This is a genomic window from Bradyrhizobium sp. 63_E2_N1_3 (genome assembly GCF_052076005.1).
Lineage (GTDB): Bacteria > Pseudomonadota > Alphaproteobacteria > Rhizobiales > Xanthobacteraceae > Bradyrhizobium > Bradyrhizobium barranii.
The window spans coordinates 4,871,332-4,927,254 of record NZ_CP197235.1 but is presented as its reverse complement, the minus strand read 5'-3'; the positions used below and the strand labels follow the sequence as shown (position 1 = coordinate 4,927,254).

Sequence of the window (55,923 nt, the reverse complement as noted above, 5' to 3'; positions counted from 1 at the left end):
CGATCGGCGAGCTGGTGCGCGTGACGTCGGGGCCGTTTGCATATTTCTGCGGCCGCGTCGAAAGATTTGACTCAGCGGGCCGACTCAGTGTCGGGTTGGACATATTCGGGCGCCTCACTCCGATCTCGATCGAGGAGAGTGATCTCGAGCTAGAGCAGCGGCCAAGGTCGCTGCATAGGTCGAGCGATAGCAGACGAAGCTCTCGGCGCTTCCCCTCTCGGTGACGGACCGAGTCAAGGGGGCGCGCGAAGCGCAAGCACAAAGCCAGGCCTCGAGCCTGGCTTTCGCGTTTCTGGTTGCGAGAGGCTTTCACAACGGAGCGCTGATCATGTGATCTCACACTAGGTTGTGCGGTAGCGCGCTCCTGTGCTGCCGCTGCCCTCCTTGGGCGTTTCCTCCCTTGACTAGGCCGGCCAGCGGTGACGCTGCGCCGGCCTTCCTTTTGTGAGATGGCAGCGCCAGTCAAGCAGCAACGCGCCGAGCCGCCCTGGCGCCAGTGGTACAAGCTGGCGCGCTGGCGCAGGCTTAAGGACCAGGTGCATCTGCGCGACGCTTTCGTGTGCCAGCGAACAGGCGTGCTCTGTGACGGCGTCTACCCTGCCGACAACAGCCCGGTCGCCGACCATATCGAGGCGCATCGCGGCGATCCTGTTCGCTTCTGGGATCCCGACAACATCCACACGGTATCGAAGGCGTACCACGACGCCGAGAAACAGAAGCTCGAGCAGGCCTCGCTGCATCAGCGCGGCGTTTGGGATTGAGGGGATCGATCATGCTGACCGATGACGAGATCAAATCAAAGCTGCGCGTCGTCTTCAATGAGGCGAGCTCCGATCATGCGCGCAGCGAAGCGGCTGCCGGCCTGCTCGGTCATGCATTGACCGCGCTCGGCCGCATCGCTGATGCGATGCAAGTTCCTGATCTCGATCAACCCAAGGGGTAGGGTGGGTAAAAAGTCGCCAGGCCTTTTCGTCTGAGACCGGCCCCTCTCTCATTCGCAGGTTTTTTTTCGTTATGGCTGAAGTTTTCGACCTGTTCGGTGATCCTGTGCCGGCCAATTGGGGCGAGCGCGGTCGGCCGCAACATGTGCCGACGCAGCAAAACCGGAATCGCGTCAGCCTCTTAGTCGCGCTCGGCTGGTCGCCGCCTCGGATCGCCGCGGCGCTTTTCGTCACGCCGCCGACGTTGCGGAAGCATTATTTTTCCGAGCTCAAGTTTGCGCAGGTCGCGCGCGATCGCCTGGTCGCGCAGCTCGGGATCAAGCTGCTCGAGGGCGTCAACGCCGGCAACGTCTCGGCGATCCGCGAATTCCAGAAGTTCCTCGAGCGGAATGACCTGATGCTCTACGGGCAGACGCAGCAGCCGCAGAAGGCGGCGCCGGCGGATAAGCCGGTCAAGGCGCCAAAGGTCGGCAAGAAAGAGCAGGCCGAGCTCGACGCGCGCACGCCTGATGCCGGCTCGACGCTGGGCGAGCTGATGGCGCGCCGGCAGCAGGGTCTCAATTCGTGATCCCCTGGGACACCTCATGTCCGGATTGGGAAACCCGCATCCGCGAGGGTAAGTCGCTGATGCCGGATCTGCCGCTGTTCGCAGGTGAGGCCGACATGGGCCTCGCGTTGTTCGACGAGATCCGGCTGCCGGACGTGCCAGGAACGCCGCGCCTGGGCGATGCGTCCGGTCAATGGTTTCGCGACCTGGTGCGCGCGGTGTTCGGCAGCTGGAATCCGGTCGACCGCGTCCGGATGATCCGCGATTTCTTCGCGCTGGTGCCGAAGGGATCGTCAAAGACGACTTACTCGGCCGCGCTGATGCTGGTCGCGATGCTGATGAATTACCGGCCGCGCGCGACCGCGATGTTTATCGGCGAGACGCAGGCCGTCGCCGATCGCGCCTATGAGCAGGCGGTCGGCATGATCGAGGAGTCGCCGGATCTGCGCCGGCGCTTCAAGCCGCGCGACTATGACAAGACGATCGAGGATCTCGTCACGAAGTCCGAGATCATGATCGCGAGTTTCGATCTCAAGATCCTGACTGGCGCGATGGCGCTGATCTTTGTGCTGCTCGACGAGCTGCATTTGCTCGGCAAGCGCGCGCAGACATCGCGCGTGCTGCGCCAGATCCGCGGCGGCCTCGACAAGACCGAGGAGGGCGTTCTCGTCATCACCACGACGCAGAGCGACGAGGCGCCGGCCGGCGCGTTCAAAAGCGAGCTAAAATTCGCGCGCAACGTGCGCGACGGCCTGTACCGCGGCAAGATCATTCGCCCGACCTTGCCGCTGCTGTATGAGCTGCCGCGCGACATCGCCACGCTGACGCGCGAGGAGCGTCGCGCGAATGTCGAGCCGCGCTGGATGAATCCGGAATACTGGCCGATGGTGATGCCGAACATCAACCGGCCGATCACGGTCGCCTCGATGATCGCGGAATTCGCCAGCGAGCGCGAAAAGAGCGCCGAGGCCGTCAGCGTCTGGGCGTCGCAGCACCTCAACGTCGAGATCGGCACGGGCACAAGAGACGACGGATGGAGCGGCGCGGATCTCTGGGATCAGCAAGCCGAAAAAACGCTCGAGCTCGAGGAGCTGCTCGAGCGCTGCGAAGTCGCCACGATGGGCGCGGATGGCGGCGGTCGCGACGATTTGCTCGGCTTTTCCGTGGTCGGCCGCGAAAAGGAAACGCGCCATTGGCTGTCGTGGTCCTACGGCTGGGCCGATCCGATCGTGCTGCAGCGCCGGCAGGACATTGCCGGCCAGCTCGAGGGATTCGTCGAGGATGGATCGTTTAAGATCCTCGAGATCGGCGCGGCTCATGCGGATCTCGGAAAGTATGCCAAGCAGGTTGTCGACAGCGGCCTTTTGCCCGACGAGAACGCGGTCGGCATCGATCCGAATAGGGCGGCGGCGCTATTTGAATCCCTGTTCGCCGCCGGCGTGACGGACGAGCAGATCCGGCGCCTGCTGCAGGGGCCTGCGCTGGCGCCAGCGGTCTACGGAATCGACATCAAGCTCGCCGATGGCACGTTCTGGCACGCCGACCAGGCGCTCATGAGCTGGTGCGTGGGCAATGCCAGGGTCGAGCAGCGCGGCAATGCCGACATGATCACGAAGCAGGTCGCCGGCCGCGCCAAAATCGACCCGCTGGTCGCGTTGCTGCAGGCCGCGATCCTGATGAGCTGGAATCCGGAATCGAGCCGGCAAAACCTCGACGATTTCCTCGCAAACCCCGTCATGGTGGTCTGATCAATGGGCATTGTTTCCTGGACCGCTGCCAAGGCCGCGGCGAGCGCTTATCGCGTCTATGCGTCGGTCAGCGACGAGATCGCGAAAGAGCGCCGGTTGCGGCTCGAGGATGGTGGCGCCTGGTCGCGCGTGTTCGGCAACCGCGGCGCGGCGGGAAAAACCGTCACAGTCGATTCCGCGATGTCGCTCGCGGCGTTTTGGGCGTGCGTGCGCGTCACGGCGCAAGCGGTCTCGACGCTGCCGCTCGCGTTCTTTGAAAAACAGCCTGACGGCAGTCCGATCGCCGTCGATCATCCGCTCGCCGAGGTGCTTGCCGGTTCTCCGAATCTCGACCAGACGTCGCTGGAATATTGGGAGGCGGTCGTCGCCTGGCTGCTTGTCAATGGCGATGCCTGCTCGGAAATTTCGTCGATCGGCCGGCGCGTTTCGGCCGTCAACGTGCTGCCGAACGCCTATCCGTATCGCGACTCGGACGGCGTGCTGTCTTACAAATATTCCGATCGCGGCAAGAGCTACACGCTGCCGCGCGACAAGGTGTTTCACGTCAAGGGGTTCGGCTTTGGCGGTGACTGCGGCCTGTCGGCAATCCGCTACGGCGTGCAGACGTTCTCCACGGCGCTCGCCGCATTCGAGACGTCCGGCAAGCTGTTTTCCAACGGGATGCATTCTGCCGGTCTGCTGACGTCCGAGCAGGTGCTCAAGAAAGATCAGCGCGGGCAGCTCGAAACCATCATGCAAACTTACGCCGGCTCGGAGCGCGCCGGCAAATTGATGATCCTCGAGGGCGGCCTCAAGTTTGAAAAGCTGCAGCTTAACCCGGTCGACGCGCAGCTGCTGCAACAGCAGCGGTTTTCGATCGAGGAGGTCTGTCGCTGGACCGGGACGCCGCCGATCATCATCGGGCATGCGCCGGAAGGTCAGACCATGTTCGGATCCGGCGTCGAGCAGACGTTCCTCGCCTGGCTCGCGCTCGGCATCAATCCGATCTGCGAGCGGATCGAGCGGCGCATCACAAAGCAGCTGATCGCGCCAGGCGAGCAAAAGCGGATCTATGCGGAATTCAATCGCGAGGCGTTCCTGCAGATGGATGCGGCCGCGAAAGCGTCGTTCCTGTCGCAGATGACGCAGAATGGCCTGATGGATCGCAACGAAGGCCGGCGCAAACTCAACCTGCCGGCGCGCGCCGGCGGCGGCGAGCTGACGGCGCAGTCAAACCTGGTGCCGCTCGACCAGCTCGGCGAGACGGCCGGCGGCGCCAGCCAGGCGCGGGCCGCGATGCTGTCATGGCTCGGAATCAACAGCGAGGCGAAGCAATGAGCAACCGCGACCTGCCGAAAGCATCCTTCAACGTCCGCGGCGATCTGCGTTCGGTGATCACGCCGAAGGCGCTCGAGCGCTGGCGGCCGGAAGTGCAGGCCAAGGACGGCGCCGGCGAGGATACCGCGTCGATCTCGATCCTCGACGTCATCGGCCAGGATTGGTCGGGCAACGGCGTGACCGCGTCGCGGATCTCGGCGGCGCTGCGCAACATCGGCAAGCGCGACGTCGTCGTTAACATCAACTCGCCAGGCGGCGACTATTTCGAGGGCCTCGCGATTTACAACACGCTGCGCGATCATCCCGCCAAGGTCAGCGTCAAGATCCTCGGCGTCGCGGCCTCGGCGGCCTCGGTCATTGCGATGGCTGGCGACGAGGTGCAGATCGCGCGCGCCGGCTTCCTGATGATCCATAACACTTGGATCGTCGCGATGGGCGATCGCAACGCACTGCGCGAGGCGGCCGACTGGCTCGAGCCGTTCGACCAGGTCGCGGTCGACATCTATGCGGCGCGCACGGGGATCGAGCCGAAGGCGATCGCAAAGATGCTCGATCGCGAGACCTGGATCGGCGGCGCCGATGCGGTCGCGAAACACTTCGCTGATGATTTTCTGCCGGCCGACGCCGTGACCGACGACGCCAAGCAGGCGGCCGCCGGCCAGGCGCTCAAGGCCGAATTCCGAATTGACGAGATCCTCGCCAGGGCAGGGGTGCCGCGTTCCGAGCGGCGCAACCTTGTCCAGGCGATGAAAGGCGGCACGCGCGACGCTGCTGCAACCGACACGCCAAGCGCTGTCGACGTGCTCGACCAGGTCAATGACCTGCTCGCGCGCATGAAGGCCATCTGAGTTTCGCGTTTCACCTTTCAATCCATCCAGGAGAAATAAAAATGTCCAAGCGACATCAGGTTTTCAAGTCTGCGGTTCTTTCGTCCGCGGCGCTGTCGACGCTGCTCGCGTCGCCGAAGCCGGCGGCTGTGCTCGGCTCGGTGCGCAACGAAGCGCCGAATCCGGCCGAGGTCGAGAAGCTGCTCAACCAGGTCAAGGCCGAGCTGACGCGCATTTCCGATGACGTCAAGCGGACCGCCGAGGACGCGCTCAAGCAGAGCAAAGACAGCGGCGCACTGTCGGCCGAGGTCAAGCAGTCCGCCGACAAGCTGATCACCACGGTCGGCCAGCTCGGCGACGCGCAGACCAAGCTGACGCAGAAGATGGAGGAGCTCGAGACGCGCAATCGCGATATCGAGCAGAAGATCGCCGACACGCTGCGCCAGGGCCAGCGCGAGCAGGGCAAGTCGGCCGGCGAGGTCATCGCGCTGCATGATGATCTCAAGCAGTATGTTACGCGCGGTGCCAAGGGCAGTGTTGTGATTGGCGTCAACCAGGCAATCACGTCGCTGTCAACGTCGGCAGGCGGTCTGATCACGGTTGATCGTCAAACGGAGATCGTCGCGCTCGCGCGCCGTCGTATGACTGTGCGTGCGTTGCTGTCGCCTGGTCGCACCAGCAGCAATATGGTCGAATACGCCAAGCAGGCCGCGCGCACCAACAATGCCGCGGTTGTGACCGAGGGCGGCACCAAGCCGCAATCCGACTATACCTGGACGAAAGCCGACGTTGCGGTGCGCACCATCGCGCACTGGATCAACGTCTCGCGCCAGGCACTCGAGGACGCGCAGCAGCTGCAGACCGAGATCGACAGCGAGTTGCGCTATGGTCTCGACCTGGCCGAGGAAGCCGAGCTCCTGTCCGGTTCTGGTGCCGGCGAGCACTTGTCGGGCCTGATCACCAACTCGACCGCCTATAACGCACCGTTTGTCCTGACCGGCGCGACCATGATCGACCAGCTGCGCCTCGCGATGCTGCAGGCCTCGCTGGCCGAGTTTCCGGCCGATGGCATGATCCTGCATCCGTCCGATTGGGCTCGCATCGAGCTCACGAAGGACGGCGAGGATCGCTATCTCTGGTCGAATCCGCGCTCGCTCGCGGGGCCGAGCCTTTGGGGTCTGCCGGTCGTCGACACGCAGGCGATGACGGTCGACAAGTTCCTGGTCGGCGCGTTCAAGATGGCCGCAACCATCTATGACCGGATGGATGCCGAGGTCGCGATTTCCTCGGAGAACCAGGACAACTTTATCAAGAATATGTACACGGTCCGCGCCGAAAAGCGGCTCGCGCTCGCGGTCAAGCGTCCGCTGGCGCTGACCTACGGCGATTTCGGCAACGTCTGATCTTGGTGACGACAGCGCGGGCGGCATACGTGCCGCTCGCGACATTCTGCCGGGCATTATCCGGGATGGGACAATGACCACGGTTTACGGCGTCGGGCTGCAGCTCGCAGTCACGGGCACTGGCTGGGGCGAGGGGCCTGCAGCGATCGAGCGGGTGCTCAACGCAATTCCTGTAATCGCGGGAGTGCTCCTGTTCCTTGGCGCGATCTGGATCGTCTCATGCTTGTCAAAGTAAACCGCGAATTTCTCGACGACATGGGCAAGGTCCGCGCCGGCCAGGTGCTCGATCTGACTGACTGGCACGCGCGGCAATTGATCCAGCGCGGCCTGGTCAGCGAAGTGCAAGGGGACGCGGCCGCGCACGGTGCGCGCCACCCTATTTCATCGCCGACCAGCTGCCGGACTGGCGCGGCGAGTGTGCAATCATCATCGGATCCGGACCAAGCGCCGCCGGCGCCGATCGCGAGCTCGCCGGCCGAGGCCGCGGCGTCCGCGTCGTCGCCGTCAACGACAGCTGGCGACTCTGCGCCGGCGCCGATATCGCCTATGCCTGCGACGGCGCCTGGTGGAAAGCCCGGCAAGGCCTCGCGGCGGAATTCGCAGGGTTAAGGCTGACGCATGACGCTGCGGCCTGCGCGATGTTTCCAGGCTTGCGCCAGGTCGGCATCGCGCGCGGCCGCGACGAGATCCTGATCGACGAGCCGGGCGTGCTCGGTGACGGCGGCAATTCGGGTTTTCAGGCGATCAACCTCGCCGCGCAGTGTGGCGCAGCAAAATTGATCCTGGTCGGTTTCGATATGCGGCTCGATCTCGGCGTGCACTGGCACGGCAAGCACGGCCGCGGCCTCAACAACCCGACCGAGCGCAACCTGGCGAAGTGGCGCGGCATCATCGATGGATCCGCGCAGCGCCTCGCCCAGCTCGGCGTCGCCGTCATCAATGCCAGCGCGGTTTCCGCGCTCGAAGCCTTTCCGAAAATGTCGCTGACCGAGGCGCTGCAATGCTGAAATTGATTGACGTCATCGCGGAATCCGACGAGCGCCCGGTGACGCTCGCCGAGCTCAAGAAGCACGTTCATGCTGCCGATTTTGCCGACGATGACGAGCAACTCGAGATCTTCCTCGACGCCGCGATCGACTTTGTCGCCGACCGCACGTCGCTGACGCTGCGGCGCTCGAGCTGGCGCGTCGATCGTTGCGACTGGTGGTCGGGGTGCCTGCAGATCCTGCTGACGCCGGTCCGCGACGTCACGGTCAAGTATATCGACGCCGCGGGCGCCGAGCAGACCGTCGCCGCGGATCTGTATCGCTGGGAGCGGACCGCGCTCGGCAATGCCGAGATCCGGTTTCTCGACGCCTTCGCCTCGCCGGCGGTCAAGGCCGACACATTCAACGCCGTGCAGATCGAGCTCGAGGCCGGGTTCGACCAGGATCCGAACATGACCGGCGCCGGCGATGATCCGGAGCTCGAGTTTCCTCCGCGCGCGCGCCAGGCGGTGCTGATGCTCGCCGCGAGCTGGTATCGCAATCGCGAGGCGGTTGCGGAGACCGATCTCAAGGTCGTGCCGCTCGCCGCCGAGGCGCTTATGGGACAGTTGAGGGTCTATCGCTAATGAGCGGCCGGCGCGTCGAGGCGCGGACGGATGGTCGCGGCGCGCGCTGGCCGAGCAAGGATCCGGCCGAGCGGCTCGACTTCGTGATCGACTGGACGGCGCACCTCGAGGGCGATGCGATCGCCGCGTCGACGTTCGCGGTGCCGGCGGGGCTCGCCGGCGATGCGTCGTCGCGTAGCGCGACCATGACGACCGTCTGGCTGTCGTCGGGGGCGGATCGCCGCTCTTACCTGGTCGTCAACAGCATCACCACGGCTGCCGGTCGCGTCATGCGCCAGGCGGTCAGGATCAAGGTCAAGGCGAAATCGCGGGCCTGAAATGGATCGCCTCGAGGCACTGGTCGCGATCGCGCACCTGCGCCTGCGCCTGGTGATGATCGAGCGCAGGCCGCAGCTATTGGAGGGTGTCGACATGCAGATCAAACGACCGATCGAGCTCGCCGGGTTGAAAGGCCGCCTTGTGCGCGCCAGGCAGACCGAGGCGGCGATCGCCGTGACCGGCGAGCGCTACGACGCGGCGCTCGACGCGATCGACGAGGCGCATGGGGCGGCCAAGGCGCATGTCGGCGAGCTCGAGCACTACGGCGCCGAGCTGCGCAAGACGGTCGAGAGCATGACCGGGGGCACGAATGGCGGCCCAAACGATGGCGCGAGCTCCTCGATCGCGTCCGGCGATGGCGGGCAGGTGATCACCTCCGAGCCTGAGACCGGCGCGTGAAGCCGTCTCTGCTGATCCGCGGTCAGTGGGGCCTCGGCGATAATATTTTTGCGCGGCCGATCATCCGCGCCTGTGTCGCGAAATACGACGTCTGGCTCGAGACGCCTTGGCCGGAGCTGTTCGAGGATCTGCCGATCAGGTTTGTTGCCGCGATGCGGGATCTCCGCACGCAAATGCGCAATGTGGCGCGGCAGTCGCCGGCGCGCTGGTCGACGCCGCCGAACGGGATCCGCGAGATCCGGCTCGGTTACGGTCATGCCGAGCTGGCGCGCGGGTCGATCGTCGCGGCGCTCGAGCGCCAGGTCGCCGCGATCGGCGTGCCGCTGTCGGCGCCGTCCTGGGATCTGCCGGACATGGGAGCGCCGCTGGTCCTGGCCGATCGTCCGATCGCGCTGGTGCGGCCTGTGACGGTCCGCAGCGAATGGCGCAACGAAGCGCGCAACCCGAGGCCGGAATATGTGGCGGCGATCGCGCGCGAATTGACCGCGACGCATCACGTCGTCGTCGTCGCGGATCTGCAGGACGGTCGCGAATGGCTCGAGGGCGTTCTGCCGCCGCATCATCAGGCCTTTCTCAGGGGCGAGCTCGCGGTGCGCGAGCTGCTTGCCCTGGTTGGCGCGGCCGATGTCGTCGTCGGCGGCGTCGGCTGGATCGTTCCGGCCGCGATCGCGCTCGGCCGCCGCGCCTTTGTCATCCAGGGCGGCCACGGCGGCCACAACGCGCGCCAGATCATTACGGATCCGCGGATGAACCTGTCGCGGATCGGCTTCGCAACCCCTCGGGAGCTCTGCAAATGCACGGACAAGCTGCATCAATGCGACAAATCGATTCCGGATCTGGCCGCGCAATGGACGGCGTTTTGCAGCCAGGTCGGCCTCAATTCTTTGACGCCTGCGCCGAGCGCCGCCTAACCTGGTGGCCTGAGCTCGGCGTCGGCTTCTATCCGGTCGAGACCGGCGTCGAGCCGTATGACGCCGACTATTTCGAGCGCTACCAGCGCCAAGCCGACACAGCGATCGGCCGCGCGCTGATGCAGGCGCGGGTCGATTTCGTTAACCGGCATTTCGCCGGCGCGGTCCTCGACGTCGGCATCGGCTCGGGCGCTTTCATCGATCGGCGCAATGCCGCGAGCGGCGACCGGCGGACGACTTTCGGATTCGACGTCAATCCGATCGCCGCGGCCTGGCTCAAGTCGCGGGCGCTGTGGCTCGATCCCTATCAAGGCCAGGTGCCGGCCGTGACGCTGTGGGACGTGCTCGAGCACATTCCCGATTTCGGCGCGCTGCTCGATCGGGTCAGCGCCTGGGCGTTTGTGTCGATCCCGATTTTTACCAGCGCGCAGCACGTGCTGCGTTCCAAGCATTTCCGCCGGGATGAGCACGTCTGGTATTTCACCAGCGAGGGATTGATCCGCACGTTTGACGGCTGCGGTTTCGACCTGGCGGCGATGAATACGATCGAGACCGATCTCGGGCGCGAAGACATCGGCTCATTCGTCTTTAGGCGCCGCGCATGACCAGCGCGGGAGATCTGCGGCATCGCGTCGGGTTTTTCCAGCGCGCGGTGGTCAGCGACGGCAACGGCAACAATGAGGCCGGCTTTCCGGCGGATCCGGTCTTTGAATGCGCGGCCGATGTTGCCGTCAAGTTTGGCGGCGAGGCCGTGCTCGCCGATCGCCTGCGCGGCACCAAGACCGCGACGATCACGGTCCGTCGTTCGGCTGCAACGCTCGCGGTGACCGAGGCCTGGCGGGTCCAGGACATGCGCGACGGCACGGTTTGGAATATCCGCTCGGGGCCGGTCGATCCGGATGACGGCCGCGCCTGTCTCGAGTTTCTCTGTCAGGCCGGCAGCGGGGTCGGGTCTTGAAAACCATGCTGATGCTGCGGGCGTTTTCCTATCATCCGTTCCGCAATGTCACGATCCAATACCAGGCCGGAAAGATCTACGGCCGCGTGCCGGAAGCGGCGGTGCGGGAGATCCTTAAGGCAAGCGCGGGGCGGATTATCGATGGCGAGACGACCAAATCAGAGTCTCGAGCGGTTCAAGCGGTTGACCGAGCAACTTCGCAAGGAAGTGCACGACGAAGCGGTCGCCGAGCTCAACGCGCAGGGGGATGATCTGGTGCGCCTGATGATCCTGGCGGCGCCGCACGATGAGGGCAACCTCGAGCATTCCGTGCGCAAGATCCCCGGCAAAAATGACACGCAGATCCGCATCGTCGCCGGAGGGAGCCTGACGATCCGCAAATCGGTCTCGAGCAAGCCGTTTGACTATGCGCGCGCCGACGAATTCGGGACGGTCAACATGCAGGCGCGGCCGTTCTTCTTTCCGACCTATCGGCTGCGCCGCAAGAAAATGCGCGCCGCGATGAAGCGAAAACTTACAGCCTCGATCAAGAAGCGGTCCGCAGAATGAGTGATCCCTCGGAAAAGCTGCAGGCGGCAATCGTCGCGAGGCTCAAGGCCGATGCGGCGCTGATCACCTCGATCGACAAGCGTGTTTATGACGAGGTGCCGACGTCATCTCGATTTCCGTATCTGTCCACCAGTGGCGGCCAGGTGCTCGGCGATGACGATGATTGCATCGATGCGTCCGAGGTGACCTATCAGGTGCACGTCTGGACGCAGCCGCCGTTCGCCGGCGTCACCATGAAGCGCATTGCCGGCCAGGTGCGCGCGGCGATGCGCGCACCGCTGGCGCTCGCCGGCTTTGATGTGCTGGTGCAAGAATTCGTCCAATCGCAATGGTTGGACGATCCCGACGGCCAGACGCGGCATGCGGTGGTCGAGTTTCGTTTCGTCATCGTTCACACCAGCTAGGAGGGCCGGCCAATGGCGGCAATTCAGAAGATCCGCGGCACGCAATTGTTTATCAAGGTCGGCGATGGTGCCTCGCCGGAAGTGTTCGCGCATCCGTGCCTGATCAATACCAAACGCGGGATCCAGTTTCAGTCGTCGACCAATAAGATCATCACGCCGGACTGCGATAATCCGGATGATCCGGCCTGGACCGAGGCGATCAAGGATTCGCTGGGCGCGACGATCAACGGCGCCGGTACGCTCGACGTTGCCTCGGTCTCGTCCTATGACGCCTGGTTTCGCAGTCCCGACTCCAAGAGTGTGCAGGTGTGGCTCGCCGCGCTCGGTCATTGGGGCGGCTTCTATCACCTGACCAATTTTGAGATCACGGGCGATCGCGGCGCGCTCGCCGAGGCGTCGATCACGCTCGAATCCGACGGCATCATTCCGGCGTTTATTCCTGCGCCATGAGTCGCGATGGTCTGACCGAGCTGACCTGGGCCGGCGATGAGCGCCGGTTTAGGCTCGGCATCGATGAGCTGCTGGCGCTGCAGGACAAGCTCGACGCAGGCCCGGCGGAAATCGCCGGACGGCTGCGCGCCGGCACCTGGCGCGTGCAGGATCTGCAAGAGACGTTCCGGATCAGCCTGATCGGCGGCGGCCTTGAGCCGAAGAAAGCAAAGGCGCTGGTCGACACGCATATCGTGCCGGGCAAGCTCGCATCGCATGTGCTGATGGCGTGGGCGATCGTCGCGAACGCGATCCACGGCGACGAGGATGATCCGGTGGGAAAACCGGAGGCGGGGACCGAGGCAGCGCCGATCGGATCTCCGCCGCAGGCATCTACGGAAGCGCCGTAGTGATGGGGTTCACGCCGCAGCAGGTCGGCGCAATGTCGCTCTATCAATGGGCGGCGTGCGTCGACGGCTGGAATAGGGCGCAAAATCCCGAAGGCGCAATAACTGCGCCGTCGGCGCAGGAATTCGAGGCCGTCAAGCGGCTGCATGGTGACGGGTAGGTCATGGCAAAAGACGATACTGCGGCGCTTGTGGTTGCGCTCTCGGCGCAGGTTTCGCAATTTGAACGCGACATGAAGCGCGCCAACGATATCGCCGACCGGACGGTCGGCCAGATCGAGGGGCGATTTTCCAATCTTCTCGGCGCCTCGACGCTCGGCAATCTGTTCGGCAACATCGCGACCAAGGGACTCGAGAAGGCGGTTTCTGTGCTCGATGATCTGCTCGATCGTTTCGTCAAGCTGACGCAGATCGCCCACCTGGTGCAGGTGCCGATTCAGGATGTGTTCGGGATCCAGGAATCGGCCAGCAAGGATGGTGCATCGGTCGACGAGGCGGCGCAAAGTATCCGCAGTCTGGCGGTGCTGCTCGATCAGATGAAGCGCGGGCAGACCAATACGCTGACCGAGCTGTTTGACGTCAATCCGGCGGCGCTGCGCGGCGTCAACGTCGAGGCGCTGACACTTCAGCAAACGTTCGGAATCATCGCCAACCTGGTGCAGAACGCCGAAACCAACATTCAAAAGCTCGACGTACTTAAGGCTGCCGGCCAGGCCGAGTCGATGGCGAAGTTTCTGCAGCGCGGCGCCGACGAGACGGCGCGGCTCGCCAAGAATGCGGCCGACGCGGCGCCGGATCTGCAGCGCATCGCCGACAGTGCAAAGCTGTTCGACGAGGCCTGGAAGACGGCGGTGCAGAACGTCAAGGCCTATCTGGCTGAAAACTTCCTTGGCGTATTCAAGCAGGATTTGCAGGATATCGTTTCGCTGCTGAGCCTGGCGACCAAGTTTCTGGCGCTGTTCAAGGGCGGGCCGCTCGGGGAGCAGACGGCAAGCCTGGCCGCTGATCTCGAGAGGATGAAAACCTCGATCGAGGATCTCAGCAATCGCGCTAAAACGGCCGGCCGGATCTCGGAGGATAAGCCGGCGGCCGCGGCGCCTGGCGGCGGCACCTCGACGCGCGATCCGTCGCGGCCGCTGACGCGCATTCCGCTCGCGGGCGACAAGGAGACGCAGGATTCGTTCGATCGGACCGAGGAACAAATCACGCGGCAGACCGCGCTGATCAATGCCGACACGATCGCGGTCGCGCAAAACAATTCAGTGCGGGCGCAGCTGCGCGCCGAATTCGCGTTGCTCAATGCGATCCGGAAGGATGAGGGCGAGGTCACGCAGGAACAGATCGATCGTTATGTCGCGCTGCGCGGGTCCATGAGTGCTGAGCTCGCGCTCGAGCAGGCCAAGATCGACCTGACGCCGGCGCACAAGGCGTCATTCATGGCGGCCGCTGAAGGTGCGGCAACAGCAACGGCGGCCTATGACCAGGCGCGCGAGGCGGTGAGCAAGCTCAACAGCGCGAGCTCGCAAGTCGGCTCGGCGCTCTCGAGCGCGTTCGCTGATGCGGTCGTCGAGGGTAAGGGCCTCGGCGACGTCTTGACCAGTCTTGCCAAGCAGCTCGAAAAAATGGCGATCAGCAGCGCATTCGGATCAATCTTCAATGCGCCGGCGTCGGGCGGGCTGTCGCCGGTCGCATCCTTCTTTCAGGCGTTGATTCCGAAATTTGCGGGCGGCACTGACTTCGCGCCAGGCGGGATGGCGCTGGTCGGCGAACGAGGGCCTGAGTTGGTCAACCTTCCGCGCGGATCGCAGGTTATCCCAAATGACGTCGCGCGGCGGGGCGGTTCGTCGGGTGCAACAATTCAGAACGTCTTTCACGTCGGTGGCGATGTCGGTCCCGGCACGATTGAGAAGCTGCAGGCGGCGGTCGTCGCCGCGCATCGCAAGGTCGACCAGGTTAATAGCGTCCTGGTCTCGACGCAGCGCATGCAGCAGACGGGGGTCGGCTGATGACGCAGATCTATTTCCCGCGCGCGCTGCTGCGAGAGAAGTCCCATAGCTGGAATCTGCTGGGCGTCGCGGCGACGCCGGGCGTCACGATGCAGTCGACCGCGACGTTTGTCCGGACCGATGGCGGCGGCTTCTGGTCCTGCGCCATGACCGATGTGAGCCTGAGCGGGCCTGGTCGAAACCTGGATCGGCCGCGCATGTCGGCGCTATTGTGGCGCGCGGTGCGGCAGGTTTGCGACGGCGGCGTCAATGCCATCGTCGTGCCTCGGAATGACGCGCTGTTCGTCCCTTACCCGCCTGGCTTTGCGCGCGTGGTGACGGTTCCGCATAGCGACCAATCCACGCTGGACGACGGGACAAGCTACTACCAGCCGGTGATCGACATCGCCTGCGATGGCGGTGCGGCCTTGCGTGCGACCAGCATGGCGATCGATATCCGGGTCGCGGCCGACCTGGTCGGCGGTGAAAGCTTTTCGGTGCGGCACGCCGCGGTCGGTTGGCGCCTCTACGAAATTGCAACGGTCGTTTATGACGACGACGCGCACGCAATGATCACGTTCAATCCGCCGCTGCGCGAGGCGGTCGGGGACGGCGAACAGCTCGAATTCGATCGGCCGTGTTGCACAATGCGGCTCGCCAAGCCGGAGTCGATGAATTTCTCAGTCCAGCCCTGGACGTTCAACTCCGCCAGTGTCGATTTTATCGAAGCGCCAGTGAGCTGATCCGCACATGCTGACCTTCAACGATAACGAGCTCGAGGCGCTCGATTCCGGCGTCTTGCGCCTCGGCGTATTCTTTCGGCTCGAGACCGATCCGGTCGTGCGTCTCTGGCTGGGATTTGGTGACATCGCGCCAGGCATCAACGCCTATGATGTGGATGGTGCGGTCTATCGAGGGCTCGGCGAGCTGCAGAACGTGCCGGCGATCAATCAGCTGATCAATGGCGCGGCCGAGCGCGTCGAATTCGTGATGTCGGGCGTCAGCGGCGAGGTGCTGCAGATATCGCAGGGCGATGACGCCGAGGCGATCCAGGGTGCACGCGCCGACGTCGGGATCGGTCTGATGGGGCAGGATTGGGGCTTGCTCGGCAGCCTGCACTGGATGGCGAGTTACGTCGCCGACATTCTCTCGGGGCAGCAGCAGCCGGCGCGGCCAGGCGATCCGATCATTCGCCTGGTTTCGCTATCGGCGGGAACGCGCTTCACGCGCCGGCGCCGGCCGAGCCTGTCTTATTTTACGGAGCAGGATCAGAAGCGGCGCTTTCCTGGCGATCGGGCCTGCGATCTCGTGACCAACTACGCGCACAACTTCAACAAAACCTGGCCTGTGTTCTCGTGATCCGTCTTTCTGACTATCTCGCGCGGGTCTCTGATCGCGCTTTCGCCTATGGCGTGCTCGATTGCTGCACCTTCATGGCTGATTGGCTGGTCGGCCGCGGGCTCGCCGATCCGATGGCCGATCGCCGCGGCTGCTATGCCAGCCGCGGCGAGTACGAGGCCCAAATGCAGGAAGAGGGCGGCATTGTCAGATCGTGCAGCCGACGCTTTCGTGCGATCGGCCTGGTGCGTCGTGTCAAGGATCCGCGCGCCGGCGACGTGTGTCTGGTCAGGGTGCCCGTGCTGACGGGCAATGGCGCGACCACCCTCGGCGCGACCGGCGCGATCTGTGTTTCAGATCGGCTCCGTGCCGTGGTCACGCCGGATGCCGGCCTGGTGCTGGCGCGGCTGCCGGTCGTTTGCGCCTGGGGGTTGCCTGATGCCTGAGACCGTTGGTCTGTTGATCCTCTCGACGATCGGCGCGACGACATCTGTGACCGGCATCGGCACGGCCGCGGTGACGCTCGAGATCGCCGGCGCGACTTTCAGTGCCGCGTCGATCGTCGGCAGCGCGGCTATCATCGGCGCGTCGATCGGTTTGCAATACGCGCTCAGCAATCCGGACGTTCCAAAGCCTGAGAACGGCGCGCAGCCGCTCAAGCAGTCCGTACCGTCGCGGCAGCGGGGATATTGGACCAACCGGCTCAGCGGATACTATCTGCTGTTTTTAGGCGCAGGTGGCGACTCGCAGGACATGCTTGCATTTCATAGCGGTCCCATTGAGTCAGTTCTGCAACTCTATCTGCAGGATCAGCCGGTCAGTACAATCCCGGCTCTTACACATGATGCGGTTTGCGTTGTGCAGTCGGTCGGCGCCGATGCGTTTCTCAATTGCATAACTGTGCAGGCCTTCTATGGATATGACACGCAGAACGTCAACGGGATTATAAACGCCTCAAACACGAGCGGCGTTTGGACGTCTGATTTTGCAGGCAAGGGAATTGCCTGCCTGGCAATGTATTGCCAGAGCCAAGTTGATCCATCCGTTTTTACCAAGCGTTATCCGCAAGGGTTGCCGCTGCCGTCGGTGCTCGCAAAATGCGCGCCGGTTTGGGATCCGCGCGATCCTGCGCAGTCGCGGGACAACCGATCGACCTGGCGCGCTTCGCCAAATCCGGTTCTGCAATTGATCGATTACCTGACCGAGCCTGACGGCGGCATGGGATTCGAGCTTGACGACATCCTGCCGCCGCCGGTGCTCGCGCAATGGATGGATGAGGCGGATCTATGCGACGGTCGATATTCGTCGGCCGGCTTCTATCGCTTCGACAACTCGCCGGAATCGGTGATCAACAAGATCCTGGCGACCTGCGACGGCTGGCTTTGCGAGGCCGGCGACGGCACGCTGTCGTTGACGGTCGGCGTCTATCGTGAGCCGACCGATGTGCCGCTGACCGCAAAGCACATTCTCGGATGGAGCATCAACCGCGGCATCGCATATGAGGAGCTGGTCAACCAGCTCGATGTTACATTCACCAACCCGGCGGCAGGCTACGTCGCCGACCAGATTGATTCGGTACGCGATGAGGACCTGATCTCGCGGATCGGCGAGGTGCGGGCCAAGCCGCTCGACCTCTCCTGGGTTCAGGATGCCTGGCAGGCCAATTTACTGGCCGAACGGGCAATGTTGCGCCTCAATGGCAGCGGCGGAACGTTCGTGACCGATCTTTACGGGCTGCGCTATCTCGGCCGGCGCTGGATCCCCGTGCAGTTTCCCGACGTCGCCGGCCTCGAGGATTGCGTTGTCGAAATCCAGGACAGGGCCAAGGTCGATCTTTTGGCCGGGCAGGTCACGTTCAATTGGAAACTGGTCGATCGGGACGCGCTGGCCGCGCTCGGGGCCGCGACGCCGGCGCTGATCCGCCAGGATGGCACATTCTACCGGCGGCACGACGACACCGTTCTCGTACGGCAAAATTAGGGGCATTTGCATGGCAGGTCACATTTGGGACGATCCTGACAAGGCCGTCGATGGAACGGAAAAAGTTGCCGCTCAGACGGCGACGGATGACTTCGGGATCCTGATCTCCTCGATCGCGAGTTATTTCGCGACGGTCGCAAAGACGCTGACCAATAAGACAATCAACGCGGCATCGAATACGATTTCGAACCTGACGACCGCGATGTTTGCGGCGAACGTGATCGATACCGACACGACCTTGGCGGCCAACAGCGACACGCGCATTGCCAGTCAGAAAGCAGTCAAAGCCTACGCCGACGCGCGGATCGCGGCGCAGGACGCCATGGTGTTCAAGGGGCCGACCGATTGCTCCGGCAATCCGAATTATCCGGCGGCCGACCGTGGGCATACCTATCGCGTGTCCGTAGCTGGAAAGATCGGCGGCGCCTCGGGCGTGGTCGTCGAGGTCGGTGACATGTTCATCTGCCTGGCCGATGGCACGGCCGCGGGCAACCAAGCGACGGTTGGCGCCAATTGGTCCGTCATCCAAACGAATATCGACGGGGCCGTGACCGGGCCGGCATCGGCGACCTCCGGAAATCTCGCTACCTACAACGGCACGAGCGGCAAGGCTTTGCAGGACAGCGGGCTCCCGGTGTCGACCTTGACAGGGGCATGGACTGTGACGACGCCGACTGTAACGGCGTCCGTTCCCGCGTTCACGACCGTCAGCTGTTCGCTTCGTTACAAGCTGATCGGCAAAACTGCGATATTTACGGCAACAATCACGATCACCAACGCCGGCACGGCCGCCGGCAATATCCTGTTCGACCTGCCGTTCACGCCGACGACGACGCATGCCGGCGGCGGCAAGGAAGTGGTCGCAATCGGCTATCAGTGCAATTGGCAGACCATCGGGTCACAGGTGGCAATCGCGAAATACGACAACACGACCATCATTGCGACGGGTCGCACCGTGGTCATCACTGGCACCATTGAAACGACCTAGTAGGGGGTGAAAATGACCGTTCTCAAAGCATCCGAAATCTGGCGCGACTACGAAACCGACGGCGTGCCGGCGAGCGGCCCTCATCAGCCCGTCAAGCGCGATGTCAGCCAATGGGGCTCGACGCTGGAGTCGATGCTCGCGCAACTCGGTCTCGGCTTTGCGACAAAGGCCGCGCTCGACGCCAGTTTGCTCTACTCTGCCAATACCCTTGCGATGGTCTATGCCGACAGCACCGCGGCCAACAACGGCATATATGTGAAGTCCGGCACCTCTGGCTCGGGCTCATGGTCTCGCATTGGCGATCTGCCAGGCACAATCGTCCCGCTGACGGTGACAGGCGGAACCGGAAACGCGATCGTCGCGACTGCGCCGGTTGACCCATTGCAGCCTGGCGCCAAACTGTATCTGATCACGCCGACGGCAAACAACACGACGGCAACCACCATCGTGGTAAACGGCGCAAGCGCTGTCAGCATCAAGAATGCGTTTGGAGCATCATTGGCGTCCGGTTCGCTGATCATGGGCAATCCCGCGATCATGATCCGAACCGCGACTGATTTTCGTCTTTTAATCGCCGCGGCGATCGACGGAAACTCCATCCTGGCAGATGCGCAGGCGGCGGCCGTATCCGCCGCATCGAGTGCAACCACTGCGACCGCAGCCGCCAATGCCACTTTGAACTTTGCCACGCGTACGGCTGCAATGGCGGCGACGATTGGCGGATCGGTGACTCACATCACCACGACCGGATATACGACCGTCGGCGACGGCGGCGGTAGTATCGCGACAGGCGCAATTTACAAGCGCGTCGGGAGCCTCCCCGGCCACTCCGGCTATATCCAGTCCGCCGACGGCGCCTATTGGGAATTGACGGGTCCGTGGGTCAGCGTCTTACAGTTCGGCGCTGTTGGTGCGGTCGCCGATCTTGACACCGATCCGGACTGCGCTGCTGCAATCAACCTCTGCATGGCCTACTGCAATTTGAAGCGGACTAACATGAAGTTTCCGAGCGGTTCGTATCCGCTGGATTCCGCCATCACCGCGCCGACTTTCATCATTCATATGGCGGGCGAGCAAGGTGGTGGACAGCCGTCCATTCTTTACAAGCGATATGTCGAGGCCGACGCCACAAGGGGTGTGATCTCGTTTGGTGCATGGGGCGCAACTATTTCTGACATTCAGATCGCGGCGAAAGCAGGTGTTTCTGGTGGATCTGGTTTCTCGGCGATTCTGCCGACTAACGCGCCGAACGTCGGCGTTCTGCGTTTGAGGAATTTCTACGTATCGTGTGGCGATGGTGTCGATCAAAGTCTCATTATCAGCGGGACCAACAACACTGGCGGCGTCGGCGGCACGGGCGGTAAAGGCTACCGCAGCATCGAGATGGAAAGTTGCCATTTCTTCGGCGCGAAGAATTACAGCGTCGTGTTGACCAGTGTGGTGAACCTGAACGCCTCGAACGTATTCTGCGACACTTCGGGCGGCTCAGTCGTAACCACCTACTCTCTGAATTGTACGGGCACCGCCAGCGCGCCCAGCAGCTTCATCAACTGGTCGGGTGCTGTGATCAATGGGTCTCTGAACTTGGACCGCGTATCGAATGCGATTTTCAACAGCATCGTTCAGGCCAACGTCGACAACACCTCGAACGTCGCTTCGACGACCGTCATGCGCGCACTCGGGACGGTCGGAACGAACTGGACCAACTCGCGCGTGATCAATTAGCGATAGAGGAGTCAAATCAAGGAAAAACGTATCCTTGCACATCGGAAAGCTGCGCAATCTGGAGGAGCAGTGCGGCAGCCATCGTAAGGCCAACGAATGCGGCTACCTTAGCGGCATGGGCGAAACGCTTCATTCTCAAGTATGCTCGCTCTTTTTCGGGGGGATGTCTGCAATTACGGTGGTGATCAGGAGTGCCGTAGCAAAACCCCAAGCAATCATCCCGCGATCTGAGAATGATCCGCCGAACACAGAAGTATAACTTGCAAAGCAAATGACGCCGATCGCTGCCGAAATCGCAAGAGGATCACGCCTGATCCTCAGGAGAGCGAGCGGGGCGACAGCGAATAGGGTGAGTAAGGAGGCAAGACCAAGGATGCCGTTCTCATCAAGTCTTAGCAGGGCCATAGAATGTGGGGCGGTGTATACAGGGTCGGCGCTGACATAATGACCGGAGCCCATGCCCAGCGGCCAATGATCGCGAGCAATGGCCAACCCCGACTTGATCGCGTTCGCGCGGTCCACGCCGGAGACGTCAATCTTACGTTTCCCCGACATCACGTCGTCAACAGTGTTAAATGTGGATCTTAACTTCTCTGTCGCTACGCCGGTCGGCGGGGAAAAGAACGCTTGAATCCCAGCTCCATAATAAGCCAGCCCGCTGGACGGAAGATGCGTTACAATGATGAGGGCTATTGCGACTGGCACCGCAATGGCCAGTCGTCCAACAAAGAGCATCAGCACAATTACTGCGGCCAGGCCAACGATTGCCACCGCTAAGCCGCTCCGCGAATAGACCAATAATCCGGCATAGAGCAGGCCGAATAGTAGGGCAGTCTTCGTGCGTCTGAAGCGTGGAACTAGAAGCGACCCAGCGATAACGGGAAGCACGGCGACCCAAAGGGATATGAAGTTCGTTGGGTTACCGTAGCCGTTGTCTCCGGCCAGGCGCATGGTCCGCAAGTTCATCTTGCCTTCTAGAAAACCTCTCGCTGTGAGAGCGCAGCAATCCTGCGCGAGAATGGCTGCGGACTGGCTGGCGGCAACGATCGCGAAGCCGAGGCAGAACAAGGCGACGGAGTGCTTCAGGAACTGACTATCGTTGGAGTGTGCTGCGTAGGCGTAGATGACGCCGAAAGGAATGATTAGCTCAAAGAACCCGGCGCCGAATGCGTGCAATTGGTCTGCCGCGGCTAGGCTGCTCGAGATCCAGCTCGCAAGTGCCAGTGCAGCGCTGACCAATAGAAGCGCTGGCAACTTTGTAGTTCTTCGAGCCAGTACCGTCCCGATCGTCGCGACGATGAGAACAACGATCACGGGTCGGAAGACCTCAAGCCCTACATAAGGATCGAACAGCGTTTTGCGGATGGCTTTCATTGCCAGAAGGTTGTCGAGCGGAGAGGCAAAGGCCACTACGAGAAGGCTTCGCTGTATCCAATCGGGGTACTTTCGCCAGAGGCCGAAAAAAGAGAAATAGGCGAATCCAACTGCGATTGCCGCCCCTTGTGCAATGTGGCTGGGGAGATAATCCGGCAGTCGGAAAAATACGATGGGCGCCGTCGCGAGGACCGCCGCAGCAGCTAGCAGAGGCCAGAGGTATTCCCGGACTTCAGCATCACTGTTCTGACGGTTCATGTCTGAGCGCTAAGAACCCGAGGGCGTCGCCGTTGCGATGATGTACCAGCCAGCAAATCGGCCAACGGCGTCGTAGACCGGCTGTGGAACAAGACGAAGTAACGGCCGCAAAATGCGTGCTCCGGGAACGTCGTCAGGGGTGCACTTGCGGACCTCGATGCGCTTGATCTTGAAACCACTGCGCTCCAATACCGCCGACAGTTCGGCTTTTGAGTAGACGTTCACGATCGGCTTGGCATTGGAGGCGGCGGTGGCCTCGATACGAGATCTGCGGTCGGAGAGCGTCTCACGGAAGATTCGTCCGCTTGCGAAGTGCGTGAGCAGGACGCCCAAGTAAAAGACCGAGTAGCGATGATACATCAGGATGGTCATTTTGCCGCCCGGTTTGAGGACGCGTCGAATTTCTTTGAGGGCGTCCGGGAGGCTTGGAATGTGGTGAAGTACGCCGTTTGAATAAACGATGTCGAAGGATGCGTCGGGGTAGGGCAGATCCTCAGCGTTACCCTGGCTCACGTCCGGTTCAAATCCGAAGAAACCCAAATGCTTCTTCGTGCGATCGACATTTTCTGGAGTGATGTCGATGCCGGAGTAATCAGCACCACTCTGCAAAAACTTAAGTGCGTCAAATCCGGGTCCAAAGCCGATTTCTAGAACGCGCCTACCCTGAGTCTCCGTAAAAGGGAAGACCTCGCCAAGCCAAGGTTGCTCAACCGAATCGCGGAAGTGACGGGCTTTTTCGAAGAAGGCGATGGTCCCTGGGAGTTCATCTTTTGCTGATGCCCAGCCGGTGGGCGAAGCACCCCAAGTCTTTTGCGCTTCAGTCAGTTCGGCCATTGAGCACGCTCCTTTATGGGGGGGCGAACGGGAACCTCAATCGGTTGAAGTGAGTGCGCCCACCAGTAGCCCTAGCAGTGGCAACGGCGACGCGCAATCGGTCGAGACGGGTCTGTGGGCGATGCAACAAGGCCTCAAAAACTCGTCAATCGCCTAGAGGAAAACCTATGACTAACTGGCCCAAAGACAACCAAGCCGCTCGGAATGCCTTCTTTGGCGACCCAGGCTAACGGCAGATTGCGCCGCAGATGGTCCCCTATCCCACCCTTTGCAATGTATTACGAGGGCAAGCGGGTGAGGGCGATCCAGTTCCACAAGAAGGCGGCGCCTGCGTTGCTCGCTGCCCTCAATGAAATCTGGGACTACTGCCAGCACGACCAAGCCAAGATCGATGCGGCTGGTCTCGAAATATGCTGGACCGAGTATCGATTCGCTAACTGGAGCAAATAGCCAAGCTGACGGCACGCACCTGTCGGACACTGGGACGACAAACGCAGCTGCGCTTGCAGAAGCTGCTTGGCACCTTAGTTTTGTCAGCGTTAATGTTTGCGCCGTTTTTCGCGGATGATGATTACAATGTTCACCACTACGGCCAATGCGATGAATGCAACCGTGAGAGGAAACGCGTAAGAGCCATCTTCGGGGAAGCTGTAGAAGCTGTTTATCGCGCCCATTGACTGGTTGCCCTGTCGAATTGCGGAACGCGCTTAACCAGTGCTTCCACCACGCCGGCCGCCGCGAGCAGGACAAAGATCCTGATGGGGAACAGGTACTGATCGTGGAAGTGGATTAGCACTGACTGCGCGAGGAAAAGCGCGATGAATACAAGAGGGATGGGCTGGCCAAGTCCGGCGAATAGCCAACCGGCCAAAATGACTGAAAGCACCTGCCAAAGCTTCGTGCTGAACCACATAGGTGCGTCCAGCGTGACGAGAAGCTTTCTGAAGTAAATGCTCACCACATCGAGCGGGTGAGCGAAGACGGTCTTGAAATATAGCCCCTTGAGTATGTCGTAAAAGCGGGGGCTGAGGTATTCGACGCTAGGATCAACGGCCTTGACGGCATCGATCGCACTGAAGTCGTTCCATTCGATGCCAAAGGGATTTTCGACGGCGCCGAGGCCCATGTACAGGTTGGCCCACGTGCCGTGACTTTCGATCTTCTCAGGCGGCGGCAGGCTATAGGCGATGTCTCGTGCTCTCAGGAGGCCATACGGGGCCGCAGATGTTGCGACGACGGCCGCGGCCAACGCCATGCCGACCATCCACCTGCGATCTCGCAGGGTAACTATCGCAACAGCGAACAGTGATGCGACGATGCCCATCATGCCGATGGCTTCGCGGAACAAGAGAGCGGCGATCAAGCCGAGAAAGCCAACCACGATCCATGCCGGGCGCCGCGCGGTCAACAAGGCGATCGGGAGAAGCGCAGCGAAGCAGGCAGCCCCTAACTGGGCCGGATGCGGTGTAAGCGCGTGAAGCTTGTTCGCGGTAAACGTGCCGGCCGTGAGCAGCGCGAAAGAACTAAGCGGCAATCCGGCCGAAAAGACCAACAAGGCCAGAATTGCCAAGCCTAAGTAGTTCACGGTGGAGTTGAGAATAGAGATGCCTGTGTCTGCGGGGACCTCTCTCATCACGATGGCTGCGAGATCCATCGAGAGAGCATGACCAAGGTCGTCACCACCAAAACCATCGGCGATCGGTAGAACCTTATCGTCTTTGCAGATCACAAGGACCTTGCCGGTTTGGAGGGCGCATTTAGCGCTTTTCATCCAGACCTTGCCCGTGGTCCACGTCAAAACCTGACCGGTAGACGCGTCATACGACCGATAGAGCTGTGGAATCGTGAAGAAAAGAAACGTGGCCGCCAGCAGGAAGGCAAAGCCATGACTGCCAACAAACTTCCTGATTGAGAACATTCCAAGTCACCCGGCCCCAGAGCGGCCTTGTACCACTACAACCCCTAGCAGAGTCAACTCGTGGTAGACCCCAACGCGGCAACTCGCGCGAACGCCATTTCATGGCCCAAAGACACGCAGGCGGCCCGGAACGCTTTCTACGGAGATCCTGGGAAGGGGCAGATCGCGCCGCAGATGGTCCCCGTCGTCCCTCCCTTTGCCATGTATTACGAAGGCAAGCGGGTCAAGGCGATCCAGTTTCATCGCAAGGCGGCGGCGGCGCTGCTCGCGGCGCTCAATGAAATTTGGGACTACTGCGAGCACGATCAGAAAAAGATCGATGCGGCCGGCGTCTCACAATACGCCGGCGCATACAATCATCGCCTTGTGCGCGGATCCTCGACGAAGTGGTCGAACCATGCCTATGCCGCGGCGATCGATCTCAACGCCGGCGAGAATGCGCTCGGCGTCAAAAAGGGGACCATGCCGCAGTTCGTCGTCGACGCCTTCTGTCGGCAAGGCGCGATGTGGGGCGGCTGGTACAATTCGCGGCCGGATTGGATGCATTTTGAATTCGTCGACAACGGCGGCCGCAAGCCGAGATCGCCGGCGCCGACGTTCGGGCGTTTGCCGCTGCTCAGCCATCCCGAAACCGGCGCGCCGGTCGACGAGCTCGAGGATCCGGCGCCGGCGATCTCGCCGCCGGCCGCGCCGCCGAACGTGCAGCCGCTCGATCCCGATGTGCGCGGCGATGCCGTGCTCTATGACGTGCAGACGCGGCTCAAGGCGCGGCGCTATTCGCCTGGCGTGCTCGACGGGCGCTGGGGCAGCGGCACCAGCGGCGCGCTGTCGGGCTTCATGAACGATCGCGGCCTGGCGCTGCCGCTGCCGTCCTCGGTCGACGAATTCCACGGCATCGCCGACCAGGTGCGCGCCGAGCTCGGCAAGGCCGAGACCGAGATCCAGCCGGACGGCAGCATTGGCTGGTTTCGTCCGGTCAGCAGCGCGCGCGCAAATGCCGATCCGCATATCCTGGCGCAGCTGGCGCCGGAGATCACGCCGGCCAGGCGCAATTTCCTGGTCGCGCTGTGGGGCTCGATCACGGCCGCCGCCGGCGCGGTTTGGGACACCGTCAGCGGCTACGTGTCCGAGGCCTGGGATTTTTTCACGGAGCATCGCGACGTCGTCGACGATCATCCGGGCCTGGTCTCGAGCCTTTGGGATCATGTCACGGCGCTGCCGTCCGGCGTCTGGCTGCTGCTCGGCGCCGGCGGCCTGGCTTTCATCGCTTACAATTCCTGGCGCGCGATCAACACGTCGACGCTCGCCGTCACAACGGGGGAAAGACAATGATCCAGGCGTTTTTGCTAGCGTGGAAAGCCGCCTCTTGGGGGGTGCGGATCGCCGCCGTCGTCGGGCCTATTGTGGTCGTCGGCGCCGCCTATGGCGTCTGGCACCATCAGGTCTATCGCGCCGGCTATGTCCGCGCGCTCGCCGACATCGCGGCCGAGGACGAGCGCGCGATCGGCAAGGCGACCGAGCTGCGCGCGACCTGGCGCGCCTGTCTCGATCGCGGCGGCCGCTGGATCCAAAGCGAGGGGAAATGCGCATGACCAGGCTTGCATCGATCGCGCTGCTCGCGCTGCTGCTCGCCGGCTGCGCCTCGCACGGGCCGGCCTCGATCGCCGGCGGCGAGTGCCGGATCTTCGAGGCGCCGCCATACGAGGTGCGCGGCCATCGCGCCTATGACCAGGACTGGATCGACAGCCAGGTCGAGGGCGGCGTCGGCGGCTGTCGTTGGAAGCGGCCGCAGCCGCGGCCGGCCGCGATCGACGCCGGGCGGCCTGCGAAAGCTGCGGCCGCGCCGGCAAAGCGCCGCGGCATCGTTGCGCGGATCCGCGATCGCGTGCTGCCGCCGAAGGTCGAACCGCCTGCAGCAGCTGCGCCGCCGCTCGAGCCGCCGCCGGCGCCTGCGGTCGTCGCGCCGGCGCCGCGGCCGCCGCGCAGTGCGATCGAGCGGCTACTCGAGCCGCGCGACGACGATTAGCGGACCGACCGGCCGCGCCAACGGCCGGCCGATCCTGACCTGCGTGAAGTGTCACCTTCATCAACAGGCTGGGAATGATCCTGGCTGAAATGCCTTAACGGCCGGGAAACGGGGAATGAGCGAGCTCGCGCAGGAAATTACAAAGCTCGGCGTCGGCAGCGTGATCTGCCTGGTGCTGCTGTGGGTGATTTACAAGTCGGAAAAACGGGAAGCGGCGAAAGATCAGCGGATCCAGATGCTCGAGAACAAGTTGACCGAGAGTTATGACGAGCGGATCGCGGCCGCCGATAGCATCGCGGAATCAAACGTCGGGCTGCGCAGTGCGCTCGACGCATTGACCGCGGAAATCAGGGCGAGGCTGAAATGAGAGCGATCCTCAACAATATTCGCCGGATCCTGTTCGACGACGGTCGCGACGATCGCGATTTTACCGAGCAGGAGCAGCGCCTGCAGGAGGTGCTCGCGCATCTGCACAGCGCGACCAACAGCGTCAAGAAAGGCGCCGAGCTGCTCGCCGACCTGATCAAGGCGCGCGGCTAGATCCATCACCAAAAGGAAAACTGAAAATGAAAACCGCTTTTGTCGCGGCGATCGCGCTCGCCTGTCTTGTCTCGAGCGCAGCCGCGGCCGAGATCTGCGAGGCCTCACAATACGGCGTCGGCGACGGCTACCACGGCCGCCGCACGGCGTCCGGCGCCAGGTTCAACACGTTCGCGCGGGATCCTTTCACGGTCGCGCACAAGACGCTGCCTTTCGGCCGAGAAGTGACGATCACCAATCTCGCCAACGGCCGCGCGATCCGGGCCGTGGTGACCGATCGCGGGCCGTTCGTCCGCGGCCGCTGCGTCGATCTCGGCCGCGCCGGCGCCGATGCGCTCGGCATGGGCGGCACGGCCAGGGTGAGTGTGCAATGAGCGCTGATCGCTGTCAGGGCGGCGTCGCCGATGCCAGTTGTTCCCTAGTCCTGGTCGGCCTCGAGCTCGCGCACCAGGCGGCGGATCCTGGCCAGCGTCAACAGCGGCAGCAGCAGCTCGACCGCGCGCGGGATCTCGAGCGGCTCGCGCCGGCGCAGCCGTTGCGCACCGTCTGCGGGGGCGTCGCAATGAAACTTTTGGTCCCGGCGGAAATTGTGCATCGGGCCAAATTTCGCTTCGGAGGATCGGTAATGGCCAATTCTGTTCGCCCGTGGACCTCAGATGACCTTGAGAAGCTCAAGGCGATGGCCGGGAATCACCGCCGCGACGAGATAGCCGCTGAATTGAACCGAGGCGTCTCGTCGGTGGCTGTCAAAGCGCATCAGCTCGGCATCTCTTTGCGATACCACGGGCTGCCAAAGCGTCGACCTGCAACAGCCCAGTCAGCGCCGGGCCATTGACTCGATTGTTTTCGCTCACCTGCGCGTCAGGCGATACCGCGCAAGGGCAGGGCCAACTGCATGTCCGTGCCGGCCGCCGCCTCGATCGCGACATCCGATCGAGGGCGAGGAACGCATACGCTGCTCCGATACAATAACGGGGGAGAGACGGCCACTATCTGGTGCTCGAAGAGGAGCGCAGAGCGCAAAAAAAGCCCCGCTTAAGCGGGGCTTTTGAAAGTAGCTGTTCCATTTCGAGCGCGTCAGGAAGCTTTGGGGAGCCCACCCGACACGATCAGGATGGTGGAGTTAGCCCGTTCCGTCAATCACCTTTGTTAATTCACCCAAGAAAAAACGGCCCGGCAAGATGCAGGGCAAAAGTGGCAATTCACAAGTGAACAGTTCATGTTGATGAACGATCAGCGCCTGCAACTTTGTCACGCGTGATCACAGCTCCATATAACGTCCGTTTCAGGTCATTAAGCGTAGCTTCATCTGCCGTGGTCCTTGGAAGGCTTGCGCCGCTAGTTGCGGTCTATGACCCACCGGCCGCGGATGCTCGAAGGCGACCCGTCGGCTTTCTTGCTCTTTGCAGAAGCATTGATCCTCGACCAAGAGGAGGTGACAATCCTGGGAACAAGTGGCAATTTCTCCCTACTCGCTGCGACGAACGAGAACACGGCAGGGAGGTAGGAATATGTCCTTTGACCCGATAGCCGCTGCCGTTGCTTGGCTTGATGCCTACCGCGCTGGAGACATTGAAACTATCTTGGCAATGTATGCCGAAGACGCGGTGGTTCACTGCAGCTGCGAAGGCATAAAAATTATCACCAGCACAGACAGCTTGCGTGCTTACTGGGATGACCGCCTTAGGAAGCGTCCCGCGTCCCATCTAGACAACCTGCAGCTATCAGAGGATGGGACAGTAATCTCGTATGTCACACGCGAGGGTGTCGTGAGCGCCTTATTAACTTTCGATGCATCCGGGCAGATCGCGTCACTTACCTGCGGTCCTTCAAACTAAAATACATATCGGACGTTGAGCCGGCGACCACTAAGGTCCGCTGCGAGTAGTCAGGGTCGCATGGCGCAGATAAGCATCGCCGGCGCCGTGTCAACGCGCCGGCGGGCCAGGCTTAAGGCGCCTCAGCGGCCTCGAGCTCGGCGACCAGCCGGCGCACTTTCGCCGGCGTCAACAGCGGCAGCAGCAGCTCGACCGCGCGCGGGATCTCGAGCGGCTCGCGCTGCCGCAGCCATTTGCGCACGGTCTGCGGGCTGACGCGGATCAGGCGCGCAAAACCCTGTTGCGAGATCTCGAGCCGCGTCAGGTGGGCGCGGCATTGGTCGGGTGTCATCACCGCGAGACCCGCCAGACGTTGCGGCCGTAGTAGGTGCCGACAATGCGCTGGCGGATCTGGTCGTCAGTTGTCATGGTCTTGAACTCCTCGGGGCGGTTCATTTTGTCACCAGTACGTAGCCTTTGGCCAAGGTCTTGAGCGAAATCTGCGTTCGGCGCGGCTTGGCCAGAACGTTCCCGAGCACGTCGGTCAGAGTTTCCACGCGCACCTTGTCGCCCGTTACTTCGATGATCCGGATTGTGCGATGCTCCTGCTCGCCGCCGTCCAAGCCGTCGAAATACGTATCCCGGTAAATCTGCCCGACCTCGACCATGTGTTTGCCCTCGGTTGGGGCCGGGGCGCCGCGCCCCGCCGTTCGCGAATGATCTAGCGCATTATGCGCTACCTGTCTACACGTCACGTGTACGAGTTGTGGGATACCAGCGCCGCGCTAGTTTCGCTGTGCGAAATCAGTTCGGGACTTAGTTCGGTAATTTGGCCCGTGTTGCGTCGACATCGGCCGACTTTGTCCGGCATCCGTTCTAGTCGATCCGTGTACTAACAATATTTCGCGGGCGGCTTAAGCCTTGGATTTGCTTGGCTTTTTGCCTTGTAAAAATGGCGATCCCAGCAGGACTCGAACCTGCAACCCGCGGAGTAGAAATCCGCTACTCTATCCAGTTGAGCTATGGGACCGTCTTGATGCCGGCCTCGGCTGCCGCCTGCCGGTCTTCTATCACGCCAAATATGAAAAATCCGCAGGTTCGCCAAGTCTGAACCGAACCGTTTTCCTCAACGCCGCGACTAAGCGGAACGGTGGGGTGTCAGGGTGCCGGGTTGAGCGGCAGCGGACTGGACGATGGATTACATCGCCGGGAACGCTGGCCAGCTTCCGGGACACGGCCGCCGGTCGATCGGTCAGGTATGGCTGCGCCATCAGGACGGCGTGCGCGGTGATATCTCGATCGGTTTCCTCAGGGCTTGCCTTGTCATGGCGAATGCGACGATTTGCACCTTTGGTTCCATCGCCTTGAGTCCGTCACCTTTCCGCGCATTTCATGCTCACGCGGCGTTCGCCGCGATTTCCGGGAGTCCATTATGATCGGTCTTGTTCGCGCCGTCACACTCTGCGCCACGCTGGCGCTCGGCCTTAGCGCAGCGCTGGCCGCCGACAAGGCGTTCAAGCGCGACGACCTCGCCGATTCCGCGATCAAGCTGGAGGCCCAGATCAAGAGCGAGGCGGGGCCGGTCGCCAAGACCAGCGCGACGCTGCGCACCGACGCCGACGCCGCCTTCCGGCGCAATGATTTCCGCACCGGGCTGTCGGTGCTCGGCCAGATCGCCGCGACCACGCCGGAGGATACCGGCAACTGGCTGCGGCTCGCCAAGGTGATCTTCCAGATCTCGCCGAAAAGCTCGAGCGAGCAGACGTTCCTGCTGGAGCGGGCCTCGACCGCCGCCTACATCGCCTACCAGCGCGCCGGCAATCCGGGCGAGGAGGCGGATGCGCTCGCCGTGCTCGGCAAGTCGCTGGCCGAACGCAAGCTGTGGCGGCCGGCGCTGGATGCGCTGCGGCTATCGCTCGACATGCGCGAGGTCGCCGACGTCCGCGGCCAATACGAGAAGATGCGCGACGAGCACGGCTTCCGGCTGCTCGACTATACCGTGGACTCGGATTCGGCGAGCCCGCGCGCCTGCTTCCAGTTCTCGGAGGAACTGGCCAAGCGCACCGATTTCGCGCCGTACCTCGCGCTGGCAGGCCAGGACAAGCCGGCGCTGTCGGCCGAAGGCAAGCAGCTCTGCGTCGACGGGCTGAAGCACGGCGAGCGCTACAACATCAATCTGCGCGCCGGCCTGCCGTCCACCGTGAAGGAGGGCCTGCCGAAATCGGCCGAGTTCAACGTCTATGTGCGCGACCGCAAGCCCTTCGTGCGCTTCACCAGCCGTGCCTATGTGCTGCCGCGGACCGGCCAACGCGGCATTCCCGTGGTCAGCGTCAACACGCCCGCCGTCAACGTAAACGTCTTCCGGATCGGCGACCGCAACCTGATCAACACGGTGGTCGACAGCGATTTCCAGAAGACGCTGTCGCGCTACCAGCTCGCCGATCTCGGCGGCGAGCGCGGCGTCAAGGTCTGGACCGGCGAGCTCGCGACCGCGATGACGCTGAATCAGGACGTCACCACCGCATTCCCGGTCGACCAGGCGCTCGGCGAGCTTCAGCCCGGCGTCTACGTGATGACCGCCGCGGCCAAGGGGCCTGGCTCGGACGACGACTATCAGCTCGCGACGCAATGGTTCATCGTCTCCGACCTCGGCGTCACAGCCTATTCCGGCAATGACGGCATCCATGTCTTCGTGAACTCGCTGGCCTCGACCGATCCGGTCGGCAAGGCCGAGGTGCGGCTGGTCGCGCGCAACAACGAGATCCTGGCGACCCGCAAGACTGACGACAGCGGCCATGTGCTGTTCGAGGCGGGGCTCGCCCGCGGCGAGGGCGGCCTGTCGCCGGCGATGCTGACGGTCACAGGCGAGAAGGCCGACTATGCCTTCCTGAGCCTGAAGACCTCGGCTTTCGACCTGTCCGACCGCGGCGTTTCGGGCCGGGCGGTGCCATCGGGCGCCGATGCTTTCGTGTATGCCGAGCGCGGCGTCTATCGCTCCAGCGAGACCGTCTATCTCACCGCTCTCTTGCGCGACGGGCAGGGCAATGCCGTTGCCGGCGGGCCGCTGACGCTGGTGATCGAGCGCCCCGACGGCGTCGAATTCCGCCGCGCCGTGCTCGCCGACCAGGGCGCCGGCGGCCGTACGCTGTCCGTGCCGCTCAATTCGGCCGTCCCGACCGGGACCTGGCGGGTCCGCGCCTTCACCGATCCGAAGGGCTCGTCGGTCGGCGAAACCACCTTCATGGTCGAGGACTACGTCCCTGATCGGATCGAATTCGACTTGTCCGCCAAGGACAAGCTGATCAAAGCTAACGCTCCGGTGGAGCTCAAGGCGGATGGCCATTTCCTCTATGGCGCGCCGGCCTCCGGTCTCCAGCTCGAAGGCGACATGCTGGTCGCGCCCGCGAGCGAACGCCCGGGCTTTGCCGGCTACCAGTTCGGCGTCGCCGACGAGGAGACCACCTCGAACGAGCGCACGCCGCTGGAGAATTTGCCGGAAGCCGACGCCAATGGCATTGCCACCTTCCCGGTGACGCTGGACAAGCAGCCTGCCTCGACGCGCCCGCAGGAAGCGCAGATCTTCGTTCGCATGGTCGAGACCGGCGGCCGTGCTGTCGAGCGCAAGATCGTGCTGCCGGTCGCGCCCGCCAACGCCATGATCGGCATCAAGCCGCTGTTCGGCGACAAGAACGTCGCCGAGGGCGACAAGGCCGAGTTCGACGTCGTGTTCGTCTCGCCCGAAGGTGAGAGGCTGCGCCGCGATGGCCTGCGCTACGAGCTCCTGAAGATGGAGTCGCGCTACCAGTGGTATCGCCAGAACAATTACTGGGAGTACGAGCCGGTCAAATCGACTTCGCGCGTTTCGGACGGCGACGTGACGATCGCGGCCGACAAGCCGTCGCGGATTTCGCTGGCACCGCAGCCCGGCCGCTATCGGCTCGATGTGAAGTCGAACGATGCCGACGGTCCGGTGACCTCGGTGCAGTTCGACGTCGGCTGGTATTCCGACGGCAGCGCCGACACGCCGGACCTGCTGGAGACCTCGATCGACAAGCCGCAATACGCCTCCGGCGACACCATGACGGTATCGGTGAACGTCCGCAGCGCCGGCAAGCTCACCGTCAACGTGCTCGGCGACCGCCTGCTGACGACGCAGACCATCGACGTCAAGGAAGGCACCGCGCAGGTGAGGCTGCCGGTCGGCAAGGACTGGGGCACCGGCGCCTATGTGGTGGCGACGCTGCGCCGCCCGCTCGATGCGGCTGCGCAACGCATGCCGGGCCGGGCGATCGGCCTGAAATGGTTCGGCATCGACAAGCAGACCCGCACGCTCCAGGTGAAGCTGACGCCGCCGGCACTGGTCCGGCCGAATGCGACGTTGAAGATCCCGGTAAAGCTCGACGGGCTCAATCCGGGTGAGGACGCCAAGGTCGTCATCGCCGCGGTCGATGTCGGCATTCTCAACCTGACCAATTACAAGCCGCCGGCGCCGGACGATTACTATCTCGGCCAGCGCCGCCTGAGCGCGGAGATCCGCGATCTCTATGGGCAACTGATCGACGGCATGTCGGGCACGCGCGGACAGATCAAGTCCGGCGGCGATGCCGGCGCCGGCGAATTGCAGGGCTCTCCGCCCGCGCAAAAGCCGCTCGCGCTCTACTCGGGCATCGTCACGGTCGCCGCCGACGGCACCGCCGAAGTGAGCTTCGACATCCCCGAGTTCGCCGGCACCGCGCGCGTCATGGCGGTGGCGTGGACCGCGACCAAGCTCGGCCGCGCCAACACGGATGTCGTGATCCGCGATCCCGTGGTGCTGACCACGACCTTGCCGCGCTTCCTGCTCAATGGCGACCACGGCACGGTCAACCTCGAGATCGACAATGTCGAGGGCCAGGCCGGCGACTACGAAATCAACGTGAAGACAGGCGGTCCGGTGAAGATGACCGGCAATCCCGCAACCACGGTCAAGCTCGCCGCCAAGCAGCGCAACGCGTTTACGCTCGCAATCGACGCGACGGCGGCGGGGCAGGCGACGCTCGACGTCGACATCAAGGGACCGAACGGCCTTGCGCTGGCGCGTCACTATGCGCTCGACGTCAAGGCGGCGACGCAGGTGCTGGCGCGGCGTTCGATCCGGACGCTGGCGAAGGGTGAAAGCCTGACGCTGACCTCGGACATGTTCTCCGATCTCGTCCCGGGCACCGGCAGCGTCTCGGTTTCGGCCAGCCTGTCGACGGCGCTCGACGCCGCAACGATCCTGAAGGCGCTCGACCGCTACCCCTATGGCTGCTCGGAACAGATCACGAGCCGTGCCTTGCCGTTGCTCTATGTCAACGAGCTCGCCGTCGGCGCGCATCTGGCCATGGACACCGAGGTCGACCAGCGCATCCGCGATGCGATCGAGCGGCTGCTGGCCCGCCAGGGCTCCAACGGCTCGTTCGGCCTGTGGTCGGCCGGCGGCGACGACGCCTGGCTCGACGCCTACGTGACGGACTTCCTCACCCGCGCCCGCGAGAAGGGCTTTGCGGTGCCGGACGTGCTGTTCAAGAACGCGCTCGACCGTATCCGCAACTCGGTCGTGAACGGCAACGAGCCTGAGAAGGACGGCGGGCGCGATCTCGCCTACGGCCTCTACGTGCTCGCGCGCAATGGGGCGGCGCCGATCGGCGATCTCCGCTATCTCGCCGACACCAAGCTCGCCAACCTCGCAACGCCGATCGCGAAGTCGCAGCTTGCGTCGGCGCTGGCGCTGGTCGGCGACCGCAACCGCGCGGAACGCGTCTACGGCGCCGCGCTCGACAGCCTTGCGCCAAAACCGGTGCTGGAGTTCGGCCGCACCGACTACGGCTCGCAGCTTCGCGATGCCGCCGCGCTGGTCTCGCTCGCCAGCGAAGGCAACGCGCCGAAGGCGACGCTGACGCAGGCGGTGTCGCGGGTCGAGACCGCGCGCGGTCTGACGCCCTACACCTCGACGCAGGAGAATGCGTGGCTGGTGCTGGCGGCGCGCGCGCTCGCCAAGGAGAACCTGTCGATGGAAGTTGACGGCCAGCCGGTCAAGACCGCGCTGTACCGCAGCTACAAGGCCGTGTCACTGGAGGGCAAGCCGCTGAAGATCACCAACACCGGCGATGCGCCGGTCCAGGCGGTGGTCTCGGTGTCGGGCTCGCCGGTCACGCCGGAGCCGGCTGCATCGAACGGCTTCAAGATCGAGCGCAATTACTTCACGCTCGACGGCAAGCCCGCCGACATCAGCAAGGTCAAGCAGAACCAGCGTTTCGCCGTGGTGCTGAAGATCACCGAGGCGAAGCCCGAGTACGGCCACATCATGGTGTCCGACTATCTGCCCGCGGGCCTCGAGATCGACAATCCGAAGCTGGTGTCGTCGGGCGACAGCGGCACGCTGGACTGGATCGAGGACGGCGAGGAGCCCGAGGATACCGAGTTCCGTGACGACCGCTTCACGGCGGCGGTCGATCGCGCCTCGGACTCCAAGGCGGTCTTCACCGTCGCCTACGTCGTGCGCGCGGTTTCGCCCGGCAAATACGTGCTGCCGCAGGCCTATGTCGAGGACATGTACAATCCCTCGCGCTACGGCCGGACCGGGACGGGTAACGTCGAGGTGCGGGCGGCGAAGTGAGTGGAGAGATGAGCGAAGCAGAGCCACATACTCCGTCGTCATGCCCGGGCAAAAGCGCGAAGCGCGTCTTCGCGCAGATGTCCCGGGCATCCACGAGCTGTGGCGCTGCCGGCAAAGACGTGGATGGCCGGGTCAAGCCCGGTCATGATGGAGCCAGGGGCAGGGGCTTTCGCGTCCTCTCGGGCCTCGCGCTCACGCTCGTCCTCGCCATCTTCGGCTTCGTCGCCTGGGTCTACTCGCTCGGCCCGCTGCCGCTCGACGAGGCGCGCCAGGTCTCCACCACGGTCGTCGATCGCAACGGAAAGCTGCTGCGCGCTTATGCCATGGCCGACGGCCGCTGGCGGCTGCCGGTCGATGCCAAGGCCAACGTCGATCCGACCTATCTCAAGTTACTGCTCGCCTATGAGGACCAGCGCTTCTACGCGCATAACGGTCTCGACCCGCTCGCTCTTGGGCGCGCCGCACTACAGCTCACCACGCGCGGCCACATCGTCTCGGGCGGCTCGACCATCTCGATGCAGCTGGCGCGGCTGATGGAGCCGCGGCGGCAACGCTCGCTCTATGCAAAGCTGCGGCAGATCGTGCGGGCGATCGAGATCGAGCGCAGCATGAGCAAGGATGCGATCCTGGACCTCTATCTCGCGCTGGCGCCCTATGGCGGCAATCTCGAAGGCATCCGCTCAGCCTCGATCGCCTATCTCGGCAAGGAGCCGAAGCGGCTCTCTCTGGCCGAGGCCGCGCTGCTGGTGGCGCTGCCGCAATCGCCGGAGACGCGCCGGCTCGATCGCTATCCCGAGGCGGCACGTAAAGCCCGTGACCGCGTGCTGGACCGCATGGTCGAGGAACGTGTGGTCAGCCTTGAGGACGCGAAGCAGGCCAAGGCCGTGCCCGTGCCAAAACTGCGCAAGCCGATGCCGATCCTCGCGCCACATGCCTCCGACACGGCGCTGTCGACGGTCAAGGATACGCCGGTCATCAAGCTGACGCTCGATGCCAATCTGCAGAAGGTGCTGGAGCCGCTGGCGCGCGACCGCGCCATTGCGCTCGGGCCCAACATCTCGGTCGGCATAATCGTGGTCGACAATGAGAGCGGCGACGTGCTCGCCCGCGTCGGTTCGGCCGATTATTTCGACGAGAGCCGGGCGGGGCAGGTCGACATGACCCGCGCCGTCCGCTCGCCGGGTTCGACGCTGAAACCCTTCATCTATGGGCTCGCCTTCGAGGACGGTTTTGTCCATCCCGACAGCCTGATCGACGACAGGCCCGTCCGCTTCGGCTCTTACGCGCCGGAAAATTTCGACATGACGTTTCAGGGCACGGTGCCGGTGAAGAAGGCGCTGCAATTGTCGCTGAACGTGCCGGCGATCGTGCTGCTCGACCGCGTCGGCGCGAGCCGGCTGTCGTCGCGGCTGCGGCAGGCCGGCGGCAATCTGGTCCTGCCCAAGGACGAGGCACCGGGGCTCGCGATGGGACTCGGCGGCGTCGGTGTGACACTCCAGGACCTCACCCAGCTCTATACGGGTTTCGCTCGGCTCGGCACCACCATGCCGTTGCGCGACCTCATGACCGGCCGGGACGATCGGGAACCGCTGCGGCTGCTGGACCAGGTCGCGGCCTGGCAGGTCGGCAACGTGCTCCTGGGCACGCCGCCGCCCGAAAACGCCGCCCACAACCGCATCGCGTTCAAGACCGGCACCTCGTACGGCTATCGCGACGCCTGGTCGGTCGGCTTCGACGGCCGCATGACCATCGGCGTCTGGGTCGGCCGGCCCGACGGCGCGCCGGTTCCCGGCCTGATCGGCCGCGTGGCCGCAGCCCCGATCCTGTTCGATGCCTTCGCCCGCACCGGCAAGATGCTGGCCCCGTTGCCGAAGCCGCCGAAGGGAACCCTGGTCGCCAGCAACGCCAAGTTGCCATTGCCGCTGAAGCGGTTCCGCCCGGTCGGGGACCTGGTGCGGACCGGCAGCGAGCAGGCGCTGCACATCCAGTTCCCGCTGAACGGCTCGCGGATCGATGTCGACCGTTCCGGCGGCGAGGGGAGCGCAGCCATGCCGGTGAAGGTCGCTGGCGGCGTCCTTCCCATGACCATCATGGTTAATGGAACATCACTCGGCGAGATCGACGGGCGCCGCCAGCGCCTGATCGATCCGCCCGGTCCGGGCTTTGCGCGGCTCACCGTGATCGACGCCACTGGCGCCGCGGACACAGTTGTCATTCGAATTCAATGACCCCGCCTTAACCGGTTGTCCGAATGACGGTTTCAGCGTAAGCGGAACCAATGGCCGAGACCTATCCCAGCCCCCGTTTTGGAGCACCCCGCGAGCCGAAAGCGCCCGTGAATCCGGGCAGCCGGCTCGTGCTTATGCTGGACTACGCCACGGCCAGTCACGCCCGCGCGGTCGGCTTCCTGCTGCTGTGTGCGCTGCTGCTATTCCTGCCGGGCTTCTTCACGATTCCGCCCGTTGACCGCGACGAGGCGCGCTTTGCGCAAGCGACCAAGCAGATGGTCGAGAGCGGCGATTATGTCGACATCCGCTTCCAGGAAGACGTCCGCTACAAGAAGCCGGTCGGCATCTACTGGTTGCAATCGGCCGCAGTTGAAGCCGCATCAGCGCTCAAGCTGCCGAAGGCCGAATTGCGGATCTGGGTGTACCGGCTGCCGTCGCTGATCGGCGCCATCGGCGCCGTGCTGATGACCTATTGGGCCGCGCTCGGCTTCGTCACGCGGCGCGCCGCGGTGCTCGCCGCGCTCCTGATGTGTGCCTCCGTGTTGCTCGGCGTCGAGGCACGGCTGGCGAAGACCGATGCGATGCTGCTGTTCTGTGTGACCGCCGCGATGGGCGCGATGTCGCGCGCCTATCTGTCGTGGCAGCGCGCAGAGGATGAGACCCATCCGCCCTGGAGCTGGCCCGCGATCTTCTGGACCGCGCTCGCCGTCGGCATCCTGATCAAGGGTCCGCTGATCCTGATGTTCGCGGGCCTGACCATCGTCGCGCTCGCGATCCAGGACCGAGATGCCTCGTGGCTGTGGAAGCTGCGTCCGCTCTGGGGCCTGATGTGGATGCTGGTGCTGGTGCTGCCCTGGTTCGTCGCGATCTTCTGGCGCGCAGGCGATGCCTTCTTCGCCGATTCCGTCGGCGGCGACATGCTGAGCAAAATCGGCGCCCAGGAATCCCATGGCGCGCCGCCCGGACTGTATCTGGCACTATTCTGGATCACGTTCTGGCCCGGCGCGCCGCTTGCGGCGATGGCGGCGCCGGCGGTGTGGCGGGCCCGGCGCGAGCCCGGCGCGCAGTTCCTGCTGGCCTGGCTGATCCCGTCCTGGATCGTGTTCGAGGCAGTGCTGACCAAGCTGCCGCATTACGTGCTGCCGCTGTATCCGGCGATCGCGATCCTTACCGTCGGTGCGCTGGAGCGCAACGTGCTGTCGCGCTCGTGGCTCGCGCGCGGCTCGGCCTGGTGGTTCGCGATTCCCGCTGCCGCCTCGATCATCGCCGTGGTCGGCGCGGTCATGCTGACGCGGCAACCGGCGTTCGTGGCCTGGCCGTTCATTGCGGCCTCGCTCATCTTCGGTCTGTTCGCCTGGTGGCTGTTCGACACCAACCGCGCCGAGCGCTCGCTGCTCAACGCGCTGGTCGCAGCGCTGATGCTCGCGGTCGTGGTCTACGGCATCGTGCTGCCGTCGCTGACCCCGCTGTTTCCGAGCATCGAGATCGCACGCGCGCTTCGCAACGTCACCTGCGTCGGGCCGAAGGCAGCCGCCGCCGGCTATCACGAGCCGAGCCTCGTGTTCCTGACGGGCACGCAGACGCTGCTCACAGACGGCTCGGGCGCGGCGGATTTCCTGCGCCAGGGGAGCTGTCGCTTCGCGCTGATCGAGCAGCGCTCGGAGCGCAGCTTCGTGCAGCGGGCCGAGGCGATCGGGCTGCGCTACAAGGTAGGTACGCGCATCGACGGCTATAATTTCTCGCAAGGGCGCGCGATCTCGATCTCGATCTTCCGCTCGGAAGGCACTGAGTAGATGCCGGCGCCAGCCGACATCACGCCGCGCCCGGGCTATCCCGCGCAATTGCTCGCGGTGTCGGGCCGTGCCCTGGCGCAGCTCGTCCGTACGCCTTCGCATTCATGCCGCGCCGAAGCCGCGCGAAAGCTGGCGCGGCATTCGCTGTGGCTCAGCGCGGCCGGTGCGGCCTTGATTATCGTGCTGATGCTCGCGTTCGATCAGACCGAGATCCAGCTGATGCCGGTGCGTGGCACGCCGAGCCTGTGGCCGATCCGCATCCTCACCGATTTCGGCAAGGACGAGTATGTGCTCTCGCTGCTCGGGGGGACGCTGGTGCTCCTGGCGCTCGTTGCAGCGGGATTGCACGGCACCCGTCGTGGGCTGCTGCTCGGCCTCGGTACGCGGCTGCAGTTCATGTTTCTGTCTGTCGCCCTGTCCGTGTTCGTTGCCGAGATCCTGAAATATCTCATCGGTCGCGGACGTCCGTTCGTGAGCGGCAAGGCCGATCCGTTCAACTTCATCCCGTTAGAGGGAACGGGGGCTTATGCCAGCCTGCCGTCGGGTCATGCGGTGACGGCGTTTGCGCTGGCGTTTGCGGTCTCGGCACTGTGGCCGCGCCTGCGCGTGTTCATGTTCACTTACGCAATCGTGATCCTGCTGACCCGGCTGGTGCTGCTCGCGCATCATCCGAGCGACGTCGTCGCCGGCGCTCTGGTCGGCATGGTCGGCGCCATGGCAGTGCGCTACTGGTTCGCGGCCCGGAGGCTCGGCTTTGCCATCCGCGCCGACGGCACCATTGTGCCTCTTGCAGGGGCGGTCTCGGGCCGCCTCAAAAGGGTTGCCCACGGGGCATCCGCCCCATAAAAGCGGCTGCCTGCCGGGACCGCCGGTTCCCCGGGGCAGGCCAATTCCAACCACGAGCTTTCGATTTGTCGTCGTCCCAGCCTTCGGTTTCCATCGTCGTTCCCGTGCGCAACGAAGCCGACAACATCGCGCCGCTGATCGAGGAGATCGGCGCGGCGCTCGACGGCCGCTGGGCCTATGAAATCATCTACGTCAACGACGGCTCGACGGACGCGACCGGCGAACGGCTCGGCGCGATCATGCAGCAGCGGGACAATCTCCGGCAGCTTCGCCATGCCAGAGCAGGCGGCCAGTCGGCAGCAGTGCGCAGTGGCGTGCGCGCGGCGCGCGGCACGATCGTGGCGACGCTCGACGGCGACGGGCAGAACAATCCCGCCTTCCTGCCCGACCTGATCGCGGCGGTCGAGAAGGGGGCGGGGCGCGTCGGTCTCGCTGCCGGTCAGCGTGTCGGACGCAAGGATACCGGCTTCAAGAAGTTCCAGTCGCGCGTGGCGAACGGCGTCCGCAATGCGATCCTGAAGGACGGAACGCGCGATACCGGTTGCGGCCTGAAGGCGTTCCGGCGCGACGTGTTCCTGATGATGCCCTATTTCGACGGGCTGCATCGCTTCCTGCCGGCGCTGGTGCGCCGCGAGGGCTACGAGATCGCCTATGTCGACGTGATCGACCGGCCGCGCCGTTCCGGCGTGTCAAACTATGGTTTCTTCGACCGGCTGTGGATCGGCATCATGGATCTCGTCGGCGTGTGGTGGCTGATCCGCCGCAAGAAGCCGGCACCAGATGTGACTGAGGTGAAGGCATGATCATCCAATACGGTCAGGCGTTGAATAACTATCTCTACGACGTCTTCGTCGCCAAGTTCGATTTCTGGCTGGCGTTCGGCCTCATCGCGCAGCTGTTCTTCACCGCGCGCTTCCTGGTGCAGTGGATCGCGAGCGAGCGGGCCGGCAACAGCGTGGTGCCGATGGCGTTCTGGTTCTGCTCGATGGGCGGCGGGCTGATGACGCTGGTCTACGGCGTCGTGAAGCGCGAGCCCGTCATCATCCTCGGACAGGCGCTCGCGACCATCATCTACATCCGCAACATCATGCTGATCATCAAGAACCGCGGCCGCGCCTCGAATACGCTGGAACGCTGAAGCGCGCCGCTAGCGCGGTAACGCCGAGGCCGCGCCGGAGGCGGGCAGGGCGGTATCCGCCTCACTCCTGCGATAAGGCTCGCCGGCGGCATCGAGCACGGGATAGGCGACCGAGCAGATATGCGAGTGGATGCGGCGCAGGTCGCGCAGCACGTCCAGATGCAGCGAGGTGGTCTCGATGGTCTCGGGGCGGCCCTCGCGCAGGCGGTCGAGATGACGCTCGACGGCGGCGAGCTCGGTGTTCTTCAGCGTGGTCTTCTCCACCAGCAGCTTGCGCGCTTCGTTGGCATCGCCCGACATGAAGACGCCGAAGGCGATCCGCAGCGAGTCCATCGTGCGCTTGTGGAAGGCGGCGAGCTCCTCGGCGCCCTCGACCGAGAACTGAAAGCGGCGCTTGATCTTCTTGGTCGCGAGCTCGCTCAGGCTCTTGTCGATGATGTCGCCGATATGCTCGAGGTTGATGGCGAAGGAGATGATCTCCATCGCGCGCCGGCCCTCGCTCTCGTCGAGGCTGCCCCGCATCAGCTTCGTCACATAGAGCTTGATGGCTTCGTCGAGGCTGTCGACGACATTGTCCATCTTCGTGACCTGGTCGACCAGCGCACGGTCGCCGGTCATCATCGCCGCCATCACCTTGCGCAGCATGACCTCGACCAGATCGCCCATGCGCAAGGTCTCGCGCGCGGCGTCGGCGAGCGCCAGTGACGGCGTCTCCAGCGCGCTCTCGTCGAGATAGCGCGGCCGGGCCGGATCGTCCTCCCGGACGCGATCAGGCAGCAGCCGGGTCAGGAGCCGGGACATGATATCGAGTAGGCCGATGAAGATGACGGCCGTGCCCACGTTGAAGGCGATGTGGAAGGCCGCCGTCATCCTGGCGAGATCGGGCTGCCAGGCGTGCATGTGCTCGGCGATCCCACTCAGGAAGGGCAGCACCAGCGCGATCCCGATCACGCGGTTGGCGAGATTGCCGAGCGGCAGGCGGTAGCTTGCGGGATCGTCGCGCCGGGCGCCTTCGAATACGGGATTGATGGCGCTGCCGAGATTGGCCCCCAACACCAGCGCGAGGGCTGCGTAAGGCGTGATGAACTGCGAATAGGCCAGCGACATGATCAGCAGCACGCTGGCGACGCTCGAATGCACCGCCCAGGTGACGAGCGCGGCGATGACGATGCAGAGCACGGGATCGCCCGTGATCGTCGACATCATGACGCGAACACCCGGCGCGTTCTCCGCCGGAGCCAGCGTGTCGAGCAGGATGTGCAGCGAAAGCAGCATCAAGCCGAGGCCGATGAAGACGCGCCCGATATCCTTGATCCGCGACCGTGGGCCGGAGCGGAAGGCGACGAGCCCGAGCACGAACAGGACAGGCGCAACGGCTGCGATGTTGAACGACAGCACCTGCACGATCAGCGTCGTGCCGACATTGGCTCCCAGCATGATGGCGAGCGCGGCAGCCAGGCTGACGAGGCCTTCTGCCGCGAATGAGCTGGTGATCAGCGCCGTCGCCGTGCTGCTCTGGAGCAGCGCGGTGAGGCCTAGTCCGGCGGCGAACGCGTTGAATCGGTTGCCGAGCGCCTTGCCGAGCAGCCGCCGCAGGTCCGGGCCGAAGGCGCGCAGAATCCCGCTGTGGACCATGTGCAGGCCCCACAGCAACAGCGCCACGCCGCCCATCAGATCGAGCAGAACCAACGTTCCCATGCTCCGCGTCCTGGATTGGAGTCGATTGGTGAGGCTAGCGCCAAACGTCAGCAGTTCAAACCCTTTGTTGGCGCATCCGCGTTAACGTTTGCGGCGGTTGCGCGTTCCCGCGGCGCGCGATTGCCGCGTCCCGAGGCGCGATGCCTTGTGAGCAGGCTCACATTGCCGCCTTGAGGGCAGCGAAGCCGCGATCGAGATCGGACTTGAGATCGTCGACGCTTTCGAGGCCGATGTGCAGTCGCAGGGTCGGGCCGCCCGGCGACCACTTGGTGGCGGTGCGATAGGCGTCGCAATCGAAGGGAATCACGAGGCTCTCGAAGCCGCCCCAGGAGAAGCCCATGCCGAACAGCTTGAGCGTGTCGAGCATGGTGTCGACGGCCTTCTGCGGCGCGGGCTTCAACACGATGCTGAACAGGCCGGACGCGCCGGTGAAATCGCGCTTCCAGATCGCATGGCCGGGATCGGTTTCGAGCGCCGGATGCAGCACGCGCGCGACCTCGGGTCGGGCCGCGAGCCAGCGCGCCATGTCGAGCCCCGAGCGATGATGCTGCGCCAATCGTACCGACAGCGTGCGCAGGCCGCGCAGCGCGAGGAAGACGTCGTCAGGGCCGGCGCAGACGCCGAGCAGGCGGATGCCTTCGGCGATCTGCGGCCAGGCCTTGGCGTTGGCCGAGATGGTGCCGAACATGATGTCGGAATGGCCGCCGATATATTTGGTGGCGGCCTGCATGCTGATGTCGACGCCCTGGTCGAGCGAGCGATGATAGAGCGGCGTCGCCCAGGTGTTGTCGTCGATGACGAGCGCATCGCGCGCATGCGCGACCTCGGCGATGGCGCGGATGTCCGGCATCTCGAACGACTGCGAGCCCGGCGCTTCCACCAGCACCGCGCGGGTGTTGGGCTTGAACAGCTTGTCGATGCCCGCGCCGATCAGCGGATCGAAATAGGTGGTCTCGATCCCAAGGCGCGCGAGCATGCCGTTGCAGAAATTGCGCGAGGGCCGATAGACGTTGTCGCAGACGAGCAGATGGTCGCCGGTCTTCAGCACCGAGAGCAGGGTGGTGGAGATCGCCGACAGGCCTGACGGCACGATGCCGACGCCGGCGCATTGCGGCCCCTCCAGTGCCATCAGCGTCTCCTGGAACGCCCTGGTGGTGGGGGTGCCGTGGCGGCCGTACTGGAACTCGCCGCGATGGGCGTGCAGGTCCTCGGCGGTCGGATAGAGCACGGTTGAACCGTGAAACACCGGCGGATTGACGAACCCCTTCTGCGCCTTGGTGTCGCGGCCGGAGGTCACCAGCCGGGTTTCGGCGTGCTGTTGGGAGGGGTGCGAGGAATCCATGCGTCTGCTTTCAAAACCGCGTTTCTACCGGGCGCGCCGCGCCCGCGGGCCGGCCGAAGGCCGCTGCCGTTAATAACAGAACACAGAAGAGTCCCGTCAACCCCTTGACCCGGCTCGCCAGTCGTTCTGAGATGCGCGGGTGCTATTCAGTCGCCGCATGTTGAGGGGCTGCCGCGACCTTCGATCCATCGTCTGACCGGACCTTGCGTCACAGCCATAACGGCGGGCGCCTGCGGCGGGGGATTAAGGTATGGCCTCCCGGGATGGGCGAGTGTTCGGCAAGGTTTTCCAGCATGACTCTTGCAAGGCTAGTCTTGATGCGGCTAGCCCTGGCGGAGACGATCCCAAAGACGCCATTCCTGACCTTGAGACGACTTTGAAAGGCCTTCAGCCCATGAAACGCGTAACTCTGGCTCTCACTCTCGCTGTCGCCGCCGGCCTCTCCGCCCAGGCCGCCGATGCGCAAACGCTCAAGACCATCAAGGACCGGGGCATGCTGTCCTGCGGCGTCAGCCAAGGCCTGCCCGGCTTCTCCTCGCCCGACGACAAGGGCAACTGGACCGGGCTCGACGTCGACCTCTGCCGCGCGATCGCAGGCGCGATCTTCAACGATGCGACCAAGGTCAAGTACGTGCCGTTGTCCGCCAAGGATCGTTTCACGGCGCTGCAATCCGGCGAAATCGACGTGCTCTCGCGCAACACCACCTGGACCATCTCGCGCGACACCTCGCTCGGCGCCAACTTCACCGGCGTGACCTATTATGACGGGCAGGGCTTCATGGTGAAGAAGTCGCTCAAGGTGAATTCGGCGCTCGAGCTCAACAGCGCCTCGGTCTGCGTCCAGACCGGCACCACCACCGAGCAGAACCTCGCCGACTACTTCAAGGCCAACAACATGAAGTACGAGGTGATCGCGTTCGGCACCAACGACGAGACCGTCAAGGCCTATGAAGCCGGGCGCTGCGACGTCTTCACCACCGACCAGTCGGGCCTGTACGCCAACCGCCTCAAGCTTGCCAATCCCAACGACCATATGGTGCTCCCCGAAATCATCTCGAAGGAGCCGCTCGGGCCGATGGTGCGTCACGGCGACGACCAGTGGTTCGACATCGTGAAATGGACGCTGTTCGCCCTGGTCACCACGGAAGAGCTCGGCGTGACCTCGAAGAACGTCGATGAGAAGGCGAAACTGGAAAATCCGGAGCTGAAGCGCGTGCTCGGCAGCGACGGCAATTTCGGCGAACAGCTCGGCCTGACCAAGGACTGGGTGGTGCGGATCGTGAAGGCCACCGGCAATTACGGCGAGGTGTTCGACCGCAACGTCGGCGCCGGTTCGCCGCTCGGCATCAGCCGTGGCCTCAACAATCTCTGGAATAAGGGCGGTCTTCAGTACGCGCCGCCGATCCGCTGATCCCACCTGATCCGCGGCGATGAGCACCGAGGCTCGAAAACCGCCGGCCCAGATCGCGCTGAAGATCAGGCGCGTTCTGGGCGGCAAGGCAGGCTGGAACGGCGTCGCCGTCCAGTTTGCCTTCGCGGCGATCCTGGGCTGGATTGGCTATGAGATCGTCTCCAACGCCCGGGCCAACCTCGAAAACCAGCACATTGCCGCCGGCTTCGGCTTCTTGCGGAACAATGCCGGCTTCGACGTCAACCAGACGCTGATCTCCTACACCGGCTCGGACACGTTCCTGCGCGTGTTCGTGGTCGGGCTTTTGAACACGCTCGTGGTCTCGGTGGTGGGCATCTTCTTCGCCACCGTGATCGGCTTCATCGTCGCGCTGTGCCGGCTGTCGCCCAACTGGCTGTTGTCGCGCGTCGGCGAGATCTATGTCGAGATCGGCCGCAATCTGCCGGTGCTGTTCCAGATCCTGTTCTGGTACCTGGCGGTGCTCGCGGCCCTGCCAAATCCCCGGCAGAGCATTTCGCTGCTTGGCATCGCCTTCATCAGCAACCGTGGGCTCGTCATTCCGCGCCCGATCGGCGAGGGCGGCTTCGAGCCGTTCCTGGCGATGCTGGTCCTCGGCATCGTCGCTTCGCTGGTTTTGCGCTTCTATGCGCGGCGGGCGCTATTTCAGCGCGGTCAGATGATCCGGATCTGGCCCTATGTGCTGGGCCTGCTGTTCGGGCTGCCGCTCGCGGCCGTGCTGGTGTTCGGCCTGCCCTTCACCTTCGAGCTGCCGCAGCTCAAGGGGTTCAATTTTGCCGGCGGCTCAAGAGTCATCCCGGAATTCGTGGCGCTGACGCTGGCGCTGTCGACCTATACCGCGGCCTTCATCGCCGAGATCGTGCGCGCCGGCATCCTGTCCGTCCACTCCGGTCAGATGGAAGCGGGATCCTCGCTGGGGCTGAGCCGCGGCACCACGTTGCGCCTGATCGTCGTGCCGCAGGCGATGCGCGTGATCGTGCCGCCGCTGACCAACCAGTATCTCAACCTCACCAAGAACTCTTCGCTGGCGGTCGCGATCGGCTATCCCGACCTCGTCTCGGTGTTCGCCGGCACGTCGCTGAGCCAGACCGGGCAGGCGATCGAGATCATTGCCATGACGATGGGCGTCTACCTCCTGATCTCGCTGCTCACGAGCGCCGTCATGAGCGTCTACGGTTGGCGCGTCAGCCGGAGTCTGGGCGCATGAGCGACATCATCTCGTCCGCCTATGTCCGCCGGGACCTGCTCACCGAGCGTCCCGCGCCGGTCAAGACCACGGGCTTCATCGGCCTGATGCGCACGCGCCTGTTCAATTCGCCGACCAACATTTTGCTCACGATCGTGGGCGCCTTGCTGCTCTGGTTCACCGTCATTCCTGCCGTCAAGTTCCTGATGGTCGATGCGGTCTGGACCGGCAAGGATCGCACGGCGTGCCTGACCGAGAATGCCGGCTTTACGGTCGGCGCCTGCTGGCCCTTCATCCAGGCCAAGCTGCCGCAATTGATCTACGGCTTCTATCCCGAGGCCGAGCGCTGGCGGGTCAACCTCTCGCTGATCCTGGCGGCGGCTCTGCTGCTGCCGCTGCTCATTCCGCGCCTGCCGGCGAAAGGACTGAACGCAAGTCTCTTCTTCTTCGCCTTTCCCGTGGTGGCGTTCTTTCTGCTGCACGGCGGCGGCATCACCGGGTTCGGCCTGAGCTGGACGGCCGGCCTGCTGCAATTGTTCGACGACAGCATCATCGGCGCCGGGCAGGCTCTGCTCAGTCTCGCCAAGACCTCAGCCATCGCACCGCTCTTCTGGCTGGCCGGCAATCTCATCGTGCTGGTCGGCAGCGCGATCTACTGGCTGATCTTTCCGCTGACCTGGCTGCGTGACCAGCTCCAGGGAACGGGCCAGTCGGTCTGGGCCGATTTCGCCATCACGGCGGCGGTCGTCTCCCTGATCGCCTTCGTCGCCGGTGGCGGCGTTCGCACCGGCGGCCGGGCGCTGACATCCAGCATCGGCACCTTCATCGCGATCGCGGTCGTGATCAAGCTGATGGGGCTCGATCACGGCGGCCTGCCGGTCGTGACCACGAATCTGTGGGGCGGGCTCCTGGTGACGCTGGTGGTCTCGGTGACCGGCATCGTCACCTCGCTGCCGATCGGCATCGCGCTGGCGCTCGGCCGCCGCTCGACCATTCCGCTGATCCGGATCTTCTCGATCGCCTTCATCGAGTTCTGGCGCGGCGTGCCGCTGATCACCGTGCTGTTCTTCGCGACCTACATGCTGCCTTTGTTCCTGCCGGGCAATTTCACGGTCGACGGTCTGGTGCGCGCGCTGATCGGCATTTCGCTGTTCACGGGCGCCTATCAGGCCGAGAACGTCCGCGGCGGGCTGGCCGCGATCCCGCGCGGGCAGGGCGAGGCGGCGGCCGCTCTGGGCCTGTCCTGGTGGAAGACGACCTCGCTGATCGTGCTGCCGCAGGCGCTGCGCCACGTCATTCCGAACCTCGTCAACAGCTTCATCTCGCTGTTCAAGGACACGTCGCTGGTCTCGATCGTGGCGCTGTTCGACCTGCTGGGCTCGCTCAGGGCGTCGTTCTCGGATCCGAAATGGTCGACGCCGTCGACCGCGTTCACCGGCTTTGCCTTCGCCGGGATCATCTACTTCATCTTCTGCTTTGGAATGTCGCGCTACTCGCTCTTCGTCGAGCACCGCCTCAACGCTCACCGTCGCAACTGATCGAGGTCATCATGTCCGACCCCATCGTCAAGATTTCCGGCCTCAACAAATGGTACGGCGAGTTCCACGTGCTGCGCGACATCGACCTCGAGGTCAAGAAGGGCGAGCGCATCGTGATCTGCGGCCCCTCAGGCTCGGGCAAGTCGACGTTGATCCGCTGCATCAACGCGCTCGAGGAATTCCAGGAGGGCGAGATCGTCGTCGACGGCATCGAGCTCGGGCCGAACCTGAAGCACGTTGATGCGGTCCGCCGCGAGGTCGGCATGGTGTTCCAGAGCTTTAATCTGTTCCCGCATCTGACCGTCCTGGAGAACTGCACGCTGGCGCCGATCTGGGTGCGCAACATCCCGAAGAGGGACGCCGAGGTCAACGCGATGAAATTCCTGGAGCGGGTCAAGATCCCGCACCAGGCCAACAAGTTTCCGGGACAGATGTCCGGCGGCCAGCAGCAGCGCGTCGCGATCGCACGCGCGCTGACGATGAACCCCAAGGTGATGCTGTTCGACGAGCCGACCTCGGCGCTCGACCCCGAAATGGTCAAGGAAGTGCTCGACACCATGGTCGACCTCGCCGAGGAGGGCATGACCATGCTGGTTGTCACCCACGAAATGGGCTTCGCCCGCGAGGTCGCCAACCGCGTCGTGTTCATGGATGCGGGCCAGATCATCGAGGCCAATACGCCGAACGAGTTCTTCGCCGCCCCCCAGCACGCGCGGACGAAGCTGTTCTTGAGCCAGATCTTGCGGTGACCCCGTAGGGTGAGCAAAGGCGCCTTTGCGCCGTGCCCACCATCCGTCCGCAGTCTCCGGCAAGCAAGGTGGGCACGCTTCGCTTTGCCCACCCTACGGCTACGGCACCGCGGCTTGCCTCAACTTGAGCCGGACTTCGAAATCCGGGCGGCCGCAACCCTCCCGGCCTAGACGAACGGCGGCTTGATGTTGCTGCGCTTCTCCAGCCATTCCGGCACCGGCAGGTTCTTGGCGCGCATGAAATCCGCATTGAACAGCTTCGACTGATAGCGGCTGCCGGAATCGCAGAGCACGGTGACGACGGTCTTGCCGGGCCCGAGCTGTTTCGCGAGTCGTATCGCGCCGGCGATGTTGATGCCGGTGGAACCGCCGAGGCACAGGCCTTCGTGCTGGAGCAGCTCGTAGATCACCGTGACGGCTTCCGCGTCGGGAACGAGATAGGCGTCATCCACCTTGGCGCTCTCGACGATTGCGGTCGCACGGTTGAGGCCGATACCTTCCGTGATCGAGCCGCCCGGCGTCGCCTTGGCGTCGCCGCTCCGGAAATATTCGAACATGCCGGCGCCATGCGGATCGGCGCAGGCGATCCGGACGTCCTTGTTCTTCTCTTTCAGATAGCGACTGACGCCGGCGAGCGTGCCGCCGCTGCCGACCGAGCAGACGAAGCCGTCGACCTTGCCTCCGGTCTGCTCCCAGATCTCGGGGCCCGTCGACTCGTAGTGCGCCTTCGCATTGTCGAGGTTGTTCCACTGGTCTGCGAACAGCACGCCATTGGGCTCGGTCTTGCGCAGCTCGTCGGCGAGCCGGCGGCCGACATGCTGATAATTGTTAGGATTGGCATAGGGCAGGGCCGGCACCTCGATCAGCTCGGCGCCGCACAGCTTCAGAAAATCCTTCTTCTCCTGGCTCTGCGTCTCCGGGATCACGATCAGCGTGCGGTAACCGCGCGCGCTCGCCACGACCGCGAGGCCGATTCCGGTGTTGCCGGCGGTCGCCTCCACCACGAGACCGCCCGGCTTGAGCTCGCCGCGCTTCTCGGCCTCCAGGATCATCCATTTGCCGGCGCGGTCCTTCACCGACTGGCCCGGATTCATGAACTCGGCCTTGCCCAGAATGGTGCAGCCGGTCAGTTCGGAGGCGCGCTTGAGCTTGATGAGCGGGGTGTTGCCGATGGCTTCGACAACGTCATTTTTGATGGTCATGTCAGGCAATTACCGGCTGGATCATAGGGTGGGCGCGACCCTAAAGTAGGGTGGCGGGCCTTACAAGCGACCCTTGCAAGGCGAGCCCGCAAACTCTTATTGCTGCTTTGCGAAGATGACTTGCCGGACGTCGATATTTCCGGACAGGAATCCGGCCTCGCAATAGGACAGGTAATACTCCCACAGCCGCCGGAACCGGTCGTCGAAGCCGAGCGGCACGAGGCCCGGCCAGGCCGTCTGGAAGTTATTCCGCCAGGTGGCCAGCGTCTTGGCATAATCCTGCCCGAAGATGCGCTCGCGAATGACGGGCAGGCCGAACCTGTCGCCGAGCGACTTGAGCACGGCGGGCGAGGGCAGCATGCCGCCGGGAAAGACGTAGCGCTGGATGAAGTCCACCTCGCGCCGGTAGCTCTGGAACAGCCTGTCCTGGATGGTGATCGCCTGGATGCCGGCGAGGCCGCCGGGCAGCAGCCGGTCCCGCAACTGGGCGAAATATTTCGGCCAGAACTGCTCGCCGACGGCCTCGATCATCTCGATCGAGGCGATGCGGTCGTAGCGGTCGCATTCGTCGCGATAGTCCTGAAGACGGATCTCGACCTTGTCGGCAAGGCCCGCCTCGTGAATGCGCTTCTGCGCAAAATCGCGCTGCTCGGTCGAGATCGTGAGGCCCACCACGCGCGTGCCGAAGGTCTTTGCGGCGAACTCGGCGAAGCCGCCCCAGCCGCAGCCGATCTCGAGCAGCGTCTGGTCCGGCTTCAGGTCGAGCGCCTCGGCGAGCCGGCGGTATTTGTTGGTCTGGGCTGCCGTGAGATCGGAGGTGCTCTCCTCGAACAGCGCCGAGGAATAGGTCATGCCGGGATCGAGCCAGGCCGAATAGAACGCGTTGCCGATGTCGTAATGGGCATGGATGTTGCGCCGCGCCTGACGGCGGGTGTTGCGGTTGAACCAGTGCTGCAGCAGTTGGACGAACCGCATCAGCGGCTTGTCGTTCAGCATGGCCTGGATCAGATCGTGATTGACGCAGAACAGGTAGAGGAATTGCGTCAGGTCCGGCGTATCCCAGTCGCCGGCGAGATAGGCCTCCGCGATGCCGATGTCGCCGCCGTTGATGAGGCGCGACGCGAAGCCGTAATTGTGCAGTCGCATCGCCGCATTCGGGCCCGGCTCCTGGCCGCCGAGACGGATCACGCGTCCGTCGGGCAGGGTGACGTCGAGCGTTCCTCGCCGCAGCCGCGCGCCAAAACTGAGTGCGAGCCGAACGATGCGCGGCAGATCGGCGAGCACTGTGTCTATGGTGTCTGACGTCACCGAGATGGTATGCGACATCGGCAGATCCATCACCTGAACGGATACTGTCCGACCGCGAGCCAGGCGCCCCCATACGCCTCATATCGCTGGACCCGAGGGCGCCCCGCAAACGGTCAGCGTCGAATCATGCGCATGATATAGGTGCGCGCTGCGCCGGTCGCCAAGGGGCTGGCGGGGTACCTCCGGCAGTCCACCGCCGTGTGCACAGCGCAATTGCGGGCCAGCACCCGATCATAGCGCGCCGTGCGCTCAGCCAAGGCCGGGGAAGCTGCGGTGCGCCGCGGCGCAGGTTTCGGTGGAGCGCCTGGCGGGACCGGTAGCTCTGGCGTCGGCGTGGCGGCAATATCACATGAAATCTTGGTAAGCTTGAATGCGCCTCGGAGCGAGGTTGGAATACAAAAAAGCCCTGTGACACAGGTATATTTTGTATTTGCGTGAGTTCGACATCGACGCATTCGAGGCCGCATTTCGCAGGTGCGGGACTGTCCCCCTGTTCCGCGCCCCGCTAGTATGAACTTCAGGTTCCGCAGAAAGCATCACGGCTGTGAACGAGTTACATAAACGCCCCCGGCCGTCCCGCCACGAATCGGTTAATCCGGCTCTGCGGTGGCGGATCTATCTGCCCGGCGGGGGGTGGATGTGACACAGGATGGTCCTGCGGTCGCCATGAGGCGATCTCCCGGCCTTACGTTCCGGACGTCGCGCGCGGCGCGATGGGCTGCCGTGGCGTGCCTTGCCGCCAGTTCAGGCGCCTGCGTGCTGACGCAGGATTTGCCTGATCCCGCACTCGATGTTCCCGCGCAGTACAAATACGCGGGCAAGCCGGATGCGCCGCCGTCGCTGGATTGGTGGCGCGGCTTTCGCTCCGCGGAGCTGACGCAACTGGTGGAGGAGGCGCAGACCGTCAATCTCGACATCGCCGCCGCCGTCTCGCGCATCGTCCAGGCCGACGCCCAGGCGCGGCAGGCGGGCGCTGCGCTGCTGCCGAGCCTGTCGGGCGGCGGATCGGAAACCTATTCACGCACCTCGGGTTCGAGCGCCTCGGGCCTGTCCATCGGCGGCCGCGAGGTCGTCAACTATTCGGCGTCGCTGAGCGCGAGCTACCAGCTCGACTTCTGGGGCCAGAACCGCGATGCGCTGCAATCGGCGGAAGAGACGGCGAATGCCAACCGGTTCGATCGTGACGTCGTCGCGCTCACGACGCTGGCAGGCGTTGCCAACGCCTATTTCCAGGTGCTGGCCTCGCAGGACCGGCTGCGCACCGCCCAGAGCAACATCGCCAGCGCGCAGCGGATCCTTGATGCCATTCGCGAGCGCCGCAAGGCCGGCACCGGGACCGATCTCGACGTCGCCCAGCAGGAGAGCGTGGTCGCCAACCAGAAGGCGCTGGTGCCGCCGCTGCGCCAGACGCTCGACCAGAACGTCAACGCGCTCGCCGTGCTGGTGTCGCGGCCGCCGGAGAGCGTGCGCGTGCTCGGCGGCACGCTGAACAAGATCGCGATCCCGCGCGTCACGCCCGGCCTGCCGTCGGAGCTTTTGACGCAGCGGCCCGACATCCGCCGCCAGGAGGCACAGCTCGCCTCGGCGACCGCGAACATCGGCAATGCCCGCGCGCAGTTCTTTCCGACGATCCAGCTCACCGGCAATGGCGGCTATCAGAGCTCGGCGCTGGTCTCGCTGTTCCAGCCGCATGCGGCCTTCTTCCAGCTCGTCGGCAGCGCCACGCAGCCGATCTTCGACGGCGGCAAGATCCTCGGCAATTTCGAATTCGCCAAGGCGCGGCAGGACGAGTTGCTCCAGACCTACCGCAAGACCATCATCCAGTCGTTTGCGGACGTCGACAACGCGCTGTATTCGATCAAGCAGACCACGATCAAGCTACAATTGCAGCGCGATGTCGTTACCTCGTCGAAGCGCGCCTTCGATCTCGCCGAGCAGCAATTGCGCGCCGGCACGGCCGACATCGTGACTGTGCTGAACGTCCAGCAGACACTATTTCAGGCCGAAGATGCGTTGTGGCAGGCCCAACTCGCACGGCTTCTCGCCATCGTCAGCCTGTATCAGGCGCTCGGCGGCGGCTGGGAGCCGCGAATGGAGAAACCGGTCAATGCTCTTTAAGCCGGATACGAAGGAAGGCGCGAAAGAAGGGACGGCGAAGAAATCGCGCGGCCGCGGCTTCGTCATGACCCTGATCACGCTCGCCATCCTTGGCGGGCTCGGCTATTTCGGCTGGACCGTCTGGCACCAGCAGCCGCAGCAAGCGAATGGCCGCAACCAACGGCCCGATCTGCCGGTGCCGGTGCTGGCGGCGACGCCCCGCATCCAGGACGTCCCGGTCTATCTCGACGGCGTGGGAGCGATCCGCGCGCTCAACACCGTGACCGTGCGCTCGCAGGTCGACGGCAAGCTGATCGCCGTGAAATTCACCGAGGGCCAGGACGTCAAGAAGGGTGACGTGCTCGGCGAGATTGATCCCGCGCTCTACCAGGCGACGTACGACCAGGCCGTCGCCAAGAAGGCGCAGGACGAGGCCCAGCTCGCCAACCAGCGCATCGATCTCACGCGCTACGAGCAGTTGGCTGCCTCCAACGCGGGCTCCAAGCAGCAGGCCGACACCCAGCGCGCCGCGGTCGCGCAGACCGAGGCGCTGGTCAAAGCCGATCAGGCCGCGATCGACAATGCGGCGGCGACGTTGAGCTACACCAAGATCGTGGCGCCGCTTTCGGGCCGCGCCGGCCTGCGGCAGGTCGACCAGGGCAACATCATCCACGCCGCCGACGCCACCGGCCTCCTGGTGATCACGCAATTGCAGCCGATCGCGGTGTGGTTCAGCCTGCCGCAGCAGCAGATCATGCGCGTCAACGCAGCGGCGTCGAAGGGCACGCTCGCGGTCGACGTGTTCGGCAATGACGGCATCACCGTGATCGACACCGGCAAGCTGACCGGCATCGACAACCAGGTCGACCAGACCACCGGCACGCTCAAGCTCAAGGCGGAATTCCCCAACGCCAATTATCAGCTCTGGCCGGGCCAGTTCGTCAATGTCCGCCTCAAGGTCGAGACCTTGATGCAGGCGCTGGTGGTGCCGACATCGGCGGTGCAGCGCGGACCGATCGGCACCTTCAGCTACGTCATCGGCGAGGACAATGTCGTCTCCGCCAAGCCGGTGACCGTGACCCAGCAGAACGAGCATGACGCCGTCATTGCCAGCGGCTTGTCGCCGACCGACAAGGTCGTCACGACGGGCTTTGCCAATCTGTCCGACGGGTCCAAGGT

The 55,923-nt window shown here is 64.0% G+C and carries 59 protein-coding genes and 1 tRNA gene (2 of these 60 cut by a window edge); 50 read left to right on the top strand and 10 right to left on the bottom strand.

Going from position 1 to position 55,923, the window contains the following annotated elements:
- The 29 genes from nusG to AB7531_RS23405 form a co-directional block, all read left to right on the top strand.
- Positions 1-224, top strand: partial view of a transcription termination/antitermination protein NusG gene (nusG, locus tag AB7531_RS23545; RefSeq protein WP_441280103.1) — the end only. 460 nt of this gene lie to the left of the window's left edge; 224 of the gene's 684 nt are visible here — the last part of the coding sequence; its start codon lies beyond the left edge, outside the window; the stop codon is at positions 222-224.
- 225 nt (positions 225-449) lie between these two features.
- On the top strand, positions 450-761 hold the full coding sequence (locus tag AB7531_RS23540) for an HNH endonuclease (protein ID WP_441280102.1): 312 nt from the start codon (positions 450-452) through the stop codon (positions 759-761).
- Between the two features lie 11 nt (positions 762-772).
- Positions 773-943 carry a hypothetical protein gene (locus AB7531_RS23535; protein WP_441280101.1) on the top strand — a complete coding sequence of 57 codons (171 nt, stop codon included), beginning with the start codon at positions 773-775 and terminating at the stop codon, positions 941-943.
- A 71-nt stretch (positions 944-1,014) separates the two neighbouring features.
- Entirely contained in the window at positions 1,015-1,509 is a 495-nt protein-coding gene (locus tag AB7531_RS23530) for a hypothetical protein (RefSeq protein WP_441280100.1), read from the top strand.
- Positions 1,506-3,236, top strand: coding sequence for a terminase large subunit domain-containing protein (locus AB7531_RS23525; RefSeq protein WP_441280099.1), 1,731 nt, complete (start codon positions 1,506-1,508; stop codon positions 3,234-3,236). Before AB7531_RS23530 ends, AB7531_RS23525 begins: the two co-directional genes overlap by 4 nt.
- Positions 3,237-3,239: 3 nt before the next feature.
- Positions 3,240-4,553: a phage portal protein gene (locus AB7531_RS23520; protein WP_441280098.1), complete on the top strand. Its 1,314-nt coding sequence runs from the start codon at positions 3,240-3,242 to the stop codon at positions 4,551-4,553.
- Positions 4,550-5,401 carry a head maturation protease, ClpP-related gene (locus tag AB7531_RS23515; RefSeq protein WP_441280097.1) on the top strand — a complete coding sequence of 284 codons (852 nt, stop codon included), beginning with the start codon at positions 4,550-4,552 and terminating at the stop codon, positions 5,399-5,401. The genes AB7531_RS23520 and AB7531_RS23515 overlap by 4 nt, the downstream gene beginning before the upstream one ends.
- 41 nt (positions 5,402-5,442) lie before the next feature.
- On the top strand, positions 5,443-6,783 hold the full coding sequence (locus tag AB7531_RS23510; RefSeq protein ID WP_441280096.1) for a phage major capsid protein: 1,341 nt from the start codon (positions 5,443-5,445) through the stop codon (positions 6,781-6,783).
- A gap of 73 nt (positions 6,784-6,856) precedes the next feature.
- Positions 6,857-7,018, top strand: coding sequence for a hypothetical protein (locus tag AB7531_RS23505; protein ID WP_436854700.1), 162 nt, complete (start codon positions 6,857-6,859; stop codon positions 7,016-7,018).
- The gene (locus tag AB7531_RS23500; protein ID WP_441280095.1) at positions 7,003-7,392 is read left to right on the top strand and encodes a hypothetical protein; all 390 of its coding nucleotides are present in this window, start codon (positions 7,003-7,005) and stop codon (positions 7,390-7,392) included. Before AB7531_RS23505 ends, AB7531_RS23500 begins: the two co-directional genes overlap by 16 nt.
- A 29-nt stretch (positions 7,393-7,421) precedes the next feature.
- Positions 7,422-7,790 (top strand): hypothetical protein, encoded by a 369-nt coding sequence (locus AB7531_RS23495; protein ID WP_441280094.1) that lies wholly within the window; start codon positions 7,422-7,424, stop codon positions 7,788-7,790.
- The gene (locus AB7531_RS23490; RefSeq protein WP_441280093.1) at positions 7,784-8,395 is read left to right on the top strand and encodes a head-tail connector protein; all 612 of its coding nucleotides are present in this window, start codon (positions 7,784-7,786) and stop codon (positions 8,393-8,395) included. Before AB7531_RS23495 ends, AB7531_RS23490 begins: the two co-directional genes overlap by 7 nt.
- On the top strand, positions 8,395-8,712 hold the full coding sequence (locus AB7531_RS23485; protein ID WP_441280092.1) for a phage fiber-tail adaptor protein: 318 nt from the start codon (positions 8,395-8,397) through the stop codon (positions 8,710-8,712). Before AB7531_RS23490 ends, AB7531_RS23485 begins: the two co-directional genes overlap by 1 nt.
- 1 nt (position 8,713) lies before the next feature.
- The gene (locus AB7531_RS23480) at positions 8,714-9,112 is read left to right on the top strand and encodes a hypothetical protein (RefSeq protein ID WP_441280091.1); all 399 of its coding nucleotides are present in this window, start codon (positions 8,714-8,716) and stop codon (positions 9,110-9,112) included.
- Positions 9,109-10,023 (top strand): hypothetical protein, encoded by a 915-nt coding sequence (locus AB7531_RS23475; protein WP_441280090.1) that lies wholly within the window; start codon positions 9,109-9,111, stop codon positions 10,021-10,023. Before AB7531_RS23480 ends, AB7531_RS23475 begins: the two co-directional genes overlap by 4 nt.
- Complete coding sequence (locus AB7531_RS23470) at positions 9,972-10,628, top strand: methyltransferase domain-containing protein (protein WP_441280089.1); 657 nt, start codon at positions 9,972-9,974, stop codon at positions 10,626-10,628. Before AB7531_RS23475 ends, AB7531_RS23470 begins: the two co-directional genes overlap by 52 nt.
- A complete protein-coding gene (locus AB7531_RS23465; protein WP_441280088.1) occupies positions 10,625-10,981 on the top strand; it encodes a head-tail adaptor protein in 357 nt (118 codons plus the stop codon). Before AB7531_RS23470 ends, AB7531_RS23465 begins: the two co-directional genes overlap by 4 nt.
- A 141-nt stretch (positions 10,982-11,122) precedes the next feature.
- Positions 11,123-11,530, top strand: a complete 408-nt coding sequence (locus AB7531_RS23460) for an HK97-gp10 family putative phage morphogenesis protein (RefSeq protein WP_441280087.1) — start codon at positions 11,123-11,125, stop codon at positions 11,528-11,530.
- Positions 11,527-11,934, top strand: coding sequence for a DUF3168 domain-containing protein (locus AB7531_RS23455; RefSeq protein WP_441280086.1), 408 nt, complete (start codon positions 11,527-11,529; stop codon positions 11,932-11,934). The genes AB7531_RS23460 and AB7531_RS23455 overlap by 4 nt, the downstream gene beginning before the upstream one ends.
- Positions 11,935-11,946: 12 nt before the next feature.
- On the top strand, positions 11,947-12,384 hold the full coding sequence (locus tag AB7531_RS23450; RefSeq protein WP_441280085.1) for a phage tail tube protein: 438 nt from the start codon (positions 11,947-11,949) through the stop codon (positions 12,382-12,384).
- On the top strand, positions 12,381-12,773 hold the full coding sequence (locus AB7531_RS23445) for a gene transfer agent family protein (protein WP_441280084.1): 393 nt from the start codon (positions 12,381-12,383) through the stop codon (positions 12,771-12,773). Before AB7531_RS23450 ends, AB7531_RS23445 begins: the two co-directional genes overlap by 4 nt.
- The gene (locus tag AB7531_RS23440; RefSeq protein WP_441280083.1) at positions 12,773-12,931 is read left to right on the top strand and encodes a hypothetical protein; all 159 of its coding nucleotides are present in this window, start codon (positions 12,773-12,775) and stop codon (positions 12,929-12,931) included. Before AB7531_RS23445 ends, AB7531_RS23440 begins: the two co-directional genes overlap by 1 nt.
- Before the next feature lie 3 nt (positions 12,932-12,934).
- The gene (locus AB7531_RS23435) at positions 12,935-14,776 is read left to right on the top strand and encodes a hypothetical protein (protein ID WP_441280082.1); all 1,842 of its coding nucleotides are present in this window, start codon (positions 12,935-12,937) and stop codon (positions 14,774-14,776) included.
- Positions 14,777-14,865: 89 nt separating this feature from the next.
- A complete protein-coding gene (locus AB7531_RS23430) occupies positions 14,866-15,498 on the top strand; it encodes a hypothetical protein (protein WP_441280081.1) in 633 nt (210 codons plus the stop codon).
- A gap of 7 nt (positions 15,499-15,505) precedes the next feature.
- Positions 15,506-16,114 carry a hypothetical protein gene (locus AB7531_RS23425; RefSeq protein WP_441280080.1) on the top strand — a complete coding sequence of 203 codons (609 nt, stop codon included), beginning with the start codon at positions 15,506-15,508 and terminating at the stop codon, positions 16,112-16,114.
- The gene (locus tag AB7531_RS23420; RefSeq protein ID WP_441280079.1) at positions 16,111-16,539 is read left to right on the top strand and encodes a DUF6950 family protein; all 429 of its coding nucleotides are present in this window, start codon (positions 16,111-16,113) and stop codon (positions 16,537-16,539) included. The genes AB7531_RS23425 and AB7531_RS23420 overlap by 4 nt, the downstream gene beginning before the upstream one ends.
- A gap of 13 nt (positions 16,540-16,552) precedes the next feature.
- Positions 16,553-18,073 (top strand): hypothetical protein, encoded by a 1,521-nt coding sequence (locus AB7531_RS23415; RefSeq protein WP_441280078.1) that lies wholly within the window; start codon positions 16,553-16,555, stop codon positions 18,071-18,073.
- A gap of 217 nt (positions 18,074-18,290) precedes the next feature.
- Complete coding sequence (locus AB7531_RS23410) at positions 18,291-19,061, top strand: hypothetical protein (RefSeq protein ID WP_441280077.1); 771 nt, start codon at positions 18,291-18,293, stop codon at positions 19,059-19,061.
- A 12-nt stretch (positions 19,062-19,073) separates the two neighbouring features.
- The gene (locus AB7531_RS23405; protein WP_441280076.1) at positions 19,074-20,786 is read left to right on the top strand and encodes a hypothetical protein; all 1,713 of its coding nucleotides are present in this window, start codon (positions 19,074-19,076) and stop codon (positions 20,784-20,786) included.
- A gap of 135 nt (positions 20,787-20,921) precedes the next feature.
- Here the strand turns inward: AB7531_RS23405 and AB7531_RS23400 are convergent, their stop codons facing one another.
- The 3 genes from AB7531_RS23400 to AB7531_RS23390 all read right to left on the bottom strand — a co-directional run bounded on the left by AB7531_RS23400 (position 20,922) and on the right by AB7531_RS23390 (position 25,170).
- A complete protein-coding gene (locus tag AB7531_RS23400; RefSeq protein WP_441280075.1) occupies positions 20,922-22,418 on the bottom strand; it encodes an O-antigen ligase family protein in 1,497 nt (498 codons plus the stop codon).
- Between the two features lie 9 nt (positions 22,419-22,427).
- Positions 22,428-23,252 carry a class I SAM-dependent methyltransferase gene (locus AB7531_RS23395; RefSeq protein ID WP_441280074.1) on the bottom strand — a complete coding sequence of 275 codons (825 nt, stop codon included), beginning with the start codon at positions 23,250-23,252 and terminating at the stop codon, positions 22,428-22,430.
- Positions 23,253-23,913: 661 nt separating this feature from the next.
- Positions 23,914-25,170 (bottom strand): hypothetical protein, encoded by a 1,257-nt coding sequence (locus tag AB7531_RS23390; protein ID WP_441280073.1) that lies wholly within the window; start codon positions 25,168-25,170, stop codon positions 23,914-23,916.
- Positions 25,171-25,344: 174 nt separating this feature from the next.
- On the opposite strand from AB7531_RS23390, the gene AB7531_RS23385 reads away from it, so the two are divergent.
- From AB7531_RS23385 to AB7531_RS23350, 8 genes are all read left to right on the top strand, one after another.
- Positions 25,345-26,502, top strand: a complete 1,158-nt coding sequence (locus tag AB7531_RS23385; protein WP_441280072.1) for a M15 family metallopeptidase — start codon at positions 25,345-25,347, stop codon at positions 26,500-26,502.
- Positions 26,499-26,762: a hypothetical protein gene (locus tag AB7531_RS23380; RefSeq protein ID WP_441280071.1), complete on the top strand. Its 264-nt coding sequence runs from the start codon at positions 26,499-26,501 to the stop codon at positions 26,760-26,762. The genes AB7531_RS23385 and AB7531_RS23380 overlap by 4 nt, the downstream gene beginning before the upstream one ends.
- A complete protein-coding gene (locus AB7531_RS23375) occupies positions 26,759-27,196 on the top strand; it encodes a hypothetical protein (RefSeq protein WP_441280070.1) in 438 nt (145 codons plus the stop codon). The genes AB7531_RS23380 and AB7531_RS23375 overlap by 4 nt, the downstream gene beginning before the upstream one ends.
- Before the next feature lie 115 nt (positions 27,197-27,311).
- Complete coding sequence (locus tag AB7531_RS23370; protein ID WP_436854747.1) at positions 27,312-27,563, top strand: hypothetical protein; 252 nt, start codon at positions 27,312-27,314, stop codon at positions 27,561-27,563.
- Complete coding sequence (locus AB7531_RS23365) at positions 27,560-27,736, top strand: hypothetical protein (RefSeq protein WP_155257946.1); 177 nt, start codon at positions 27,560-27,562, stop codon at positions 27,734-27,736. Before AB7531_RS23370 ends, AB7531_RS23365 begins: the two co-directional genes overlap by 4 nt.
- A 26-nt stretch (positions 27,737-27,762) precedes the next feature.
- The gene (locus AB7531_RS23360) at positions 27,763-28,110 is read left to right on the top strand and encodes a septal ring lytic transglycosylase RlpA family protein (RefSeq protein ID WP_441280069.1); all 348 of its coding nucleotides are present in this window, start codon (positions 27,763-27,765) and stop codon (positions 28,108-28,110) included.
- Entirely contained in the window at positions 28,107-28,571 is a 465-nt protein-coding gene (locus tag AB7531_RS23355) for a hypothetical protein (protein WP_441280068.1), read from the top strand. Before AB7531_RS23360 ends, AB7531_RS23355 begins: the two co-directional genes overlap by 4 nt.
- A 676-nt stretch (positions 28,572-29,247) precedes the next feature.
- Positions 29,248-29,574 (top strand): nuclear transport factor 2 family protein, encoded by a 327-nt coding sequence (locus tag AB7531_RS23350; protein WP_441280067.1) that lies wholly within the window; start codon positions 29,248-29,250, stop codon positions 29,572-29,574.
- A gap of 112 nt (positions 29,575-29,686) precedes the next feature.
- Here the strand turns inward: AB7531_RS23350 and AB7531_RS23345 are convergent, their stop codons facing one another.
- From AB7531_RS23345 to AB7531_RS23335, 3 genes are all read right to left on the bottom strand, one after another.
- Entirely contained in the window at positions 29,687-29,908 is a 222-nt protein-coding gene (locus AB7531_RS23345) for a hypothetical protein (protein WP_441280066.1), read from the bottom strand.
- 97 nt (positions 29,909-30,005) lie between these two features.
- On the bottom strand, positions 30,006-30,221 hold the full coding sequence (locus AB7531_RS23340) for a hypothetical protein (protein ID WP_038937365.1): 216 nt from the start codon (positions 30,219-30,221) through the stop codon (positions 30,006-30,008).
- 285 nt (positions 30,222-30,506) lie between these two features.
- Positions 30,507-30,583 (bottom strand) — tRNA-Arg (locus tag AB7531_RS23335).
- Between the two features lie 163 nt (positions 30,584-30,746).
- On the opposite strand from AB7531_RS23335, the gene AB7531_RS23330 reads away from it, so the two are divergent.
- The 7 genes from AB7531_RS23330 (at position 30,747) to AB7531_RS23300 (ending at position 42,195) form a co-directional block, all read left to right on the top strand.
- Positions 30,747-30,989, top strand: coding sequence for a hypothetical protein (locus AB7531_RS23330; protein ID WP_187387708.1), 243 nt, complete (start codon positions 30,747-30,749; stop codon positions 30,987-30,989).
- On the top strand, positions 30,986-36,190 hold the full coding sequence (locus tag AB7531_RS23325; RefSeq protein WP_063983429.1) for an alpha-2-macroglobulin family protein: 5,205 nt from the start codon (positions 30,986-30,988) through the stop codon (positions 36,188-36,190). The genes AB7531_RS23330 and AB7531_RS23325 overlap by 4 nt, the downstream gene beginning before the upstream one ends.
- Before the next feature lie 119 nt (positions 36,191-36,309).
- Positions 36,310-38,418 (top strand): penicillin-binding protein 1C, encoded by a 2,109-nt coding sequence (pbpC, locus tag AB7531_RS23320; protein ID WP_063983428.1) that lies wholly within the window; start codon positions 36,310-36,312, stop codon positions 38,416-38,418.
- A gap of 50 nt (positions 38,419-38,468) precedes the next feature.
- Entirely contained in the window at positions 38,469-40,211 is a 1,743-nt protein-coding gene (locus AB7531_RS23315; protein ID WP_028151725.1) for an ArnT family glycosyltransferase, read from the top strand.
- Positions 40,212-41,057 carry a phosphatase PAP2 family protein gene (locus AB7531_RS23310; protein WP_063983427.1) on the top strand — a complete coding sequence of 282 codons (846 nt, stop codon included), beginning with the start codon at positions 40,212-40,214 and terminating at the stop codon, positions 41,055-41,057.
- Positions 41,058-41,122: 65 nt separating this feature from the next.
- Positions 41,123-41,860: a glycosyltransferase family 2 protein gene (locus AB7531_RS23305; RefSeq protein ID WP_063983426.1), complete on the top strand. Its 738-nt coding sequence runs from the start codon at positions 41,123-41,125 to the stop codon at positions 41,858-41,860.
- A complete protein-coding gene (locus AB7531_RS23300) occupies positions 41,857-42,195 on the top strand; it encodes a lipid-A-disaccharide synthase N-terminal domain-containing protein (RefSeq protein WP_063983425.1) in 339 nt (112 codons plus the stop codon). The genes AB7531_RS23305 and AB7531_RS23300 overlap by 4 nt, the downstream gene beginning before the upstream one ends.
- Positions 42,196-42,204: 9 nt before the next feature.
- Here the strand turns inward: AB7531_RS23300 and AB7531_RS23295 are convergent, their stop codons facing one another.
- Both AB7531_RS23295 and metC read right to left on the bottom strand, forming a co-directional pair.
- Entirely contained in the window at positions 42,205-43,893 is a 1,689-nt protein-coding gene (locus tag AB7531_RS23295; RefSeq protein WP_063983424.1) for a Na/Pi cotransporter family protein, read from the bottom strand.
- Between the two features lie 157 nt (positions 43,894-44,050).
- Positions 44,051-45,235, bottom strand: coding sequence for a cystathionine beta-lyase (gene metC, locus AB7531_RS23290; protein ID WP_038957187.1), 1,185 nt, complete (start codon positions 45,233-45,235; stop codon positions 44,051-44,053).
- A gap of 394 nt (positions 45,236-45,629) precedes the next feature.
- Here metC and AB7531_RS23285 point away from each other — a divergent pair, with 394 nt between their 5' ends.
- From AB7531_RS23285 to AB7531_RS23270, 4 genes are read left to right on the top strand one after another with little or no spacing between them, the layout of a single operon-like run.
- Positions 45,630-46,646, top strand: a complete 1,017-nt coding sequence (locus AB7531_RS23285; protein ID WP_063983422.1) for an amino acid ABC transporter substrate-binding protein — start codon at positions 45,630-45,632, stop codon at positions 46,644-46,646.
- A 19-nt stretch (positions 46,647-46,665) separates the two neighbouring features.
- Positions 46,666-47,871, top strand: coding sequence for an amino acid ABC transporter permease (locus AB7531_RS23280; protein WP_063983421.1), 1,206 nt, complete (start codon positions 46,666-46,668; stop codon positions 47,869-47,871).
- A complete protein-coding gene (locus tag AB7531_RS23275) occupies positions 47,868-49,388 on the top strand; it encodes an amino acid ABC transporter permease (protein ID WP_063983420.1) in 1,521 nt (506 codons plus the stop codon). The genes AB7531_RS23280 and AB7531_RS23275 overlap by 4 nt, the downstream gene beginning before the upstream one ends.
- A gap of 11 nt (positions 49,389-49,399) precedes the next feature.
- Positions 49,400-50,137 (top strand): amino acid ABC transporter ATP-binding protein, encoded by a 738-nt coding sequence (locus tag AB7531_RS23270; protein WP_063983419.1) that lies wholly within the window; start codon positions 49,400-49,402, stop codon positions 50,135-50,137.
- A 167-nt stretch (positions 50,138-50,304) separates the two neighbouring features.
- On the opposite strand, the gene AB7531_RS23265 is transcribed toward AB7531_RS23270, so the two are convergent.
- Together AB7531_RS23265 and AB7531_RS23260 are read right to left on the bottom strand one after the other, a co-directional pair.
- Positions 50,305-51,339 carry a cysteine synthase A gene (locus AB7531_RS23265; protein WP_063983418.1) on the bottom strand — a complete coding sequence of 345 codons (1,035 nt, stop codon included), beginning with the start codon at positions 51,337-51,339 and terminating at the stop codon, positions 50,305-50,307.
- 96 nt (positions 51,340-51,435) lie between these two features.
- Positions 51,436-52,665, bottom strand: coding sequence for an SAM-dependent methyltransferase (locus AB7531_RS23260; protein WP_063986386.1), 1,230 nt, complete (start codon positions 52,663-52,665; stop codon positions 51,436-51,438).
- A gap of 648 nt (positions 52,666-53,313) precedes the next feature.
- Between AB7531_RS23260 and AB7531_RS23255 the strand changes: the two genes are divergently transcribed.
- Together AB7531_RS23255 and AB7531_RS23250 are read left to right on the top strand one after the other, a co-directional pair.
- Positions 53,314-54,765: an efflux transporter outer membrane subunit gene (locus tag AB7531_RS23255; RefSeq protein ID WP_245328438.1), complete on the top strand. Its 1,452-nt coding sequence runs from the start codon at positions 53,314-53,316 to the stop codon at positions 54,763-54,765.
- Positions 54,755-55,923 carry the 5' portion of an efflux RND transporter periplasmic adaptor subunit gene (locus AB7531_RS23250; protein ID WP_063983416.1) on the top strand. It continues 232 nt past the right edge of the window, so only the first 1,169 of its 1,401 coding nucleotides appear in the window; the start codon lies at positions 54,755-54,757; its stop codon lies beyond the right edge, outside the window. The genes AB7531_RS23255 and AB7531_RS23250 overlap by 11 nt, the downstream gene beginning before the upstream one ends.

Coding starts and splice junctions, on each gene's coding strand:
- AB7531_RS23360 (WP_441280069.1), top strand. CDS start 27,763: ATGAAAACCGCTTTTGTCGCGGCGATCGCGCTCGCCTGTCTTGTCTCG.
- AB7531_RS23315 (WP_028151725.1), top strand. CDS start 38,469: ATGGCCGAGACCTATCCCAGCCCCCGTTTTGGAGCACCCCGCGAGCCG.
- AB7531_RS23520 (WP_441280098.1), top strand. CDS start 3,240: ATGGGCATTGTTTCCTGGACCGCTGCCAAGGCCGCGGCGAGCGCTTAT.
- AB7531_RS23270 (WP_063983419.1), top strand. CDS start 49,400: ATGTCCGACCCCATCGTCAAGATTTCCGGCCTCAACAAATGGTACGGC.
- AB7531_RS23425 (WP_441280080.1), top strand. CDS start 15,506: ATGCTGACCTTCAACGATAACGAGCTCGAGGCGCTCGATTCCGGCGTC.
- AB7531_RS23265 (WP_063983418.1), bottom strand. CDS start 51,339: ATGACCATCAAAAATGACGTTGTCGAAGCCATCGGCAACACCCCGCTC.
- AB7531_RS23380 (WP_441280071.1), top strand. CDS start 26,499: ATGATCCAGGCGTTTTTGCTAGCGTGGAAAGCCGCCTCTTGGGGGGTG.
- AB7531_RS23495 (WP_441280094.1), top strand. CDS start 7,422: ATGTTTCCAGGCTTGCGCCAGGTCGGCATCGCGCGCGGCCGCGACGAG.
- AB7531_RS23540 (WP_441280102.1), top strand. CDS start 450: ATGGCAGCGCCAGTCAAGCAGCAACGCGCCGAGCCGCCCTGGCGCCAG.
- AB7531_RS23365 (WP_155257946.1), top strand. CDS start 27,560: ATGAGAGCGATCCTCAACAATATTCGCCGGATCCTGTTCGACGACGGT.
- AB7531_RS23325 (WP_063983429.1), top strand. CDS start 30,986: ATGATCGGTCTTGTTCGCGCCGTCACACTCTGCGCCACGCTGGCGCTC.
- AB7531_RS23450 (WP_441280085.1), top strand. CDS start 11,947: ATGGCGGCAATTCAGAAGATCCGCGGCACGCAATTGTTTATCAAGGTC.
- AB7531_RS23330 (WP_187387708.1), top strand. CDS start 30,747: ATGGATTACATCGCCGGGAACGCTGGCCAGCTTCCGGGACACGGCCGC.
- AB7531_RS23505 (WP_436854700.1), top strand. CDS start 6,857: ATGACCACGGTTTACGGCGTCGGGCTGCAGCTCGCAGTCACGGGCACT.
- AB7531_RS23310 (WP_063983427.1), top strand. CDS start 40,212: ATGCCGGCGCCAGCCGACATCACGCCGCGCCCGGGCTATCCCGCGCAA.
- AB7531_RS23445 (WP_441280084.1), top strand. CDS start 12,381: ATGAGTCGCGATGGTCTGACCGAGCTGACCTGGGCCGGCGATGAGCGC.
- AB7531_RS23275 (WP_063983420.1), top strand. CDS start 47,868: ATGAGCGACATCATCTCGTCCGCCTATGTCCGCCGGGACCTGCTCACC.
- AB7531_RS23455 (WP_441280086.1), top strand. CDS start 11,527: ATGAGTGATCCCTCGGAAAAGCTGCAGGCGGCAATCGTCGCGAGGCTC.
- AB7531_RS23535 (WP_441280101.1), top strand. CDS start 773: ATGCTGACCGATGACGAGATCAAATCAAAGCTGCGCGTCGTCTTCAAT.
- AB7531_RS23255 (WP_245328438.1), top strand. CDS start 53,314: ATGAGGCGATCTCCCGGCCTTACGTTCCGGACGTCGCGCGCGGCGCGA.
- AB7531_RS23460 (WP_441280087.1), top strand. CDS start 11,123: ATGGCGAGACGACCAAATCAGAGTCTCGAGCGGTTCAAGCGGTTGACC.
- AB7531_RS23340 (WP_038937365.1), bottom strand. CDS start 30,221: ATGGTCGAGGTCGGGCAGATTTACCGGGATACGTATTTCGACGGCTTG.
- AB7531_RS23260 (WP_063986386.1), bottom strand. CDS start 52,665: ATGTCGCATACCATCTCGGTGACGTCAGACACCATAGACACAGTGCTC.
- AB7531_RS23385 (WP_441280072.1), top strand. CDS start 25,345: ATGGTCCCCGTCGTCCCTCCCTTTGCCATGTATTACGAAGGCAAGCGG.
- AB7531_RS23485 (WP_441280092.1), top strand. CDS start 8,395: ATGAGCGGCCGGCGCGTCGAGGCGCGGACGGATGGTCGCGGCGCGCGC.
- AB7531_RS23295 (WP_063983424.1), bottom strand. CDS start 43,893: ATGGGAACGTTGGTTCTGCTCGATCTGATGGGCGGCGTGGCGCTGTTG.
- AB7531_RS23370 (WP_436854747.1), top strand. CDS start 27,312: ATGAGCGAGCTCGCGCAGGAAATTACAAAGCTCGGCGTCGGCAGCGTG.
- AB7531_RS23435 (WP_441280082.1), top strand. CDS start 12,935: ATGGCAAAAGACGATACTGCGGCGCTTGTGGTTGCGCTCTCGGCGCAG.
- AB7531_RS23500 (WP_441280095.1), top strand. CDS start 7,003: ATGCTTGTCAAAGTAAACCGCGAATTTCTCGACGACATGGGCAAGGTC.
- AB7531_RS23430 (WP_441280081.1), top strand. CDS start 14,866: ATGCAGTCGACCGCGACGTTTGTCCGGACCGATGGCGGCGGCTTCTGG.
- AB7531_RS23350 (WP_441280067.1), top strand. CDS start 29,248: ATGTCCTTTGACCCGATAGCCGCTGCCGTTGCTTGGCTTGATGCCTAC.
- AB7531_RS23280 (WP_063983421.1), top strand. CDS start 46,666: ATGAGCACCGAGGCTCGAAAACCGCCGGCCCAGATCGCGCTGAAGATC.
- AB7531_RS23480 (WP_441280091.1), top strand. CDS start 8,714: ATGGATCGCCTCGAGGCACTGGTCGCGATCGCGCACCTGCGCCTGCGC.
- AB7531_RS23285 (WP_063983422.1), top strand. CDS start 45,630: ATGAAACGCGTAACTCTGGCTCTCACTCTCGCTGTCGCCGCCGGCCTC.
- AB7531_RS23355 (WP_441280068.1), top strand. CDS start 28,107: ATGAGCGCTGATCGCTGTCAGGGCGGCGTCGCCGATGCCAGTTGTTCC.
- AB7531_RS23515 (WP_441280097.1), top strand. CDS start 4,550: ATGAGCAACCGCGACCTGCCGAAAGCATCCTTCAACGTCCGCGGCGAT.
- AB7531_RS23395 (WP_441280074.1), bottom strand. CDS start 23,252: ATGGCCGAACTGACTGAAGCGCAAAAGACTTGGGGTGCTTCGCCCACC.
- AB7531_RS23490 (WP_441280093.1), top strand. CDS start 7,784: ATGCTGAAATTGATTGACGTCATCGCGGAATCCGACGAGCGCCCGGTG.
- AB7531_RS23400 (WP_441280075.1), bottom strand. CDS start 22,418: ATGAACCGTCAGAACAGTGATGCTGAAGTCCGGGAATACCTCTGGCCT.
- AB7531_RS23530 (WP_441280100.1), top strand. CDS start 1,015: ATGGCTGAAGTTTTCGACCTGTTCGGTGATCCTGTGCCGGCCAATTGG.
- AB7531_RS23300 (WP_063983425.1), top strand. CDS start 41,857: ATGATCATCCAATACGGTCAGGCGTTGAATAACTATCTCTACGACGTC.
- AB7531_RS23390 (WP_441280073.1), bottom strand. CDS start 25,170: ATGTTCTCAATCAGGAAGTTTGTTGGCAGTCATGGCTTTGCCTTCCTG.
- metC (WP_038957187.1), bottom strand. CDS start 45,235: ATGGATTCCTCGCACCCCTCCCAACAGCACGCCGAAACCCGGCTGGTG.
- AB7531_RS23375 (WP_441280070.1), top strand. CDS start 26,759: ATGACCAGGCTTGCATCGATCGCGCTGCTCGCGCTGCTGCTCGCCGGC.
- AB7531_RS23465 (WP_441280088.1), top strand. CDS start 10,625: ATGACCAGCGCGGGAGATCTGCGGCATCGCGTCGGGTTTTTCCAGCGC.
- AB7531_RS23405 (WP_441280076.1), top strand. CDS start 19,074: ATGACCGTTCTCAAAGCATCCGAAATCTGGCGCGACTACGAAACCGAC.
- AB7531_RS23510 (WP_441280096.1), top strand. CDS start 5,443: ATGTCCAAGCGACATCAGGTTTTCAAGTCTGCGGTTCTTTCGTCCGCG.